The organism is Catenovulum sp. 2E275 (genome assembly GCF_025515275.1).
GTDB lineage: Bacteria > Pseudomonadota > Gammaproteobacteria > Enterobacterales > Alteromonadaceae > Catenovulum.
This window is the reverse complement of the sequence record NZ_JAOPFU010000017.1, coordinates 1-57,671: the sequence shown is the minus strand read 5'-3', so window position 1 is coordinate 57,671 and position 57,671 is coordinate 1. Positions and strand designations below refer to the sequence as shown.

Below are 57,671 nucleotides of genomic sequence, written 5' to 3'. Positions count from 1 at the left end.
AACCCAGCAAACCCTAAACCCAACATAATATTTTTAGTTAATGTATTTATTTTCATATTAATACCTGTATTTGAAATTTTGTTTAAGCAGAACCGAGTATAAACACGGCATTTTCACTCTGTTCTGCTTATTTAATTAATCCTGCCTGACGATGGATTTTATAAAGCTGCTCAGCGGTTATTTTTTCTGCTTTACGATCATAAGTCAGTAAACCATTTATTTCGGTTTCCACATCACTGGTTTGGGTATATACCCCAGCAGAAATTCCTTGCTGTTTAAGCTTAGCTAAATTAGTAATTGAGCGAATATAACGGCTTTGATATTCGTTGAGTGTTTTAGGCATGTTGCCATAAATCATTTTTTCCCGCTCCGGTGCCCATACATGGTTTTGTACCGGCCAACCGTGTCCGCCAAATTCACCTACAACTTTGATATAGCCATCAAACTCAGTCGCATCTAATAAAAATTTGGGTTCAGGGTAATGATGCGCATCAGCAATATCACCAATCGGGAAAAAATTACCGCCGCTGGCAATATTCAAATGCCGGCTGGGATCATATTGTTCGACAAACTCACCAACCGCCATTGTATTATGCTGTCCCCAACGCTCGTTAAAAGTGGTCCATACAACAATGCTCGGATGATTAAAAAGCGTATCCATCATGGTTTTTAGCTCTGTCATATATTGCTGGTGTGCCCAGTATGGCCATGCAGCTTCAATCTCACCTTTAAGCCTGTCAGAATAAGTTTGCGAAGCCTGATGCCAAACTGGCCATTCCTGTTTGCCACCATTGCTATCAACCCCACCCGAAACCTGATCTTGCCAAACTAAAAAGCCTAATTTGTCAGCCAGATAATAATAACGGCGTGATTCCACTTTTTTATGTTTGCGGATCATATTAAAGCCAGCCCGCTTTAAATAATCCATTTCGTATAAAACCGCAGCTTCGCTTGGTGGTGTTAATAAACCATCCGGCCACCAGCCTTGATCTAAAGGCCCCCAGTGAAATATTGGCTGATGATTTAACGTAAACTGCCAGTTACCTTTTGCATCTTGTTGGCGGCCAATACTTCTAAATCCGGTATACGAAGTCACTTCGTCAAGCACTCGATTATTGTTATCCAATAAGCTGATTTTTAAATCATATAAAGCTGGATTAGCCGGACTCCACAAGCTGACATTATCTACTTTTAAGTTAAACTCACCGGTTTGGCTAACTGCCGATGTAACAGGCTGCCCGTTAAATAAAACCTGCAATTTGGCCGTAACGGATTGATGTTCTCCGGCTAAATTCATTTTAATATTTAACCGGCCATTAGCATCGGCCTGTGTTTTTATTGAGTCGATATGTATTGGATTGACATTTTCAAGCCAGACTGTTTGCCAAATACCAGAAACAGGTGTGTACCAAATTCCCCGATTATCCTGAGTTTGTTTACCTCGTAACTGATATCTGTCGGGCGCATCTGTATCATCAATCACTCTTACAACCAATTGATTAGAGCCTTGCTGAATCGCGTTACTAACATCCAGTTTAAAAGGTAAATTGCCACCTTGATGCGCCCCAACAAAATGGCCGTTCAGCCAAATTTTGCAGGCATAATCAACTGCTTCAAAATGCAAAATCTGTGCTTGGGCAGAATTTAAATCGAAATTAAACTCTGTTTGATACCAAAGTGCTTGCTGGTTTAAACGTTTAGCAACGCCTGAAAGCGGGCTTTCAATAGCAAAAGGAACTAAAATTTGACCATCCCAGCTATTAGGTTCACTGGCTTTGCGATCAACGACAGCATATTGCCATAGTCCATTTAAATTCTGCCAATTATCCCGCTTGAGTTGAGGTCTTGGGTATTGTTGCCATGCGTTTTGAGGTGTAATTTGTTCACCCCATTGAGTCAACATAACCTCTTTTTGAATTGACCAGTTTACTTGTTTGTTATCTGCCCAGCTTTGACCAGATAACACCAGAAAACCCAAATAAGTCATTAATTTTAATGATTTGAACATTGTCACTGTGCTACTCATCTTAATCCTCAGCGACCACTTTTATCTATGCCAAACTGAGCCACCAACTTGCTGTATTCAGCTTTAGAAATCGTAATCATGCAGCCATGTCTTAACTGAGCTGGCATTGAGTATTTATCCCAATCAGCAAAAAAGGTATAACCCGAAATTTGATACCAAGGCCCATTTAAATCATCAGCAACCGATAAACCGTAAGATACTCCCGGATATTGCTCATAATACATATACCAAGCTTTACCGTTAGGCGAAGGAATTAGCATAGGCGCTTCTCTAAAATTAGGGCTGATCGGCGCGCTTAAATTAGTATATGGACCCAATAAGTTATCTGAACTGGCGATACGAATAGTTTTACCTGTTGGCCAGTCTAAGGTCGGATAGCGTTCATCTTTGATAATGCTCCAATATTTACCCTGTGCTTTACGAATAAATACATCAATTGTACCTATATCCCAGTCAAATAATTTGTGTGGCACAGAATTAAAGGTTTTTAAATCTTTAGATGTGACATACAGAGTTCTCTGGCTATTCCAGTAACGTTCAGGATCGGCTTTGGTTCCTTCCAAGTGAGGAGTATGCCAGCTCATCACAAATTGCTGACTGTCATTATCATAAAATAATTTAGGCGCACCAATTCGCTGAAGTGGCTGATAATCGGGAGTTACGTTTAAATTAGGCGTATAAGTTGAATGCTTATGCCAGCTAATTAAATCGGTTGAACGCCAAATATTAATTTCTGGCGATGAATCACTGGTATTACCGGCAATATAGTAACTACCACCTGGTCCTTTAGTAATGTCAGGATGACCTTGATAATCATTTAGTACACGCTCGCTATTATTTAATCTATACCAATGTAAACCATCTAAACTTACCGAATAATATAAACGGCCATAATCTTCATGCGTCATGTGTGCAAACAGGTAAGCCTGATTAACAGCTTGTTCACCTGCTTTAACTTGCCCCGGTGGATTTGGTTGGCCGGCAAAACTCAATGTGCTGCTTAACGTACTAATCACAAGCGCTGCTGCGGATAAAATACGACAAAATTTCATAATTCAGTTCCACTATAAATTAAAAGAAAGTGGCGCAGCCTGTAAAAAGCTGAACCACTTGTGTGGGAGAACACCTTAGAATTTGGCGCGAATACTCATACCTATGGTTTTTTCATCGTCGCGTACATCATGCGGGAAAGCAGTGGTTTCAAAATAGCTGTAATATTTATTACCGGTTAAGTTTGTACCATCAATTGATACCGTAAAGTTTTCATTGATGTCGTAAGCCAATGAAAGATCTAAACGACCCGTATCTTTTACCATATTAAATTGAGGACCATCGCCAACTGGACGAATTGTATTTAATAAAGCTTCACTATATTTTGAACGGAAGGTATATACCATACGTCCGGTAAAACCATGATTTTCATACAATAAACCTAAGTTGTAGCTGTACTTTGAAACCCCTTGTAATGGTTCACCTTCGAGCGGATCACCTTTGGTAGTGATTTCACTGTCGGCAATTGTGAAGTTAGCCATAACCCCAACACCATCAAGCGCTTTAGGTAAGTTTTTGTAAACTGAATCTAAAAATAACTGACTTGATAATTCTATTCCTTGTAACGTGGCATCGGCCGCATTACGTGGGCGGGAAATATTATATTCAATACCGTCAATTGTTTCTGTTGTAGTTTGTACCATTACTCTGTCTTTCAGCGTACGGTAATAAACAGCAGCGGCCACATAACTGGTTGGTGCAAAATAGTATTCTAACGTTGCATCAAACGCGTTTGACTTTTGTGGTTTTAACTCTGGGTTACCGCCGCTACCATTTGGACGAACGTTAGCATTTAATGGAACTTGATAAGTTAAACCCGGATTTAAATCACCAAATGCCGGTTGCGAAATTGTTTTAGCTGCGGTTAAACGTAATTGTAAATCATCGACCAATTCAACCCGTGCACTTATATTTGGTAATAAGCTGGTATCGCTGGTTGAGTTAGTCACAGTAGTTGGCTCAGCTACTGGGTTTGGATTTTCATCTGTTGCTTGTGGCGTTACTAAACCTGTACCGGTTAAATCACGCGAGGTTCGGGTTGCACGTAAACCAACTAAACCATCCACATAAAATCCAGCAACCTCTGCTGCATATTTACCTTGTAAATAAGCAGATAGGGTTTGCTCTGTCGCATCATAGTTTCTTTCCGCTGCCCAATCTGGATCACCCGGTTCTGCACCATAAATTTCGCGTAGCACATCAGTATGGTCTAATAAAAAGTCTCGGTCAGGTGTCATCCATTTTTGACCACCGTTAATGTACGGAATACTGGTTGGAGATGGTATTAAAAAGTCATCAGGTAAACCAACCGAATCAACCAAAGTTACTCGGTTTCCACCCGGTGCAGCAGGTCCACCCGCTACATTCGCTCTAAATACAGATTCACGATCAGCGTATCTGGCACCAAATTGAAGCTCTTTGAATAGCCCATCGTTTAAATAATATTTACCGTTACTTTCAACCGCAAATAAAGTACCTACTGCATCGTTTAAATCCTGATGTAAGCCATTAGCAAATCTAAAGTCATCCGCATTACTTAACGGATCGCCCGGCATGCTAGTTGTGCCATATCCACCAGCATCAACCACAACATCAACTCTGTCGATTTGTTTACCAATATCAACAATAATTGTCCGGTTATGCGTATGTGATCTTTGATACGATACATCAAAATCCAGTTCATAATCATCTTGCTTATAACGAGCACCAGTGCCAATTAAAAACTGATCGGTTCCGCTGTCTTTTGCTTGAGTGCTTGATAAGCCCGGAACATTATTAAACGTAGCAGATTCGGCAATACATAAATCTTGAATTTCGCCATTTTCTGCTGCATAAAAACCAGCGCCATCAATACTGTACTGAGCACAATTTGAAGAAGGAACCACATTGGTAATACTTTGTGCAGCAAAAATATCAGAGAAAACAAAGTCAGATTCCCAACGCGATTTATATTCAGTGTAAATACCATCTAAATATAACTCTAAACCGCTTGGCATCCGCCATTGTAGTGCTGTATTAAATTGAGGTCTTTGGTAATCACCGTACTGGCTTACCCCACCAACACAAGTTGGTAAAATAACCCCGTCACCACCGGCAGGACCATTACTTCCAGAACGAGGATCACAGTTAAAAGACACCGGACGATCAAAATTAATGTCTGAATAAGAAACATTTAATAATGCACCAAACTCATCTTCCCCATTCGTCCAACGGTTAGAAACTAAAGCACCGGTTGCATAGCTGGCAGAGTCTTCATTGCTGCCTTTAAATACTCGGGCATTTAACGCAGTAGTGACACCTTCTTTAAAATTAAGCGGTTTGTGTAATTTTAAATTAATCACACCAGCAACACCGCCTTCGGTTAAATCAGCTGTGTTAGATTTATAAACATCGGCTCCAGATAAAGCTTCTGCCGGTAAATCTTGAAAAGCAAAACCACGGCCAACACCTGTGAAAATTTCACGTCCGTCCAATGTAGTTAAGATATCACCGATACCACGGATAAGAGGGCTAACAACTTCGTTATTATCGCCCATCACCACCTGAATTCCAGGTACTCGTTGCAGTGCAGCGGCTGTTGTCGTATCCGGGAATTTACCAATATCATCTGAAACAATTGATTCAACAACAGAATCTGATGAGCGTTTAAGATCGGCTGCCATACCTAAGCTGTTTCTCAGGCCAGTAACCATAATAACTTCGGGCTCTTTTTCGGCACTATCCTGCTCATTTTGAGCAGCATAGCTGTGTTGGGCAGAAAATGCGGTGAGAGTTGCCAGCGCTAAAGCTGAAAATTTAAAGTGCATTTTTGGAGCTTTCATATTCTTCTCTTTATCGTTTATGTATTAACTTTAAATGTTTAGCGACAAATAAAAAATCATTATATAAACATTTATTTAATTAGATATTCACATATCTACTACATAAAACGACTGACTCAAAAAAATGCACTAAGCCAAATCTAAAAAAATTTATTTTTTACTTAAAAAGATTTCGCCTGCTGAATTTTGAGATAAACGAACCTCAAAATTACGTTGTAAATCATTTAAAAAACTATCCAGTTTACCTTGTTCAAAACGGCCAATTACCCGAATGGATTTTACTTCATCCGCTAATTGAATTGGATGTTTTAAATACCGGTTTACCTGAGCAATTGCCTCAGCCATCGGCTCGCCAGAAAATGTTAAACTCCCACTTAACCAAGATAAATTAACCTCTAAATTAGCAGAAATATCTTCAACTAAAGCTTTTAAACTGTTGATCGAGTGTGCATCATCAATTGCCAGTTTTTGTCCAGCCTGCACTAATAAAGTTTGATTTAAAGGTTTGTCTAATTTGGCAAAATTAACTTTATCATTAAGTAATTTATTTTGTGCCAACATGACTTTGCCTTCCGATACTATCAGCTGAATATCATCTTTAGCTAAATACTGAACATTAAATGCAGTGCCAACCGCCTGAATCATTTTATCGTCTACTAATATATTTAGTGGCTTTTCACTGTTATGAGCAACTTTGATATGAAGTTCACCATGTTCAAGCTCAATATTTCGGTAATTAAGATCAAATTGAGCAGTGACTCGGCTATCGGTATTTAATGTTAGCAGTGAACCATCGGGCAATTTAATTTGTTTAATTTCCCCTTTTTCTGTTTGATAGCTTTGTTTAAAAGCAATTTGATTCGCCGGCTGCATGTGTGGTTGCTGCATAAAGCTAAAATAACTAATAAATGCAGCCATAAGTACAACCATCACAACCGAAGCTGCATATAAATAATATTTTGGTTTCTTAACTGTATTTTGAGCCTGATAAGGAATAATGTCAGCTAGTTCAGATAATACATCTAATTCATCCCATAATTTGGCATGTGCCAGCAAACTTTGCTTATGTTTATCGGATAAATTAATCCAACTCACTAACTCAAGCTTTCTGAATTCAGACATATCACCTCGATCTAATTCCATTAGCCAGTGCAGAGCCTGCTCATCAATTTTGTCCTGTGAATAGGCGCTATGCTGAGACATTTGAATGACATTATTTTTCATTATAATGACCCCGCTGAATAGATTGACTATTTTGCTGATTGGTTAATTGAGTTTGCTGGAGTTTACTAAACTGCTTCATTCCGTTCACTAATTGATTAGATACTGTATTAACGCTAATCCCTAGCTGATCAGCGATTTCCTGCTGGCTAAATCCGTACACTTTTCGCAGCACAAAAATTTTCCGGCTTTGAGCTGGCATTTGCTGCACAGTTTTACAAAATTGGCCAAATTGTTCGTTGGTTACGGCTTCATCAAATAACTTATCGCTATCTTCTGTATGGTACTCACTTTCATCTTCAACTTTATCTGTGAGCTTATTATCTGCCTTTTTTAAATGATCCAGCGCTAAATTTTTTGCCACTGTATATAAAAAAGATTTGTTATATTTATTAGGGTCTTTATCTTCTATAGAACAGAGTTTGACATAAGTATCCTGCACTATGTCTTCAACATCCGCCGGAGGTACAATACGCGACACATAATGCGAAATACTCTTTCGCAGCGCGATAAACGGCGTTAAAAAAATTTGTTCTTTACTACTCATTTAAATACTCAACTGTCACTCTGACTCTATTTTACCCAAACTATTTCAAGCATATTTTAGCCGGCTTTATTGTATTAACGATTCAAAAACCAAAATACACTACCAGCGTTTTCTTAATCCCAAATGATAACTGATCCCAGTATCCTCAAAATGAGTCACCCGACTACGCACATCGGCATATTCTAAATGCGCAGAACGGGTTAAATTAAACGCATCTAAAAAAACTTCAAACTTTTGATTAAACTTAAAACCTAAACGTCCGTCTAATTGCCCTGATGCTTCGGTGTGTTCCGGTATGCCACCCGTTCGTATACCTTGTCTTGCATGTAAATAATCACTACGCCAGCTATACGAAAAAAAGCTGAAAAACCCACCAAAATTAATATCCAGATTAAAATTAAATGCGCTCTCAGATAAACCTTCAATAATATTTTCCGGTTCTTTAACCGCTACCAAGTCAATTGGATCTGAGTTGATTTTATTATTGATAATTTGGGTATAGTTAAACTCTGTTGTAAAGCTTTCACATACCGAACACCACTGTACTAAATTAAAACGCGATGAAAACTCAACCCCTAAAATAGAACCACCAGAAATGTTTTCACTGGTATTAACCAACTCAACAATTTGCTCACGTCTTTGTTTAACTTCATCGCTGACTTCCCCCTGAAAAGGACGCTCAAAGCTAGAAGTCGAAATAAAAGTATCAATATTTTTATGGAAAAAAGCTAATGAATAAGCGTGCCCTTTATCAGCATAATACTCCAGCGCTAAATCATATTGCGTGGCCGAATAAGGCTTTAAGTTTGGATTACCACCACTTAACAACACAGTGCCGCTATCATCAGAGGTAAATTTTTTATTAATCCCCAACTCTTCAATTTTCGGAAAACTAATCACTCTTGCGGCTGCCGCTTTTAAGTGATAACCATTATGAAAATTAAGCGCTAAATTAGCACTGGGTAAAAAATAATAACTATTTGATTTAGCCTGCGCGGGTTGGGGTTCACTGTATGAAAGCTTTAGCCTAAGCTCCTGATCACTTGAATTAGGATCAATATCAATACGTTCAATCTGTTGTATAAAACCATCTGAGATATTTTTAAATGTTAAATACCTTGCGCCAATACTGGCTCGCCAATCAAACTGTTCAACTTCACCGGTAAAATTTAATTTAGAATATAAAGATAAATTTTGTTCATGGTTTTGATATGACGCCGAGGGGTCAAATAATGTTTGATTCCATTTTTCACCATCTGGGACTATCCCCTGCTCCTCCATAATATTTTGGATTTTTAAATTATAAGCTTCAACATCTGTCAGCATTAACCAACGATTAGGCCGACTCCCACCAGCGTTTTCTAAAAAGTTAGGATATTCAACAACCTTAAATAAATAATTAGGCAAATCGATCAAACCACCACAAGGCGCACATTGATAATCATCATTCCATTTATATTGGTCATGCGATTTATCTCTTGCAAAATAAGCGATACCAAAATTTAACTCTTCAACAAATCCTTCATCAAACAAATAACGGCTGTCGAGTTTAATTTCGTTAACTTCATCTTTTAAATAATAATCGAGCCGGCCATTCCAGTGTGCTGCAATTTGTGTTCTATCACCCAAAGGAATATTGGTCGTAGCCGACAAAATATCACTTTGTGAAAAATCCAAATGTATGATTTTATTTTCCCCACCAACATAATGCGGAATTAACGCATTTAAGGTTTCATAAGCCGAAGCGGTTGAATGTGACATATCAAAGTTGTACCACCACCCGGCCCAATTAAATTTAATGTTGTAACCTAACGCTAAGGTTTCAACGTCTTCCACTTGCTGTTCAAATACAGCATCGAGATTATTATCAAAAATATCGGCCTGAACTAAGGTACTGTTTTTATCAACCACGACATTTTTATAATTAGGCGATTGGCCGGGAATTTGTACACCGGATGAAAACGAATCTCGCCGGTATCTGGCATAAATTAAATCCAGTGTATGCAAGCCACTGGTTGCATTTTTCCATTGCAGCACAGAGTTAATTGTTTCTCTTCTTTTTTCGCCGTTTTGTACATCAAAAATCATCCGAAGAGGTCTACGCAGCGTTTCGACGTCAACTGTTTCACCTTCTGTATTTAACACCGGATACTGCAAATTTTCTGGCAGAATATTAGATTGAGCTAACCTCTGAGTCGTATATCTGTCTACCCGGTATAAAGATCGGTCTTGTAATACACCAAACATAAACCCAATTTGGTTATCAAAAAAAGTATTGCTAAATAAAGTAGAAAAGTGAGTACCGTATTCAGGGCGCAATTCACTAGTATTTAAACCAAAGCGACTATCTATATGTAAACCATCATAATCAAATGGACGGCTAGTCGTAATATCAATATTAGCCCCTATACTGCCAGCACTTAAATCGGCAGGCGCAGATTTAACAATATCTATATTTTTTACAAAATCACTGGGTAAGATTCTAAAATCAAAATTACGACTTTCTTTGCTTGTGGCTATCGTACGTCCATTTACTGTTGTTACATTATAATCAGGCCCAAACCCTCGCACAGAAACATCACCCCCTTCACCTATACTGCGGGCAATTGAAATCCCTACACTTTTTTGCAGATTATCGGTTAAGTTTTTAGCTGGCTGGGCTGATATTTGTGAACGGCCAATGCGCTCTTGCACCTCTTCAGTAACTTGTTTCACCTGCAAATAATTAGGTAAATCATTATTCAAACCAACCACTTGGATAGTTTCAACCTGCTCTTTTTCAGGTTTATGTTCAATAATATGGGTATTTTCATTGTTTGAAGTCAGTTCGATTTGAGGTAAAGGCTGGGATTTTTTTAAAACAAACCGACCAGAGTGTTCAATAACGCCGGTCAGTTTGGTTTGATTAAATAATACAGAAACGGCTTCACTCAGTGTATATTCACCAACTAAAGGATTAGTTTTAACTCCATTGACTAGCTCATAAGAAATAAAAAATGGCAGCTTGGCCTGTGAGGCAAACTGCAATAAAGATAATTCAGCTCTAGTTTCCGTAATATTAAAGTTAATTTTTCCTGCATCGGCTGCTGCGCTGGTAAAACTATAGATTGCGGCAGATAAACTCAAAATTAACGAACTAATATTCGTTTTTAACAGCTTCATTGAATAATTGTTAGCTCTGGCTGAAATAACGGGATTGATTAAATTAACATAATTTATAAATTATTTATCAAAAATGTTAATTTAATCGCTTAAAAATCCGTTTAGCTTATTCTGGCTGTAAAAACTGCGCTGCGCGATTTGGGGTTAGCATTTCCCATAATGAGGCAACCACCCAACCCGGCGCAAAAATATCGTTGTAAAAGCCTTTCCCAAAGTGACCATAATCCCAATTAGTATGCTGAACAACCTCTGGATAATACCCTACTTTGCCAATATTAAACATTTGTCCTTTACGTGGTAATAATTGGCTTTTCATAGAAGATTCAATCACTTTTGCAAAATTAATTAAGCGTTGATCGCCATTTTGTTTAGCCAGCCAATTCAAAACATCAAGGTAGCCAAAAATAAAGACATCAACATGATTATTTTCAACCGACACATTACCCCAGCCACGGGTTTTAAAACCAACATCTCCTAACATTTGCCCTTTAGCAAATGGCACATCCCAGGTGTAATACCATGACATGACAAAATAATTAGCCTGCTCAAGTAAGTTTATATATTTTTGTTGCTCTGAATTTTCTGTCACCAAAGCTAAATAATATAAAGCCATTGCGGTATAAAATGCCGCTTCTTTATCAACACAATTAGCATCTAAAGTAGACGAAAAATATTCCGCAGGTGTCACAATTTCATGCTCTAAATAATCGGCTGTATGTCGTGCAACATCCAAATATTGAACATCGTTAAAATATTTATATGCCATCACATAAGCTAAAACGGCTGACGGACTACTGCCACCGGCATCATCAATAATCTCTGATTCAGGCGAAAATTTACGCGCGAATGCGCCTTGTTTATTTTGCAGAGTTTTAAGCTGATTTAACAAATGCCGGATCTTTTGCTCCCATAATGTTACGTCTTCCCCTTTTTGTTTTTGATACTGCATATATAACAGCGCAGCATAAATACCTTCTGACTGTCGGCGAATAGATAATGTATTGGCTAACTCTGGGTTAGGGTGCTCATAGTTAACAACTTCTCTTAAAAACCCTTGCTGATTAAATCCACTTGCTAAATAACTGGCAAATATTTGTTCAGCCATTTTTACCAATTGCGGATCATTGACTTGCTCACCATATTCAAGTGCATTAAACGCATTAAGCAATACCCGGCCAACAAAACCAATTTCGAAAAATGCTTTTTTCTCGGCAATATCTGTTCTTAAATGCACACCGGAGAATCCTGCAAGATCATCATGTGTTAAAAAACTTTGTTTATAAAATTGACTTAATTGCGCTTTGACCTCTTTAGTTGCCATTGCATTAGTTAAAGGTTCAGGCTGATTGGTATCTATACTGTATTGCCATGTTTGTTTAACAAAATGAGAAAAATTTTCCGTTTTACTTTTTGTTATCTGATAATTTAAAGTGATTTTTTCACCTTTATTTAAACTAACAAAAGCCATAGTTTCGGGCGCTAAGGTAAGTTTTCTCAAATAAGTTTTAGGTGCTTCCTGATACGGATAGCCAAATTGTAAATACGCATTTTTATCGGTTTGTCCAAAGCCTAAGCTGCCCAAATCGGAATGAGTATTTAAGATCATTTCGCCAATACCTGGCACCGCCAGTGACTCTTGAGTGAGTGAATCTAACCGTAAAATAGTAATGGCTGAACCTGATTGAGTATCGAATAAACCGGTTAATGGTGTACTTAATCTGTCCTCTCTAAAGCTCCAGTTTTGGGCTTCGTAAATAGACGGCGCACCTAATGAAGAACGTGCATTTTTTTTATACCACAACCCAGGCATTAAAAATTCAACCTGATCATATTGAAATGCCGTTGAATAAAAATTTTGCAGATTAAAATTAACGCTTTGTTTAGCTTGAATTGAAAATTGATAACTATCTTTTTGTTGTTTTACAACAATATCTAAATGATTAAATTGGCTTTTTAATTGCCACTTACCAGTACCAATTACCTGCCAGTTAACAGCATAATTTTTTGCCGGATTCCCTGCTGTTTTAATATAGAGAGTTGAAGTAATTGGCTGCGCATATCCCACAATACTAAAACAAGTCAGCACAGCCAATAAAACATATTTCATATTTACACCTTGTTAAAAATACATGATCAAATATGAAACGAACCAGATTTAAATTCACACTATATAATTAAACATTTTTTTAAAATTTATTCCGGCATAGTCTCTTTCACTATCGCTTTATCACGATGTAAATCAACTGCTTTTAATAATGCTTTATAAGGCGTTAAGTCGTATAAGCTTCTGAATTCAATCCAGTTAATAAGTGTCATTAACGCGATACTGGCATAATGCCATTGCTCAAATGCTCCTGTTTCCGCTTCTTTTTCTAAATAAGTTAAAACATCTGGTATGCGTTCAAGTTGTAATTGAAAAATCAGTTTATCTTTACTGATTTCAAATTCAGAGCGTTTACCATAAAACAAAATGATCAATGAATCTGTAACCGCATCAACCGCACTCACTAAATTTAACTGCGCAAGGGTTGGTTTGGGTAAATTAAATTTTTGCTGAATATGATCAGCAATCACATGCGAATCAAAAATTTTCTGGCCATTATCGTCCAACATAGGCATTTTTTTAAGTGGATTTAACAAAGCATATTGTGCCCTTGCCTCATCGTTATATAAATCAACCAGTTCAAACTGAAAATCTTGGTTTTCTAACAAGATACGAATACGACGAACATACGGAGAAGTTTTTGAACCATATAATTTAATCGACATAAAGACTCCTTTTAAGCTTAACCATTGCGGATAGTACAAAGTTGGTATTCATTAAGGATAACAGTATACTGCGCAGCAAATTAAATAAATACAAAACACATGCCCAACTTTGTATTATTTATGAACAAACAGAGCAAAATGTATGATTAAAAAAATTGTTTTAGCGACCGGTAACCAAGGTAAAGTCAAAGAACTCAACCAAATGCTGGCGGATGCCAAGGTTCAAATTCTGGCCCAGTCTGAATTTAATGTGACAGAGGCTGACGAGACCGGACTCACCTTTGTCGAAAACGCAATATTAAAAGCCCGCAACGCTTGTAAACAAACAGGTTTACCGGCGATTGCTGATGATTCTGGGTTGGAAGTTGATTATTTAAATGGCGCACCGGGAATTTATTCGGCGCGTTATGCTGGTGAAAATGCCAATGACCAAGACAATTTACAAAAGTTATTAACTGAGCTGAAAGACGTCCCAGCTTTGCAGCGTAGCGCACGGTTTCAGTGTGTATTAGTTTATATGCGCCATGAAAACGATCCGACTCCGCTAATTTGTCAGGGTAGCTGGGAAGGTCAAATTATCGAGCAACCACAAGGTGATAACGGGTTTGGTTACGATCCTATTTTTTGGCTTGAGGCACAAAATTGCACCAGCGCACAGCTACCGCCACAAACTAAAAATATGCTTAGCCACCGTGGTCAAGCATTGGCTTTATTAAAACAAAAATTAGGTCAGATTTTATAAATGCTGCAACTGCCCGATTTAAGCCTGTATATTCATATTCCTTGGTGTGTGCAAAAGTGTCCTTATTGCGATTTTAATTCGCATGCGGTGAAAAATCCGATTCCGGAAGACGAATATATTGATTGTTTACTGGATGATTTAAAACAAGATTTAGCCTTGGCTCAAGGGCGGTCTATTCAAAGTATCTTTTTTGGCGGTGGCACACCGAGTATTTTTAGTGCCGCCGGAATCGCACGAATTTTAGCTGGCGTAAAAGCACTTTTACCTTTGGCTCAGCACTGTGAAATAACACTTGAGGCGAATCCGGGCACATTTGAAATTGAAAAATTTAAAGGGTTTAAACAAGCTGGGGTTAACCGGTTTTCAATTGGAGTGCAAAGCTTGCAAAGCCAGCAATTAAATTTATTAGGCCGTATTCATAACCCGGAAGAAGCTAAACGTGCAGCCAAGTTAGCAGGTGAAATTGGCTTAAACTCATTTAATTTAGATTTAATGCATGGTTTACCAAACCAAACACTGACACAAGCCTTATCTGATTTACAACAAGTTATTGATTTAAAACCCCAGCATATCTCTTGGTATCAGTTGACCATTGAAGAAAATACCTTGTTTGCTTCTCGTCCGCCAAAATTACCGGAAGATGATATTTTGTGGGACATTCAAACTCAGGGGCAAGCTTTATTGGCTCAACATGGTTATCAGCAATACGAAATTAGTGCTTATTGCCAGAGTGGTTTTGAATCTAAACATAATTTAAATTATTGGCAATTTGGTGACTATTTAGCGATTGGTTGTGGTGCGCACGGTAAAATTACCCTACCAAAAACTAACCAAATTTTGCGCTATGAAAAAGTAAAACATCCTAAAGGATATTTAGATAAAACGCAGGATTATACCTACAACACCCGTTATATCGAAGCTGACGACATGCCTTTTGAATACTTTATGAATCGCTTTAGATTAAAACGTGCATGCCCAAAAGCAGAATTTAGTCAGTTCACCGGAATGGATTTAGCGAGCGTTGAACCTATGCTGCAAAAAGCAGTCAATTTAAATCTAATCGAAGAAACCACTACACATTGGCAAGTGACTCAACATGGTCACAGATATTTAAATGATTTACTGGAGCTTTTTGTCTAAATGAAAAAAATCATTTTAACCTGCATTATCAGCAGCTTTATTTTAGTGCTAAGCGCTTGTCAATCAACCCAAAAAAAAGCGCAATTTAGCCAACAAGATTTACAGCAAAAAGTCTCTTTGTTTTTAAAAACCTATGCATTTCGTGAAGATTTTGAATTATTTTTAAGCTTTTATGCTGCAGATGCCGTAATCGAAGATGTCATAAGAGGTGAGCAGGCTGTAGGCAGTAAAGCGATTAAAACCTATTTAAACTGGGAAGATCCTGATTTTTCTTTAGGCCGCTCTGCCAGTCATTTAGTAACAGAGCAAATCAGTTTTGATCAAAACAAAGCCATTATCCAAGGTTATTTTATGCCTTTTATTTATCAGGGCGTACAATTAGGACCTTGGCGCTTTACTACCATTTTAGAATTTAATGACGAGTTAAAAATCAGCAAACAAACCGACTGGGTTAATTACACCCCTAAAGTGATTTTTAATAACAGTCCAAACTCTAATTTAAAACTCAAAATACCCAAATATTATTTTAAAACAACACCCGAACAGTCGTCTCCAATTGAGTAGTTAACTGCGTGCCTGAATGTATTCCTTATATTCCTTATATGCTTTATATAACTGAGCTCCAAGTAAAATAACTAAACCACATAAAATGACTAAGATTTGTTGAGTTATATTTAAGTTTGGAACAAATAAAACTAATAAAACTGCAATAAAAATAGGAGCACTTAAAACTAAAAACCAAGTGACTGGTGCATGACTTTTGACTGGTTTCGCGTGAGACGCTAAGTTTTTATAGTCCATAAGATTTATCCTTAATTAACTTAGTTGCCTAAAGGCATAAATAATCCGTTGGTTTAAATTTAGTAAATAGTATTTAATTTACCATTTAAACAACATGTTTTATACATAACATTTACTTATATAAAGATGAAATATTGCTATAAAGTCATATTTCAACTTTATCTTTTTATTATTCTGTAGCGGTAACTTTACGCACCAATCTAGTTAAAGCTGTACGGGACTTTAAACTTTCGTGATTGCTACCTTCTTTAAACTGTACAGCCCAAACCTGATTGTCCGAATTTGAGTTAAATACAGGGGTAGAAGTCCAATAAGGTTCATTTTTAGTTGTTGGAAACAAAGCCAAATTAACAGCAGGTTCTGCACATTGACGTTCAATTATTGACATAAGCTCTTTAATATTTGGTAAACGCCAATCAGAAAAGTTAGCAACCCTGTTTTGTTGGGATTGTTTTAGTGCATCTTGCCAAATATAACTTTTAGCGCTGCCATTACATATTTTTTCATCCGCCGACCAAGTTTCACCTAAATTACAAATTGACCACATCAGCCCTGTATCTGCATCGGTCACTACACCTAACTCTTCATCCACCACAAATAAGGCTTCGTTTACTGTTGCTTCAACTGTATCACTACAAAATGCATAAACCTGATGGCTGATAACGCTAATAGATAAAATGCCTGTGATTAAAATTGATTTTTTCATTGATTTCTCCACTTTTATCCAGTCTTTATCGCACTAACAGTACAGCTGCAGCATTTATTTTTTTATAGCTATATTCGTCTCCGGTTGCTAAATCAACCACCCAAGCTCTTGGTGCAATAGGTGATGTTGGAGATGAAACACCAAATAAACTAGATGACCTAGTCCAGTAAGGAATATTTGGGCTGGCATTGGCAACTGGCTTGGCATGATTTGGCCATAAAACTTTGCCATTTACGCCTAATGCCATTTTATTATTAGTCTGACCATAATTTAAAATAGAAACTAGCTCCTTGACTGTGGGTAAACGCCAATCACTTGCACCACATAAATTTGATGCATTCACTGCAGCGATATAGGCTTGGGTATTACAGGCGGTAATTTGAGAATTTAAAGTACAGCTTGCGATATAGTCAGCATTGCTAGGTGAGCTTGCTACGCCTTCATCACCACCATTAAAATCACCTGGCAGATACCAAGTAAAAGTATGTGTATGTGAGCGAATACCAGAGTCGGTTTTAATTTCCCAAATCAATCCGGTCACATTATCACGAATACAACTTGGTGCTTTATCACTAAAAACTTCCTCGCCGGCATCATCTATTAAAGTAAAATCAAAACCAGCTTCACCTTGTCCAAACTTCTGTAAAGTTAAATTATTATTGGCCGGATCTCGCCCAAATTCAGCATCCTGACGTGGAAAATTACTAATTGGACAGGTTTTTACATTACTCAATGCATCGGCACAATAAGTAATACCTGTATCATTTATGCCATCAAATGCTGATATAGGTAAAACCGTAACATACACTAAATCTGTGTTTCGACGATTACTGCTAATATTTGTTGCCATGAATTGCAGTTCAAATGTAGTAGCGACCGTCACATCCGGTGCTTCAAACTCTAAGTTAGCTTTATCTGTACCAACTAAATTTAATTTTAAATTACCACTCGTCTGAGTCCATTTATATTGTGTACTAACACCACTTGAAACCGACCCTGTTAATTTGACTTGCTGCCCTTGATAAACAACTTGATTTTGCCCAGCACTAACAACTGGCGCTGATTGAATTGCTGGTAAAATGTCAACTTCAACATTTTTAGTAGTTACCCCACCTAAAGTATCAGTCACTGTTAAGGTAAATTTTAACGTCGCTAAACTAGAGCTTGAATTAATCAACTGTCCATCCGTAATTAAGGCAATTGCCGGAGTAATACCTTCATTAATCGGAAAATCAGCAATAATACCATCAGTAGGTAAACCACTTAATGTTACACCGGATATTTGTTCAACTGAGACTTTAGCTGATTGAACCAGTTCTCCATCTTCAGCATCAATCCAGTCTGCTTCAAAACTAAAACCTTTACCTGAGTCAATAACACCGTCTTCATCATTTAAAGTAAATTCTGTAATAGGCACAGAATTATCAGTTGTGATATTAATAAACATTTGATCAGTTTTACTATTACCTGTGGCATCAATCACTTTAAGCGTAATTAAAACCTGCTCAGCCTGAGTTTGATTTTCAGGAATCATAAACATCACTGTTTCAGTATCACTAGCCGATAGCGCACTATTAAACCGGCTTGGTTGGGCTGACCAAAGGTAAGTAAAAGGTGGATTTATCCCTTTAACCGCCGCTGATAACTCAAATTCTGGGCTGCCAATTGGCAAATCAATATCGTCATTAAAATACACTCTGAGTGACGAGTCTTGGGTATTATCTGAGGTGTCTTCACTTTCCAGAGATCCGGAACAAGCGGCCAAAAGCGTCATTAAACCGACGAAGATAGCACGCAAAATAGAGTCTTTAACTTGTAAATGTCGCGGATTAAACATAATAAACCTTAATATCGTCAAAAATTTATCAGTTTTCACTGAAAAACTTAAAATCCAAAAGCATCTGACTCAGCTATTACAATTTTTATTCCACTTTGACGGATTTTGATATTTCATGGCTTAAATTAAAAAAAAGATTTTAATAAACAATACTTTAAAGCATACATTTATTAACTCGCACTTAGCATAAAAATTTGTTAATCTCATTTAACAAATGTGGCGATATAATCTGGTTATTAACTTACGTAATGAACAGCCTTTATTCAATTTTCAAAAAAACAATAACAATAAATTCGGAATATTTACTGAAATGAGCCGATTAATAAAGCTATTGTTAGTAAATAGCAACCCAGATCAAACTCAAATCTTGATCTCGCACATTAATCACAGTCAGGTTTTTGAAATCATCAATGCTTCAAGTGCAACTGAAGCTATCAACTTTTTACGCCAGTACCCTATTGAGGTTGTGATATCAGATATTGATATAGATGGTTTTGATGGCTGGCGTTTATCACGAATGATACGTTCAGGTATTTTTAGATGCAGCGAAAATATTCCGATCATTATTGTTGCTTCTACTTGGTGTGAACATATTGCAGAAACCACGGCTCGTGAATTTGGCATAAACTTCATGCTACCGTTTAATGAAGTAGCTCAATTACCTCAATTACTAGCAGATGCAATGTCTTCTAATCTGGTACAAAATAACAAAGTAAAATTATTAGCTATTGAAGATAACCTTGAAATTCAAGAAATTGTTGAAAGAATCTTAAAACAAAGATTTGATGTAGAGGTTGCTGATAGCGGAGAGCTGGGTTTGAAACTCTGGCGTGAAAAACAGCATGATATTATTTTATTGGATGTAATGTTACCAGGCATGTCGGGTGAGCAGGTATTAGCCAAAATTTTACAGGAAAACCCAGCGCAACCTGTAATTGTGATGACAGCACACGGTACAATTGAATTAGCCGAAAAAATGATTATTCAGGGCGCTGCGGATTTTATCAGTAAGCCTTTTAGAGCTGATCAGCTTCGAAAAGTATGTGAAATAGCCTCACGCCGCGAAGATTTTATGATCAGTAACCAGCAATTTGCCGATAAAGTTAATGAATTAAAACAGAGAGAAATAGCTTACCGACAAATATCTTATGCCCATCAACAACTCCTAAATAACTTAACTACCGCGATCGTAGAGCTCAATGAACAGGGTCAAATCCAATTTCTAAATAAAGCGTGGCAAACTTTAACTGGTTATAAAGTTAGTGAATGTCAGAACCAGTACTTAAAACATTTTTTATGGGATAAATTAGATACCAGTCCAAACTCAACTCAAGCCAAAATAGAGCAACTGCTGAGCTTTAATATTGAGCATTCATCATTAGAATTTAAACTTGAACACAAATTAGGCCATGAAGTTTGGGTTGAGGCTAAATTTAGCGCAACTCAACACAATTATAATCAGTTTATTATCACCGCTACTATAGATGATATCAGTAAACGCAAAGAAGCTGAGTTTAAGCTAGAGCACCTAGCTCTACACGACCCTTTAACAGGTTTACATAATCGTTATCACTTTGATAATGAACTAACTAAATTAACAGCAGAAGCTAAAAAAGCAAAAGCAAACCATGCTTTGTTGTACATCGATTTAGATCACTTTAAGGTGATTAACGATTCTCAAGGCCATCATCAGGGCGATACTGTACTACGCGAAGTATCCAAAGTGATTGAAAACCGCATTCGCAGAAACGATTTATTATGCCGGATTGGCGGCGATGAATTTGCTGTTTTATTACATAATACCAGCGCCCTTGAAGCTTACGAAGTTGCCGAATCAATTTGTCAGGCATTAAAACTCAGCCATTTTCAGTTTAACGAACAGGTTTATAAAATCAGTTGCAGCATAGGTGTGGTATGCATTACAGGCGGCGAAGAAAACAGCCATGAATATTTAAAACAAGCGGATATTGCTTTATATGTAGCAAAACGCCGTGGCCGTGATTTAGTACATATTTATTCGCAAGATGATAAAGACAGTGAAAAACTACGCGATACCATTGAGTGGATTCACCAGCTTCAGCAAGCCATTGCGAAAGATAATATTGTGCTGCATTTTCAGCCAGTAATTGAAATTGCCACTGGCGAAGTCGCTTATTATGAAGCACTGGTTAGGTTAATTATTGACGGTAAAGTGATTTTCCCCGGGCATTTTATTCCGTCACTTGAACGCGGCGAAGATATTAAATTGCTTGATCATCAAGTAGTTGCTAAAGCAATAAAAATGCTGGCCGAATATCCCAAATTAAAAAAACTGGCGGTTAACTTATCTGCCCATGCATTCAGTGATGAAAATTTAAGCCCATTAATTGAGCAAAAATTGGCTCAATATAATGTATCGCCTACCCGCTTAATATTTGAATTAACCGAAAGCGCCAGTTTGAGTAATTTATCTGCCACTCAGCGCATGATCGAACGCCTGACTTTATTAGGCTGTGGATTTTCAATTGACGATTTTGGCACAGGTTTTAGCACCTTTAGCTATTTAAAAGAGCTACCGGCACAAAGCGTTAAAATTGACGGTTCTTTTGTCAAAGATATGAAAACCGATCCAATTGATAAAGCTTTGGTTAAAGCAATTTATGATATTTCAAAATCTCTTGGTAAAAAATCGGTAGCTGAGTTTGTAGAAGATAAAGAAACTCTCACTATGCTGGCTGAACTGGGCGTAGATTATGCCCAAGGTTATTTTATTGCGCGCCCAGTGCCAATAGAACAAGCACTAGCTATTCAGGCCAATCAGTGGTTGCATAGTGCTTAAATAATCCGGCTTATCTGCATTAAGCCGGATTTAACAACAAATATAACCAAATTAAATGAGTTAACAGCAAAACCAAACTAATTCCGCGCCAAAATTGCAGCGGATCACGTTTAATTAAAGGCTGAACTTCGTGTTTACGCATTAAATTTTGATTGGGTGTTGCAATATCAGCTAAAAATTCTGAAAACGAAGTGTATCGTAAATTAGGATCTGGCTGACAGGCTTTTTCCAATGCAACATCGATCCATTTAGGCATATCCGGCCGCTGAATTAATAAAGATTCATAACGCCAGTAGTGATAATTTTTGGGGATCTTATTCCGTAAATCGCCGATTTTAAATGGAATTTTACCCGCCAGCATTTCATAAAACATCATTCCGATAGAATATAAATCAGCCTGAAAATTACCCTTTTGCCCCATTAAATACTCTGGTGCAATATAGTCAACTGAGCCAACCGGACAAGTTTCATTAATCGGGCTACTGATTTCCTCTAACCCTTCAACCGAGACAGTGCCAAAATCAATCACTTTAATTTGGCCAAATTTATCAATAATCACATTTTCGGGTTTTAAATCTCGATGCACCATGCCATTTCGCTGAAAAAACCGCATCGCCTGCACCACTTCAGTCATAATTTTGCGGACTTCATCTAAACTCGGTTTTGGGTTATCTGCAATCCACTGGCGTAAATTCTGTCCTCCCAAATACTCGCATAAATGGTACATAAAAGGACTGTTTTCGGGGCGCGGAAAAATCCGCATAATATTACGGTGCGACAAACGGTTGCCAATCCATTCTTCACGTAAAAAACCGTCCAGATATTCGGGATCTTCCCGAAAATTTTCAGAGGGCATTTTGAGCGCATATTGTTTGCCTTGCTCATCTTCCACCAAAAATACATGGCTACGCGTACCACTAAACAGTACCCGACACACTTTATAGCCATCAATGCTTTGGCCGACCTCTAATACCGGTGGGATCACTAATTTAGTTAAGCGCCGGTGCGCTTCATCAACATCTTCGTGCGGGAGTTCATTTATTTTAACAATAAAGCAGGAAACATTATCGTCACTGCCGTTTTCAATGGCGAGTTTAACTAATTGCTCAGCCGTTTCTGCCAATGTTTGAGTATGAGATAATAACGCCTGTGTGATTTGCTCGGCAGTAACAAAGTGATGAAAACCATCTGTTGTTAATATAAACATATCACCGGCTTTTAAATCATCTATGCTGTGATAATCGACCTCTAAATGGTTATCTATCCCCAACGCACGAATTAAAACTGACTCTTTTTTAGAAGGATGAACATGATCGCGGGTTAAACAATGCAGTTTATCTTTTTCTAAACGATAAACCCGACTATCACCAATATGAAAAATATGAGCAGTACAAGATTTGATTACCAGTGCACTAAAAGTACACACTAATGCATCTTCCTGCGTTTTATGGTTTTCGTTAAATAACCAACTATTAAGTGCAGTTAATACTCTGGCGGATGATTTATTAACACTCCAGCTATCCGGTGTTGCATAATAATCGGTTATAAATTGAGTGACAGAAATTTGTGCCGCTTCCTGCGAGCGCGCGCTGCTGCTCACACCATCGGCAATAGCCAGTGCAACCCCTTTATGCTCTAGCGCCAACCCTTTTGGGTTTTGTCCGGCAAAAGCATCCTGATTTACCGGTTTAATGCCCTCGTGGCTATAACCGCCTAATTCAACTTTTAACTGAGGTTTCATTGTTATTATTCTCAATCCGATAAAAAAGGCGGAGCAAAACTCCGCCTTTTAAAATTTCAGTTTTAACTATAACGCTTTAATGATAAATACCTGTTAAGAGCTTACTTTAATTAATTCTAAAGTACCATCTTCGCGCACTTCTGCCATTTGGCCGCTCGGTTCTTCCATAAATAATAGTGCAGCAAAGCCAACAACAGCAGTTGCCGCAATCACTAAAAAGAAGGTAGAGGCATCAACAACCGAATAAATAGTTAAATATGTTACCGCACCAACGTTACCGTAAGCACCTGTCATACCAGCAATTTGTCCGGTTAAACGGCGCTTAATTAACGGTACAACGGCAAACACAGCACCCTCGCCAGCTTGCACAAAAAACGAACAAGCCATTGCCGCAGCAACTGCTACCCAAATTGGCCAGCTTGCATCAATTAAACTCATCACAAAATAACCAACCGCTAAACCTGCTGTTAATATTAATAAGGTTTTTTTACGGCCAAATTTATCCGAAATTAATCCACCACCCGGACGTGACATTAAGTTCATAAACGCATACGCAGATGCAACCATACCGGCAGCGGTTGCTGACAAACCAAAAGTTTCAGAGAAAAACAGCGGCAACATTGAAATAACAGCTAGTTCAGAACCAAAAGTTGCATAATATAAAACATTTAATACCGCAACTTGCTTAAATTTATAGCGCTGAATTTCCGGTACAGGTTTAACAAATATTTCTTTATTTACATCATAGGCCTTGTAGCTGTCGTAAATAAATAAAGCAATTAATCCTGCATAAGCCAGTGTGGCTGAGGTTGCAGAAATGAGCGAAACACCCTCTGGCGATAATTTCCAAGTTAATAACGCCAGCGCAAAATACATAGGTAATTTCATTAAAATTAAAAAAGCAAAATCGCCTTTGCTGGTTACTTCCATACCACCAATGTTTTTAGGACGAAAATAAGTTGATCCTTTTGGCGTATCGGATACGCTTTTAAAATAAACAAAGCTCCACACTAAACAAACCACACCTGTGATCGCCACAGCGTAACGCCAGCCGTCTTCACCGCCAAACCATAATGCAACCCAAGGTAAAATAAATGATGCTGCCGCTGAACCAAAATTACCCCAGCCGCCATAAATACCTTCGGCTGTGCCTAGCTCGTTATGCGGAAACCATTCGCTTACCATGCGAATACCCACCACAAAACCTGCACCAATAAAGCCTAATAAAAATCGGGCTAATGCAGCCACTTCAAACGACTGGGCAAACGCAAACATAAAACAAGGAAAAGCACCAATAAATAAGATGGCAGAGTAGACTCTGCGCGGGCCAAATTTATCGGTTAACATCCCAATAATTACGCGTGCAGGAATAGTCAACGCCACGTTTAAAATTAAGATGGTTTTAACCTGCTCTTTAGTTAACCCTAAAGATTCTTGAATTGCCACCAGCATAGGTGCATGGTTATACCAAACAAAAAAGGTGATAAAAAATGCCATCCATGACATGTGTAATATTTTCATTTTTCCAGTAAATGAAAATAAATTAAACTTAGTTGTGTTATCCACTAAAAGTACCCCAAAATATAAAACTGTTGTGATTATTAACGGCTAAGTAATAAATTTACGCTAGCTGAACTTTACCCGCTTCGATCCTGACCGGAAATGTTTTAACTGAGTTTTTTGGCTCTTCTAAACATTCTCCAGTTGTGAGATCAAAATGCTGTTTATATAAAGGCGAAGCAACGGTTAACTTACCTTTATAATCTGACACTATGCCGCGAGATAATACATACGCATTGCCGCATGGATCATAATTAGAAATCGCATAAACCTGACTTTCATCATCGATAAAAATGGCGATTTGCTCACCTTTATGTAATGCACACACACCGGTATTTTTAACTAAATCTGAAAACTGACAAATATCTGTCCAAACTTCACTCATTACTTTATCTCCTGTTAAACCGGCTCTGCCACATCAGTTATATCAAGTGTTTTGATAATTTCGCCTTTGCCAATTTTGGCGCGGGCGGCCATATCAATTCTCGCTCTTGGCTGACCACGCTCAGCAACATAAGCCAAGGTATCGTCGGTTGCATCTGAGTTGATAAAGTGGGCGAAACGTTTAAGTCTTTCTTTGCTGTTAATGGTTTTTTTCCATTCACACTCGTAGTTGTCGATAATGCGTTGCATATCAGCTTCTAATTCTTCACAGATGCCTAATTTATCTTCAATGATGACTGATTTAAGGTAATCTAAACCACCTTCCATGTTATCCATCCAAACCGAAGTACGTTGCAGACGATCTGCTGTGTGGCTATAGAACATGTAGAAACGGTCAACATATTTAATTAAAGTTTCATCATCTAAATCACTTGCGAATAAATCTGCGTGACGAGGTTTCATCCCGCCGTTACCACAAACATATAAGTTCCAACCTTTGTCGGTTGCAATAACACCTACGTCTTTACTTTGTGCTTCTGCACATTCACGAGTACAACCCGACACTGCCATTTTAACTTTGTGTGGCGTACGCATGCCTTTGTAACGCATCTCTAATAATACCGCCATTGAGACCGAATCTAACATGCCGTAACGGCACCAAGTTGAACCAACACAAGACTTAACGGTACGTAAAGATTTACCGTAAGCGTGGCCGGTTTCAAAACCTGCATCAATTAATTTTTCCCAAATAATTGGTAATTCGTGTAACTGAGCGCCAAAAAAGTCAACCCGCTGACCACCCGTAATTTTGGTATATAGGTTAAACTCTTTACCAATTTGGCCTAATGCAATTAATTGATCTGGCGTCACTTCACCGGCTGGCATACGAGGCACAACTGAGTAAGTGCCGTCTTTTTGCATATTCGCCAGAAAAACATCGTTAGTATCTTGTAGCTGTAAATGTTCGTCAGCCAAAATATAATCGTTCCAATGAGTTGCCAGCATAGAACCCACCGCTGGTTTACAGATTTCACAACCTTTACCCTGTCCATGAGTATTAATTAACTGCTCAAATGTTTTGATTTTTTTGCTACGTACAATGTCAAATAATTCCTGACGAGTGTATTCAAAGTGTTCACAAAGATTATTGTTAACCTCAACACCCATTTCAGTTAAAGCTGCGTTCATCACTTGGGTGGTCATTGCTGCACAACCGCCACAACCGGTTACCGCTTTAGTACACGACTTAATCCCAGATAAATCGGTGCAACCTCCTTTAACCGCTTCAAAAATATCGCCTTTAGTGACTGAGTGACACGAACAAATTTGTGCAGAATCCGGCAGAGCATCTACCCCTAATGCAGGCGCTGCGCCTTCCATTGCTGGTAAAATAAAGGCCTCTGGCGTACCCGGAATTTCAATATCGCCCAGCATCATTTGCAGTAAATTACCGTAAGCATCAACATCGCCCACCATCACTGCACCTAATACTTTTTTATTATCTGGCGATACCACTAAACGCTTATAAACCCCTTTGTGCTGATCCAGATAAGTATAACTTAAACAATTAGGGGTTCTTGCTTGCGCATCACCAATACTGGCAACATCTACCCCTAATAATTTTAATTTAGTGCTCATGTCGGCACCGGTAAACTCAACCGCTTCACCCGTAATGTGCGACACCGCAACTTTAGCCATTTGATAACCCGGCGCAACTAAGCCATAAATTTTGTTATCCCACAACGCACACTCACCAATTGCATAAATGTTTTCAATTGAGGTTTGGCAATAGTTGTTAATTTGAATACCACCACGCGGGCCAATATCAATATTAAATTGGCGGGCTAGTTCATCTTGCGGACGAATACCGGCAGAAAATACGATCATGTCGGTTTCTAAATGGCTGCCGTCAGCAAAGTTCATGCGGTAGCGACAAGTTTCACCTTTAACAATTTCAGTGGTATTTTTTTCGGTGTGAACACCCACTCCTAAAGATTCAATTTTAGCGCGTAATAATTCGCCGCCGCCTTCATCTAACTGTACCGCCATTAAACGCGGTGCAAATTCCACAACATGCGCTTCTAAACCTAAGTTTTTAAGTGCGTTCGCGGCTTCTAACCCTAATAAACCACCACCAACGACTACACCGACTGTACTGCCTTGAGCAGAAGCGGTTATGGCTTCTAAATCTTCAATTGTACGGTAAACTAAACAATGCGCTTGTTCACGACCTGGTACAGGTGGCACAAAAGGATATGAACCCGTTGCTAAAATTAATTTGTCGTAAGCTTCTTCACGGCCATTTGCCGTCACAATTTTGTTATTAATAGAGTCAATTGCGACGACTTTGTCGTTAACAATAAAACGTACGCCATTTTCGTTGTAATAATCTGGCGAAGTTAACATTAAATCGTCAACTGTTTTACCCGAAAAATAATAAGACAGTTGGACACGATCATAAGCTAAACGAGGCTCTTCAGAAAAAGTCACTATTTCATAATTAGCATAATCAGGATGCTCAACCATGTTTTCGATAAATTTATGGCCTACCATGCCATTACCAACTACAACTAATTTTTGTTTGCTCATTTTACAAAACCTTCTTTCTAAGCTGACAATTGTGTCATTTGTGATTCAGCAGTGACTAAACTACCAAACCAATGAAGCGACTCAGCTAACTCAACCACTTGTCCCACAACAATTAAACTTGGCGATTTTAAGTTATTACTTTTTGCGATGCGCTCTAAGCCAGCTAAAGTACCTGTGAAGACTCTTTGCTCTACGCGACACCCGTTTTCAATCAAAGCAGCTGGCGTTTTAGCAGATAAACCATATTGAGTTAATTGTGCAGTGATTTCCGGCAATTTACTTAACCCCATATAAAAGACTAAAGTATTATTTAATTTAGCCAGAGCTTGCCAGTCTATATTTAAGTCTTTTTCAGCATAAGCTGTTACAAAAGTACAGGCTTGAGAGTAACCCCGTTGAGTCACCGGAATACCGCTATACGCAGCTGCACCAATGCCAGAAGTAATACCAGGAACGACTTCAACCTCAATCCCATGTTCGCGCAGTGCCAGCATTTCTTCACCGCCACGGCCAAATACAAATGGATCTCCGCCTTTTAAACGACAAATTGAAAAACCTTTTTGAGCTTTTTCGACCAATAATTCATTCAATTTATCTTGAGGAATACAATGGTTACCCATTGCTTTACCTACATAAAATGCAGGTGTAGTAGAAGGGAATAAAGCACGAATATCTTCACTAACTAATCTGTCATATAAGATAATGTCCGCTGACTGAATACAGCGTAACGCTTTAATTGTAAGTAAATCTGCATCACCTGGACCCGCGCCTACCAGCGATACTTTGCCAACACCATTGTTTTGCTTTACTAACTTAAACATCATTGCACAAGCTCGTATTTTAAAGATACATAGCTAATAGCAACCTAAATGCCAAGTTATAAAAAACACTTAAAAATATTTATAAGGTACTGTTTTTTATATAATATTTAGTTTTAAGCAAACAAAGATTTTCACTTCCTTCGAATTTATTAGGTTTTTAGTATCACAATCATTTCACTTTGTTGAAGCATGGTGCACCAAATCGGTTCTATTGGTTTAGGCGGATTGAAAAATACTAAATAAACCTAAATATGGGGCCATTTTCAGCATTATAATTAAGGTTATTTAGTATGAGTGTGCTATTAATAACAAAGTGCTTGGGAAACTCGATATTCCAAGTTGAAATACAAAGCAAAAAACAATAATTGGACTGTAACGACTTAATGATACTTAAAAAATTTCTATATTTTGTATAAAATCAAGATTAACCATTTCATTAATCTTGATTCAATTTAAGTATAGCTTTTGCAAATGCTTGACCTAAATCAATATAGTTTTCGCTTTTATAGTGCCAATTATCTTTTAAAAACTGGTAGCTTAATGGGTTATTAACTAGCGTTGCCGCTTTATCCTGTTTGGCAAAATTCTGCTGGGCTTGATGTACTATTTCAATAAAATCCATCATTTTGCCATCTTTAGGATCGCCGCCAGAATCCGCGATTTGACCCAATACAACAGGAATATCATCTTTGTGGAAAGCAGCACGAATGAGTCCCATCAGTTCAGTTAAATTGTGATAATAATCGTTCGCCGCCCAATCTAAACAAGCATCGGCTTCACCCTGCATCCAAATAATTCCTTTTGGTACCAATGTATCTGGGCTGCCATCGCCGTCAATATCGCTAACTGCCAGTGCATTTTTAACTGTGGTTAAAAAATTATCGTACTGATTAATCGCATTTCCGTCCGAAAAACCCACCGACCAGTTACCAAAACGCGAAGCATTATTAGCAATTGAGCTACCACCACGGGCGTATTTAATAATCGCAATTTTTTGATCCGGGTTCGCTGTTACCAAATAATCAGCAAAAGGCAGCTCAGGACCAAACCAATCAGATTGTAGTGGCAGAATAATTTGGCCACCTGATTATTCTGCCACTACACAAAGTATAAAACCCCACTAGAACAAGTTAATAAATGGCTGTAAGCAACTGAAAATATTATATTTTAACGGTTCGTGTCTTTAAAATTAATTTATGGTGGCTATATAAATGAAAGCATGATTACTTGCCCATCACACTGCGAGCTTGTCAAATCAACCTCATAGCTAGTCGGATAACCAAATGTATCATCAAAAGTGGGTATGCCTTTAATATCATTCGCTGAATTCATCATATTTTCGAAAATCATATTTATTGTGGGGTAACTATGATTTTCTGCCTCTAAAAAAGTGTCTAACTCGGGTACATAAAGAGTTGTAATAACCCCTTCTTCAACTGTAATTTCAACAGGCGGGTAAGGATCTACATTCGGGCAATCCGTTGGTATATCACTATAAACATAGGTATAGCTATTAATGCCTGATGATTGCCATGTGTTTTCATTGTCTTGTATTAAATTAACTAATTCATGAGTGTCTGAATTTTCATCGCAGCCAAAAAGCATAAAAACGATGCTAATTAATATCGTTCTTGTATTCATAATAAATATCCTTTTAGAATTGTTTGATAGCTTCTACTGTTATTTGGGTTACTCAATATAAACTCGCCAATTATTACAGTTACCTTGAACATAAATTCCATTCGATTTAGGGTCAAAACTGCAAGTTGAACTTTGTATATTTTCTATCACGCCTACGTCATATACGCCTGTGTCACATGAAATACTATACTCCCTATAGAGGGTATAACCACCTCCGGCACTATATGTTTGATTAAAGGAACACCCATTATAACTATTACCTAAAACTGGATCTCCATATTCCGCAACTTTAGTGCCACTAGGGGTCGATCCACTGGCTGTTTTAAACGACGCTATGATAGGTGCAGTTTCTTCCAATACTCTTGCATTATCATTTGTCGAAACAGTTCCCATAACTGCACCATCATACGTATTTACAGGATCAGACCACCAATTGATCCTAATACAGCTTGGGGAGCAATTATAAGACATAATGGTTCTCCATCCAGCATTTCCATTTTGGTACCCGTGACCATAAGGGTATGGGGTATTTGTAGGATCAACTTCGGTATTGTGCCTAGCTGATAGTAAGTGACCAATTTCATGCCCAAACGAATAATAACCAGTCGCACAATCCCAATAAGTTGCAGCAAAAGCAGTACTGGCTGTAGAGCCAATACCTGAGGCTAAACCACAATATGAATCGTTATCGATCAAAATCATAGCAATGTCTGCACCATATTCATTGCGTTTGTCATGAACTTCATCCATAACCCCATCATTGTCATTTCTGAATTTGGATAAATCACTACTGAAAGAGCCACTTTCAGTATAGTTAAGCTCATATGAATGAACTAATGTTAAGTCAATGGGAATACCGCTATTTAAATAACCGGCATTGGTTTCTGCAACAGCTAATTCTATCAAACTAGATATGTTACCTGCATATGAATTCTTTGTCGCTGTAGTGTAACCAACAAGAATTTTAATTTCTGTATTCATATTTGCATTACCAGTTAATCTGGTGGAGACTTGATTACCATTAACCAAGGGTGTCGTTGAAATCTGATCGCTAAGCATTAGCATTTCAACAGTATTTGTTTCTAGTAACTCCACAGCATCAGTTGGGTGGTCTGCAGGCATACGATCCAAGTCATATTCCACGATTTCGTGAATTTCATTTGAGATAGGCCTTATCTTAACAAGCCTACCATCAATATGAATTGAAGCAGTAATACCATATTCGTCTTGGATAATTACAGCATCATTATCAAGGCTACTATTTACTTCCGCTTGTGGTATTGAGCCATGCCAAATGACATTTCCTTGCTCATTAACACGAGCTCTTTTCTTTTCCACCGTGATTGTTCCCTGAGGAAGATTTATATCTAGTATATTGGTGGTTTGCTTCAAAGTAGCTTTAATCAGGCCACGATATTTTGATTTTATCCGCGAGTCTTTTAATAGAGTTGATATACTCTGCTCTTTAAAACCATATTCGTTTTTGAATAAGTGTTCTTTTGCTGCGGCAAGTGAATTAATACTCAGTAAGAGTAGAGTGCAAACAATCTATTTTTTTATATTTTTCATTTAAGATCCTTTTACTCATTAGAAATAAATACCCTAGTGCCAAATTATTCTGCGGTCTCAATTTCCAGTTAAATTAAACAAAACAATTACATAACAACCACCATCATTATAGAATCAATTATATAAATTAATATAAACATATCAGCATTTTTTATAACAATCTAAGCTATATTTCTATTTTCACCCAGTTTCAGGAAATGTAACTGCAAACTTAGGTTGGAGACCTATTTAGAGGTATTATTTAATACAACTAAAGAATCAGTTAAATGACACACCACTGTTAAATAGTTTAAAAATCAATTTATTAAGCGTTATTTATAGTCTATCGCTAAAGGTTTTGTTGACACTCAAACAGGGTAAACCAAACTTGCATTTAGTGGTTATCTTTTAACCCATACAACAAGGCATTCAGTTATGGCTAAACCTTGCAACTGTTTAATGTCTTTAGCGGATGGTGATATAATGTATAGCGATTTGATTTTTTCATTATTCTAGTTTTTTCAAGTTATCGAGTCTCTGGCAAACTCGGGGCGATTCATTTGCAGGAGCAATCAATTGACCTTGGCGGATTCATTAGCTGTATTAACTGAATTTTTGTGAAAATCGCCCGTTTTTCAAGCGACATTATCAGCATAGATTTAAGCTAAACTTTTTAGCTGATACATACCAATAAGCCTTTATTGCCGGTGATAAAAGCGCGATTAGCGTCTATCACCGGTCAATTAATTTTATTAATTTTTGCTAAATCTCATCCAGTTAAAGTTCCACTCATCATCAATCGCTTCTAGTTTAAGCGTTTGATCGCCAGTGGTTTCAATGGTGATGGTTTGGCTAACACTTTGCCATGTTTGCCAGCCGCCGGTACTTGGCACTGAAACTGTTGCAATTTCATTACCGTCAAGCGACATAACAAAACCCTGCGAGCCTGTTTCGGTTGCAAATCTAAACTCAACTGTATAATCACCAGCCTCTGTTATATTCACTAAATATTCAAGTGTATCGCCAGTTTGAGCATGACCAGTATTTTGACCACCGCCTTCATCTGAGGTGTTTTCCAGCTCAAAACCGGTTTGTGCAATATAATTTTCAGCCTGAATCAGCCCCGGAATGTCAAATGCAGAAAATGCAGAGGCAACTTCTTTAGCATAATAACTTTCATCCGTTGTATTAACCGCAGTTACTGTGTAATAACCAGTTGTGCCTTCTGGTTTTTCTGTATCTGTGTAATAAGGGGTTTCAATATTTTCAGCAATCAATTGATAATCTCGACCTGAAACATTGGAACGGTAAACATTGTAGTTTGCCCCATCTACCGCTTTCCAAATTAAATCTATGGTATTGGTTGCTTCATCTTCCACCAAAGATAAATTAACCGGACGATACGGTAGGTTAAAAATGACCGGCGCTTGTTCTGCGGTTAACGCATCAATTACACCTTGGTGTTTATCATATTCAATGGTTGCTTGTAATTTAAAATAGTTTTCAATCTCTGTTAATGACGAATTATTTAAATCTATCGTTGGCATTGCCGAGCCATTTACATCTTGCCCGTTTACTGGGGCTGTCGGTAGTAAATAAATCTCAGCCCAAGTATCAACCGAGCCTTTATCAGCAAAAGTACCACTTAATAAATAAGATTCTCCGCCTTTAAGCTCAACTACCTGATACGCACCGCCGTTAACAAAACCATCGCCCTCAAGCGCTGAAATACGCAGCACCGAATTATTTGCATCTTGCGGGTAATTAACGTCAATACTGAGTTTATCATGAGTGGCATCAGCATCAGTTGCACTCCACTCCAACCAGTTTGAATCTGCATCAAAGCTGCTGTTAGCTAATATATTTTGACCTGTGGATTGCTCAATTAACTGAATATTATCCAGTTGAATATCCTGCCCGCCACCAAATGAGCCACTTTTAATCACCAAATAAAAAGTTTGATCATCATCGGTTGGGGTGACTATTTTTGGCGCTTGGCCACATGCCTGTGCAAAATCACTTTCCCAACCAGCACATGCCCAAGTATCTGCTTTGGTTAATAATCTATCGCCTTTATTGGTAACCAGCCCCCAAGTACCGTTGCCCTGACCGCCGTCACGAGTTGTCACTTTATACGACCAAACCGTACCAGCCCAACCCATATCATTATATTTATCAAAAGTTGCGCGAGTAATTGCACCACCTTGCTCACCTAAACCTGTCCAAGGCTGCATTTCGCCAATTAAAAATGGGGTTTGAATTTGATTAATTTTATTATCCCAATCACAAACGCCCGAATTACCTAATAAACCACAGGTTAACCAATCGCGCTGAGTTTTATAACTAATTCCTAAATCATCAAAAATCCCCGGATAAAAATGCATTTCTACCGCTACATTTTCTAGCCCGTTTTCCGCTGGTTCTCCGTAAGCCTGAATACCGGAGTTATGGCCGGGTAAAATCACAATGGTTTGTTGGTCAACTTCACGAATTGCTTGATAAAGTTCAGTTGAAACCGCCGCCAGGTTTTCGGCACTTGTTCCCCAAGGTTCATTAATTAAGCCGTAACCGGCAATTGCAGGTTCGTTTTTATACCGGTTAGCAATTTGCTGCCACAGCCACTTTGTTCGATCTTGATTTTCTGCTGCCAACGCTAAATCAGGATTAGCCTGCTCACCACCCCAAAACTCATTTAAACCTTCACACCCGCTGTGATGTTCCCAACCTTGTCTGCCTGCGGCACCATGCAAATCTAAAATCACATACATTTGGCGTGCTTTTGCCGCATTAATCGCTTTATCTAAATACACCCAAGCATCATCACGCAATGTTTTTGGATTAGCATCATTTTCAATTAAATCATAAGGAAACGGTAGTCGAATTACATTAAAACCAGCCTGCGCCATAATGTCCCAATCACGCTCAGTGATATAACTATCACGATACAAATCCATTAAACGTTCTTTTTCATCTGCACCAAATCGCTCACTTAATTTAGCTTCAAACGAACATTGATCAACAATCCCTTCACCAACGGGGTTTTCACCCGAATTCATCATCCAAGTTTCCAGTGTTAACCAGTTACCTAAATTTAAACCTCGTAGCGATACCACTTCATTTTGCTCATTAACCCAGTATTTTCCTTCTTGCCTTAAGCGCGAAAAAGTTTCCTGCCCGGCTTTTGGCGCAGCAAAATTATGCTCAGGCTCAGTTGGATAAACCGTCACCCCATTGTTTTTATCTGTATCTGTTGTATTTAAATTGCAACCAGCAGCGGCTATTGCCAAACAGCCCATAGCAATGAGTCGGCTTAATGGCTTTATTTTCAAATTGTTATTGTGTGTGTTTTTCACGGTAAACGCTCCAACCTTTTTGTTATTCACGATTAACCTGAAGCTTGCAGAAGCGATAATATTAGCAAAGCCCAGATTATAAAATAAGTTGCTGTTAGTGACTCTAACAAAACATACTTGCAACATTAAATTAACCAAAGTTTGGCGCTCAGGCTTCCGCGTTAAAACAAATTCGTTAATCAAAACGTTCGGATCATTAAACAGAACAAAATTGTCGGGTTAAATGTTTGTTTAATTAAAAATGAACAATGGTCATTTTTAATTAACAAAAAGAATAGGCAGGTAAAATGAAAAAAGCACGCCTAAAATTTAGGCGTGCTATAAATCGTTAATCCTTTAACGCACACGACAATCACACTGGTTATCAGTGACAACGCGCAGGTTGTTTTGCGGTCGTCACTTTTTGGATATTTGATGGTGATGATTCACCAGACTCATTGTTAGCAAATACCCGGTAATAATAAGTTGTATTAGCTTTGGCCGAATCATCACAAAATAATGTATGGATTCGAGGATCAAATTTATTCATCCCATCCGATACCGCTTTTGCAATAGTTTGCCAGTTATCATTCATTTGAGTTGAACGTTCAATCCGGTAACTGCGACCCAAAGGTGCGCCCATCCAACGAATATCACTTATGGTCGTAATTTCACGTAGCACAGGTGCTTGCGGCGCAGCTAAAGGCTGCAGTTTTTCACCCATCATTTGTGCTGCGGCTTTGCGGGCAATATCAACAACTTGAATTTCTTCATTAAAGTCGCCTTCTTTAAAACCCGGTAAATGATAACTGTAATATTGCGAGCCACCTTCGTTATGCCAGTAAAAACCGCCATTGTGTCTGTGGCCTCTAAAACCCCAAATAAAGGCACCAACGGCTTTATTGCCTTTATATTCGGTACTAACCGCAGCTTGCATAATAGCGTCTAATTTGTCTGAGCTTTGCAACCCAAATTCACCAATTAAATAAGGCTTACGCCCGTTAATGGTGGTTAAATCTGTTAATACGGTTTCAGGGTTATTATTGCCAACATTGGTGTAATAGTGGTTTGAAACCATATCGACATTCGGGTCATTTAACGCAAATTCGTTAATTCGGGTATAAGTGCCATCTAAGACCAATTGATTCGGCGCTAATGCTTTAATAAATGCCGAAGTTTTCGCTAAAAATAGCTCGTTGGTATCTTTAAGCTCGTTACCAGTTTCCCAAGCCATAATTGCTTTTTCTTCGCTATATAAACGACCAGTAAAGGTATTTCGGCGGGTCACCACATCACGAATAATAGATTGATAGGCAGCATAAGTTTTGCTGTAAACATTGTAAAATTCGTCTTCGTGCTCGCCATAAAAAGCAGCTAATTGTTCACGGCCACCCCACCATTTCCAGTGGTCAATAAAAGGCAAAATTAAACGCAAGCCATGTTTGTCGGCTAAATAAATCATCCGGTCATACACTCGCATTGCTTCTTCATTTAAGCTTGGCATACCATCTTTAGTTTGTGGTTTTAAAATATGCGTTTGGCGACCACAAGCCGGATCAGATTCATGCTCAACCGATAATACATAAATCCGCATGGCTTTTTGATTCGTGCCTACAATCGCTTGAATCCAGTTTTCTTGTTCTTCCGCGGTTGGCCATTTAAAATGTTGTCCCCAGCCTCGCGGATCGGCTTTGCATACGCCTTTGGCATCATCTTCAATTCGATGCAGTTCTGGAGCATGAATACCGGCAAAACGAAATACTTTTTCGCCATCCATTAATTTAGCACCATCACGGGTAATAAAATGTTCAAAAGCCGATACCGGCAATGTGATTAAGCTTGATATAAAACTTAGCGCGATTACAAAATGTGAGATTTTCATTAGTGAACCTCTAACTGACCTGTTAATACTTTTATAACTTCCATCATGGCGCGACCATTGTGATACGGGCCTTTCCAGAAACCAGCTTTGTATATTGGATTATTTGGATCTTGATCTATAGTTGCAATCCAGTGCCATTCGCCTAATTCCGTATCTATATGATAAGCCTTGGTATATTGCCAAACTTGTAAAAATGCCTGCCAATATTTTTGCTCACCGCTAATATGATAAGCATATAAAAAACCAACCATAGCTTCGGCTTGAACCCACCAACAGCCTTCTTGATGTTTATGTTGATTTTCAAATTCAAACTCATCACAAACCTGACCATGTTCACCAATGCCCTCAATCAAGCTAGTATTAGCCATAGCCAATACTAAAGGAGTCATTTGTTGAGTTAACTCAGTATCATCAAGCGATAACAAAGCTTCAAACATTAACCAGCTACATTCAATATCATGCCCATAAGAGAAAGATTTAGAATGATCCTGCCAATCTTTATCCATAAATAAGCGCAGGTGATAGTTGGTCGGATTAATAATTTTATCTTTAAAATAGCCGAGCAAACGCTTAACCGCATCAGCACTGGCAAGTGTTGGTTTAGCATGATGCAAAGTGGCAAACGCTTCCATTACATGCAAATGCGTATTTTGAGTTTTAGGTAAATTGTCGTCCTTTTCACTCAAGCGCATATCGGTTATTTCCGCCCATTGGCGATCAAAAGCTTCAAGATAACCGCCTTTAACTTCGTCATGACAATATTGTTGAACGCATTCAAAATACTGATATGCCAGCTCAATTGCCTCTTTGTTACCGGTTAACTTATAGTAAGCACTTAACCCATAAATGGTGAAAGACTGAGCATAAGTTTGTTTTTTGCTGTCTTTCATTGTGCCATCAGCATTAACAGACCAAAACACACCGCCATAAAGTGGATCATTAAAATGTTCAACAATATATTGATAAGCTCTGTCGGCTGCCATTTTATAGGCTGGATCATCAAGATAATGGCAAACTTCGCTGAAAAACCATAAAATCCGTGCGTTTAAAACAATGCCTTTATCAGCAGTGGGATCAACTGTACCATCCGCATTGACTTGACCATAAAACCCGCCGTTTTGTTGATCAATGGCATGCTTAACCCACCAATCGGCAATAGCGATGAGTTCATTTTTGAACTCACCAACCAATGCATCAACTGACGCCTGATTTTCAGTCTGACGAAACACAGTCATTATTTAAGACCTAATTTTTTTAACACATCTAAATTAGAATCAATTAACTGATTGCGCACTTGCACTGAAGCAGCTGAGCGTAAACCATCTGCCGGTGTGTTTTTGACATAATCAATTAACTTTTCAATAGTAGAAGTTGCAACATGCATACGCGTATCTGAAGAGGCGTAATAAATATTGATTTCACTACCATTTTGTGTCCAACCATTGGCAAAAGTAACATTTGAAACATCACCAACACGCTCTTCACCTTCTGGTGCAATAAAGTGTCCTGCTGGCGCATATTTAATCACCCAAGGGCGCTCTAATTCTGTCATAAACATATATAAAACATAACGTAAACCGGCTGCGGTATTACGTACACCATGCGCTAAATGTAACCAGCCTTCGGCGGTTTTAATTGGCGCTGGGCCTTGCCCGTTTTTAATTTCTTTAATGGTGTGATAGGCCTTGTTATCAATAATGACTTCTTCTTTAATTTCAGCCCGTTCCATTGACTCAGCTAAGCCCCAGCCAATACCGCCACCGCTGCCAACACTGATAAAACCATCTTGCGGACGGGTATATAGCGCATATTTACCTTCAACAAACTCAGGGTGTAACACCACATTTCGCTGCTGGCCTGAATAAGTAATTAAATCCGGTAAACGCTCCCAGTTCACTAAATCTTTAGTACGGGCAATACCACACTGAGCTTCAGCAGCAGATAAATCATTCGGGAATTTTTCGTCTTTACGTTCGGTACAGAATAAACCATAAATATAGCCATCTTCATGCTGAGTTAAACGCATGTCGTACACATTTGTATCTGGTCTGCTGGTTTCTGGCATGGTGATCGGGTGATCCCAAAAACGGAAATTATCGACACCGGTTTCACTTTCGGCAACCGCAAAAAATGACTTTCTGTCATCCCCTTCAACCCGAACCACTAATAAATATTTACCGTTTAAATAAATAGCACCTGAGTTTAAGGTGGCATTGATACCCTGACGCTCTAATAAAAATGGATTAGTTGCTTCGTTTAAATCAAATCGCCAGTGAATAGGCGCATGTTCACGAGTAACAATTGGATTTTGCCAACGTTGATAAACTCGATTACCACCTGCTTTTGGTGCATTTGGTTTGGTTAATAAGCTTTCCTGCGCTGACAATAAAGCCTTGACTTGTGAAATATAAGAACTCATACGAACCTCTTTTAAAAAACCGGTTACACACCAGATAAAATATAATAAAAATGAATAATTAAAAAGTTATTTAGCGATAACAGTCCATAGCACTAAACAAACCCATAATTAAATATCTGACCGTCTGGCTGATAACTCCTGATTTACTTTTGCCATATAATCATCAGTTAAACGGTAAAAAATCATAAATAATGCTGAGATTAGCGCACCAACAGCCGGTAAAAAACTCACCATATAACGCAAACCCTCTTTTGCAAATTCAGTTTGCTCTGCATTCGCCACATAGCCAAAATAAGCCAGTGTCCAACCAGTTAAAGCACCACCTAAAGTCCAGCCCATTTTTTGCGCAAAAGACGAAGATGAAAAAATAAGCCCTGTTGCACGTCGCCCGGTTTGATACTCTGAATAATCAGCAATATCAGCATACATAGACCAAAGCAGCGGAAAAATAATCCCGGCACAAGCGCTAATCAAAACCTGTAATAAAATAATTAAAGTGAGTTGTTCAGCGGTTAAAAAGTAAAAGAATATACTTAAAATAGCAGCTAAAAACATCGCTGTCATAAACGTATTACGCTTACCTAAACGCTTTGAAATAGGTTGAGCTAAAACCACCCCAATAATATTTGCCGCTTGCCCAACCACTAAATAAACCGTAGTAATTCCAAAGCTTAATCCAAATAAACTCCACTCAGGTAAACCAATGTAATATTTAAAATAATATACCGATGCACCATCTCGCATACTGTTAAAAATAAGTGTAGATAACGCAGCACCTAATAAAATAAACCAAGGTTTATTATTTGCCAGATTTTTAAAATCGGCTTTTAAAGAGCTTTGTTGGCTCGCTGGTGGCGCAATGCGCTCGCGTGTCCATGCAAACGTAAAATAAAATAAAATAGCGGCAATCACCCCATACACCAACATAGTGTAAGTCCAACCCTGTTGTGGGTTTGGGGTATCCGTTAAATGACTAAAAAACTGAGTAAGCGGCTCAACCATAACAAATGCAAATATACTACCGGCAAAGGCAAATACCATTCTAAAAGAGGCCAATTGCGTTCTGTCATTACTGTTAGACGACATCACCCCTAATAAAGAAGCGTACGGCACATTAACTGCGGTATAAGCCATCATCATTAAAGTATAAGTGACATAGGCATAAATGAGTTTGTTTTCAACCGACCAGTCTGGCGTAGAAAAAGTTAACACGCCAATCACAGCAAACGGAATGGCGCCCCATAATAGCCAAGGTCTAAATTTACCCCATTTAGTGTTGGTGCGATCAGCAATAATCCCCATCACAGGATCATTTGCGGTATCCCAAATTCGGGTTAATAAAAACATAGTCCCTACCGCAGCGGCAGATAAGCCAAATACATCGGTATAAAAAATCATTAAATAGACAGAAAACATTTTCCAAAACATGGAAGATGCAAAATCGCCAAATCCGTATCCGATTTTTTCTTTTAAATTTGGTCTTTGTGTTTTTTTCATATTTGTACATCTGCTTTTAATACTGATGCAAACTGCGCTGAAACAATTTGTATCCGGTTACATTAACGAAAATTCTAGCACAGTATTTCTTAAAAGTAATAATATTTTTTTCAATTCAGTACAAATTTATTACATTATTTACCGGTATCACCTTAATTTTTTGCATAAAACTAATAATCTAATCTTAGTTTTTATAGCCTTTTCAGATAATTAAAAAATTCATTAGTAAATTAACTATATAACCAAAGCCAGCTAAAAAATATTTAATCAAACCATTAAAATGAAAATAAAGGGTTATTTTTAGAGCAATAAAAACAAATTTAATCCTTTTTAAAAGGTCTTATTAATTATTCACACTGTAATTTGTTTCAGCCTCATTGAATTTTAGCTGAATACCGAATCTTTTATGTTTATTTTAACCTTGCCATTTATGATAAATCACAGTTTAAAAAAGATAACCGGTTACTTATTTTTGTAATTAATTTAGCTACAGCCAAATTTATATATAGATTTAAGCCTACTTTTTTGTTACATTTTAGTAATCTTTCAGTCAAGAATAAAAAGAAAATGAGTAATATCAGAGCTGTTGCTAAAAAAGCGGGTGTTTCAATTGCAACTGTTTCACGCGCGTTTACTAATCCAGAAAAAGTATCTAAACCCAGCCTTAAAAAAGTCATGGATGCAGTTGAAGCAGTTGGTTATCGCCCAAATATGATGGCACGTAACTTTCGTTCAGCTAAAGCTTATGCTGTGGTTGTATTAGTACCTGACTTTGCCAACTTATTTTTTACTAAGGTAATTCGCGCAATTCAGGAAACCGCGATAAAAAATGGATACAACATTTTATTGGGCGAAACCCGCGACTCGATGGAGCGTGAAGCTGAATATATTAAGCTGGTAGAAACCAGACAAGCAGACGGGGTTATCCAACTTAGTCCTCATACGCCAGATCGGGATTTATTACCACACCCACATATACATGCTGTTGCAGCCTGTGGCGCAACCGGCACCCCCTATACATCGGTTAGAATGGATCATGTTGCAGCTTCATTTGCAATTGTAAATTATTTAGTGTCGATGGGACATAAACGCATTGGCTGTATAACAGGTTTAGAAAAAAACCCACATAGCATCGACAGATTAGAAGGTTATAAAACCGCACTGGCACAAGCCGGAATTGAGTTTGATCCAGAATTATTATTTGAAGGCGACTTTACTATGTCATCAGGTCATGCTGGTGGCGATTATTTTGCCCAGTTTGATAATATCCCCAGCGCTATTTTCTGCATGAATGATGAAATGGCCGCCGGTGCAATTAAAGCGTTAAGAGAAAATAATTTAAACGTACCGCAAGATGTTTCCATTGTCGGATTTGATGATTTAGCATTTGCAACCTATACCGATCCAGCAATTACCACCATTCGCCAACCAGCAGAAGAAATGGGTAAAAAAGCGATGCAATTATTACTGCAATTAATGGATGGTAAAGAGCTTAATCAGCAAGAATATATTTTAAAACATGAATTTGTTTTAAGAGAAAGCGTACAACCATATAAAGGTTAAACTTTATTACTATTAAAATTTAACCTTATGATAATTAAACAATAATAAACTAAAAAGCCAGCTATTATAACAAAACTGGCTTTTTTATATCGCTTTGAATAACCACTTTTAATTTATTGGCTCTTAACTCATTCCATTTCTGTTTCTTTATTAAAGTTTTAGTCTTTCTTAAAACTGAGTATAAACTCTGGCGACTTTGGCACGGCCATTTAGCTCAATATTTGCGCTGTTCGCAGGCAAAATAAACGACATTGCATTGGTAAATACTTGCCCGTTGGCGATACACTCACCATCGATAACAAAATACAATTCAACTTTGCCAGACTGACCAGCCTGATATGAATACTTATCAGTTAATTCAATTAAATCAAATTGAAAATCCGCGACCGGAATATCAAAGCTTAATACATTGTCGGTTTGCTGGCCGGTTTGTATATTCACCTGATTAGCAGCCTGATTATATTGCGTTATTTTAATTAACTCTTCTCTGTCCATATATTTTGAAGTTAAACCGCCACGTAATACATTGTCTGAGTTGGCCATAATCTCAATGCCGGTTCCCTGTAAATAAGCATGCGGACAACCTGCTCCCAAAAAAATAGCCTGCCCGGGTTTTAACTGAATTAAATTTAAAACTAACGGAAAAAATATACCGCTATCTGCGCCATATAAATTAAATAACTGATTGAGCCAAAACAGTTCAAAATCCTGACTGTTAGCGGCAACTTTAATACTTTTGTCGCAAATTGAAGTTAATTCGCCTTGCGGTAAATAAAGTAACCAAGTATAAAAATCTTTTAATTCAGCCTCACCGCCTACCGCTAATTTATCAACCCAAACAGAAAATTCTGCCAGTTCAAGTTTAGCTAATGAAGTTGCAATTTCTGCTGGCGTTTTAAAACCAGCCATAGCGACAAAATCTGTCATCGCATAAATCAATTCGGGTTTATGGTTATTATCTTTATAATTACAATTAGCTGCATCGGTTGAAATTCCAGCGGCTCTTTCTGCATTAAAACCCTGTTCTGCCTGAGATTTATTTGGATGAACCTGAATAGATAAAGCTTGTTTAGCTGATAATATTTTAAATAAATAAGGTAAACTGCCCGCTGTTTTTGCTACAGTTTCACCTAAAATATCCTGCGGTGAAGCGGCGATCAATTGATCCAGCCCCTGCTGACTATCAATTACGGTAGAGGGTAATTTAGGATGAGCACCAACCCATAACTCAGCCAAAGGTAAGTTAGTCTCAGGTTTTTTAATTTTAAGCAAATCTGGGATTGCCTCAAATGTTCCCCAATCGTAATGTTGATAATAATTTTGGATTTCAATAATCGTTTTTTTCACAGTTAAACCTCTAAGCAACCGGTTACATTAATATGTTTTTTAAAAAGAAAAATAAGTTTGTTTCGCTATAGCCGCTATTGCACTGCCAACCAGGTTAGCCTGTTCCACTTTAATTAGCTGAATATTTAAATCAGTATAGTTCGATTGTGCTAATTGGCTTGTCAGTGCTTGTTGCACCAACTCAGAAAAGTGACCTAATTTTGTTGAATAAGACCAAAATAGTCCGCCCTCACAAGTCACACAAAAATCCTGACTTTGTGAATCAATATACTTAACATGATGCAAAACTAACCCCCATATTTGGGCGGCGATCATACATGCGGCTCTTTGGTAAATTGCTTGTGCGATCACCGAAGCAGCCGGATTTTGAGTATCGTTATCAATAAATTTAACCACCGCCTCAGCACCCTCATTTACATCCATTAATACATCTGGGCAGGCTGCTTTAAAAACACGGCTTAAATACATTCCGGATACTGCTTTTTCAAACAATTGATCGCCCTGATTTTCAGAGCTTGCATCAATTATTTGATCATATTCAGTTAAAAACTCAGGCATAAAGTTGCCCGACTCCAAATTAACTGGCAATAAAATATCGTTTGGATATTGAGCGGTTTGAGCCTCGGAATTTTTAATTTTATTGGCAGGTATTAACGCTGCCATATTAAAACCTGTGCCTGCGATTAATCCAAAATAAGCATCGGCTTTACATTGGCTTAAACCCGCCAGTAAACAAGCAACTGTGTCGTTAATAACGGTAATATCGGGGATTTTTACAGCTAGCTGAGTGGTTAAATAATCCTGTAAATTTTGTCCAATCAACTCACCTTCCATTTGCGGAATGTTTAACCCTTTAGTCCAATGTAGTAGCCTTGCGTCACCGTTAATTAAGTTAGTTGTTGGAAACGAAAAACAATAACCAACCGGCAACTGATTGATATCACCGGCATGATTTAATGCCTCTGCCTGTAACTCAAATAAAGCATTTTTGGCGAATATTTCACCACGCAGCCACGGCATTTTAATTGTGTTAGAAGCGTTCAGTTTAACCAGCTTATTTTGTGCAATTTCAACGATGGCAGCACGCAGATTAGAGCCACCTAAATCGAGCACAGCAACCTTGCCTGATACAGTATTGGCAGTAACAGGCACAAAAGTAGGTAAGCTTTTAAGCTGAGAATGTGGCTGTAACAAACCTTTAAATACAGCTTGCTCAAAGCTGGCTGCAATTTGGCTTATCTGACTATCCGATAACTCAAACTCAGTGTTTAGCATTTACATACTCCGCATTTTGCGCTGCCGGTTTTTTGGTTTTAAAATCAAGTGCAATCTCTTCCAACGAACGGCCTTTGGTTTCCGGCATTAAAAACACCACAAACAACAACTGCAAAAACATCATAAAAGCAAAAAAGTAAAAAATATCGGCAACCGCAAACTGACTTAATGCAACCGGCATCACTAAAGTAATTAACGCAGCTAATACCCAATGTGTTCCACATCCCAAAGCTTGCCCAGATGATCTAACCGAGTTAGGGAAAATTTCTGCTATAAATACCCAAATAACTGCGCCCTGCCCAACCGCATGCGAAGCAATAAACGCAAAAATAGCTAAGACAACAATTAAACCTGAGCTTTGATTAGCAAAAGCAAATGCCACAATCAATAATGAAACAATATAGCCAACTGAGCCTATTAACATTAATTTTTTGCGGCCAACTTTATCAATTAAATAAACCCCTAACATGGTAAAGGCTAAATTAACCAAACCGATTCCGGCAGACGAAAGCAAAGCCGAACTGGTATCTAACCCTGCTAAGTTAAATACTCTCGGTGCAAAATAAATAATAAAATTTATGCCGGATAACTGATTAAAAAACGCAATTAATACCGCCAGTAAAATTGGAAATTTAAATTTTGCCTGCCAGATACTATGTGCATTTGTCTTGTTTTCTTCAGCTTCAATTTCCGCAATAACTTTATCCGGATCAGGTTCTTTTAGGTCATTTAAAACTTTAAGTGCAGCACTTCGGTTTTGCTGAAATAAAACCAACCAGCGCGGGCTTTCCGGTACTTTGCTTAACATCAGTAAAAACAAAAAAGCGGGTACAATTTCAACTGCCAGCATCCAGCGCCAGTCATGATCGCTTGTTCCAGAGATAAAATAATTAGAACTAAAAGCAACTAAAATCCCAAACACCAATTGGAATTGATAAAGTGCCACTAAACGGCCTCTGTGTTTCGCTGGTGCAATTTCAGAAATATAAGCAGGTACAGCGATAGACGAAGCGCCAACCCCTAAACCACCGATAAAACGGTAAATAGAAAACGAATAAGGATCAGGCGCCAATGCAGAACCGATGGCAGAGATTAAATATAAAAATGCCACCACCAACAGTGCTTTTTTGCGCCCTAAAATATCGCAAGGCCATTTAGCTAATAGCGCCCCTAATACAGTTCCCCACAATGCTGAGGACATAATAAAAGCACCATGAAAAAAATCAGAAGTTTGCCATTGTTGTTGAATCAGGGTATCTGCACCTGAGATAACCGCAGTATCAAACCCAAATAAAAAGCCTGCGACCGCAACCGTTACAGACCAGTAAAATAAATTGTTCATAGATATATCTACCCAGTTTTTGAGTTAAATTTTAAAACTCAAAATTGTTACCGGTTACATATTAAATCTTTATTTTCCTTTTGCAAATATTTTTTAACTAAACTGCTACTACTCAATCACACTAAACCTGCAATACAACCAAGCTAGAACCAATATATTTTATTTAATATTAATAAGTTAAGTTTAAGTTAAACCGTTTCCCGCTTTATCTGTTACGTTAGTATTTCTAACTTAAAAAGCTGATTTACCTTGAGTGGTGTATTAGCATAATTAACTAAAATGCTGTGCCATTGGATTAAATCATATTGCCACCTGTGTTTTACCTTCCACACTCCAAAGTTCCAACAATCATTATTTTTATTTCTCATCGTTATTGTGTTTGAGTTACAAGATTGAGCCTGAATTAAAAGCAATTTGACTCGTTTATTTTGATGATTAAGCCAAATTTGGATTAATTGACGAGCCGTCGTACCCAATAAACATTTTCATTACTGGATTTGATTAAATTTTAAGCTTAAATAAATCAACACCCAAATATGTAACCAGAATCACAATTATTCCTCATATAAAACCAAGTGCTAAAGCTGAGTTAAAATCTATGTTAATTAAAATTTTTAAAATATATTTTACGCTTTAATTGCTAAAACCAGTCGAAAATAGATATTTTTTGTATTCGGTTTCATTTTTATTTTAATTTATTATTCAATAGCTTAAAAATTAAATTAAAAATATTAAATGTTACAAGCATTTTTTATGTTGATCTAATAAGTAACTTAATTTAGGATTTATTGTAAACCATTTGTAACTTCAAACCGGAAACGGAAAAGCAAACAAATGATTTTGTTTTAACAAAAAATGAAACCGGTTCATTTAAATAACCTAACTGATTTTATAACTACAAAAAGTTTATAACTTTACATATATGAGGTTTGATATGGCTACACCATTTATCAAAAAACCAATCGTCACCCTTATGTCGGCAGTATTAATGGCAGGCATGACCACAGCATGTGTAGACGAAGGCACACTTAACACGGACAAAGTAACTTATACCCCAGAAGAGCGCTCTTTAGGCGCTTTAGCAGGTGAAGATGTTGAGAAAAAACCAGGTGAAGAGGTTTCTATACCCGGTCGTATTCTTGGTACTACTACTAATGAATCTAAAGTTTGGGTTCAAATATCTGGTGATCCAATTGAAATTGCCGATCCAACCGCTGACAACTTAACTTTTACCGCGCCGGATGTTTCTGGCAGCGTCGCTTTCGAATTTGAATTACGTATATTAGATGAAAACGGCGAGCAAGCCCTCGACGAAGACGGCAACCCAATTGTAGATACAGTTAAAATTACAGTTTTTGATCCTGATTCAGTAACCACACTTGAAGCAGAAGATGCCCAATTAACAGGCGGATTAGAAATTGCGGTTGAAGGCGATAGCACTGGACATTACATTGCCGGAGCCAGTGGCGATGCGCATACAAACGATGTTGTACCGGGTCAGGAAGTTATCTGGAATTTAGATATAGCAACTGATAAAGCTGGTTATTATACCCTGTTTGTAAATTATGCGATTGGCGCAGGTTATGGCGATAAAGGGGCGCAAGTTAGTGTAAATGGCTTAAAAACAGACATTAGTTTTCAAGAAACCGGTGGCTGGACCAAAGCCCGTATTGGCGTATTTAATTTAGATGCTGGTATCAACGAAATTATTGTAGGTGGTGGCTGGAACTATTATCGGGTTGATAATATTGAATTAATCCCTGCTGCTGCACCGCCTAAACCACTGGCAGTCCCAACCGAACTAGTGAATGATAATGCCACAGCAGCTGCGTCTGATTTAATGGCATTTTTAGTATCTAATTATGGTAGTGCGACTTTATCTGGTCAGGCTGAATATCCAACTAATGACGGTAGCAAAAATGAATTAACTGAATTTAACAAAATTAAAGCGGCAACTGGTGATGATTTACCAGCCATTGTTGAATTTGATTTAATGGAATATTCATCAAACCGAATTGCAAATGGCAGTAATCCGGGGTCATTAAGTGAAGATGCAATAGCGGCGCATAATCAAGAAAACGTGATTATCAGTTTAGCATGGCACTGGAATGCACCTATGCATATCACAGGTGATTGGAGTAAAGGTTTTTACACAGAAGAAACTGACTTTGATTTAGCCGCAGCGATAGCTGCTCCAAATAGCGCTGAATATGCTGCGTTAATCGCTGATATTGATGATATTGCCGCTGAATTAGCTAAATTTGCAGAGCAAGATATTCCGGTGTTATGGCGTCCGATTCATGAAGCCGAAGGCACTTGGTTCTGGTGGGGTGCACAAGGTTCGGATGCCTTTAAAGCTTTATGGCAATTAATGTATGAGCGCCTAACCACAACTCATGGGTTAAATAATTTAATCTGGGTTTATACCGGTGCAGGTGATTTATCTGAAGATTGGTATCCGGGTAATGATGTGGTTGATATTGTGGGTTATGACGGCTACGACGGTGTAAACGACGCTAACGCTTTCCAACAACAATATAGCAAACTAAAAAACCGCTTTAACGGTAAAAAAATGGTTGCACTAACCGAAACCGGTGCGGTTCCAAATGTTGAAATGATGCATTCGGTAGATGCTTGGTGGGCATATTTTGTTACTTGGTATTCGCGCGACTGGAATGAGTATGGTCCGGGTAATATGCAAGCTGAAACAATCGACACTAATTATGCTTACCAAGGGGTTGTTAATTTAGCTGCTGTACCGGGTGGTGATCGCCTTGGCGCTGGTGTATACAAAGATTTTGAGTACGGTGTACAAAACTGGGGCGCACAAGTTAACTGGGGTGACACAACAGGTATTTATGTATCTGACGCTTGGGGCGCAGATGGCGCGCATTCTTTAGTGATAGAAAAAGATTTAAAAGCTGAGTTTGAAGGCGCGGCTAAACTTGAAAATGTGGTGATGCAAACTTATCCGGAAACAGCCATTGATGTAACGGATAAAAAAGCCATGAATATTTATGTGAAATCAGTTGGCGCAGGTGATGCTGTAACCGCTCATATTTTCTGGAAAGGCACAACAGCCGCCGGAGATGCCGCAGAACACTGGCCTTGGCCACCAACAGCGGTTACTAATGATACGGCTACCATGCTAACCCTGCCAGTTAATGCTGATGCAGATGGCAACCCAATTGAGTTAGCCTCAATTAGTGGTTTAGGGGTTCGTTTTGAAGGATTAGATAATACCCAAACGAATGCTCAATTTTATATCGACAAAGTTGAGTTAGTCGCAGCAGACGATTCTGTTACAAATCTATACAACTTTGAACCATCTACCGGCGATTGGCATGGTCAGGTTAACTGGGGCACAACAACAGGCACAACCTTATCATCAGAATTTGCTAACACAGGTGCACAATCTTTTGCGATGTATAAAGATTTATCGGCTTATGCTTCTGTCGATAATATGGTGTTGCAGGCTTATCCTGAAGGTGGCATTAATGCAACCGACTATACCTCACTTAAAATCACCACTTATAACCAAAATGTAGGCGATGCGGTAAATGCTCATATTTTCTGGAAAGCTACAGATACCGGCGGCAGCGCGCAGGAATATTGGCCTGCATCAGTCAATACTGCGGCTAATTCAGCTACCGAGTTAACCATTGATTTAACCCAAAACGGGACTGATCCGGTTGAATTGGAAACCATTAATGGTTTAGGTGTGCGCTTCCAAGGGTTAGATGCAACATCAACTCAAGCTATGGTTGCAATTGATACAATTAAACTGGTTAAAGCAGATAATACTGAATCTGTAATTTACGACTTTGAAGGTACATCTGGCTGGGATTTCCAAGTGAACTGGGCTAACCGTGGCACAGCCAGATTAGCAACCGACTGGGCGGCTGAAGGCAAACGTAGTTTAGCTGGCAAAGTACAATTAACTGCGGATGACTTAGCCGTTGAGTACCCGTCTGTTGTTTTACAAACCTACCCAGAAGGTGGCATCAAGTTAGGCGATGTAAGTACCTTAAAACTCACCGTTTTTGCTAATAATGCAGGCGATAACGTGACAGCTAAATTATTTGCTAAAGATCCAAGCGGCGCTTGGTTTGATGCAGGTTCAGTTGCTATCACTGAAAACGGCACAGAGCTTGAAATTGATTTAGCTCAAATAGGCTCAGATTTAGGTGGTTTTGGCGTTCAGTTTGAGGGCCTGACTAACTCAGATTCTGAATCATCTTTCTATATCGATAATGTTCGATTTGAATAATCTGGATGCGAATGAGCGGTGTCTGACACCGCTCCCAGTGATGTAACAATTTTTAAGGTCGAAATGATGAAAACAAATACTAAATTCAATAAAACTGTATTATCAAGCTGTGTGTTAGCCGCTTTATCACTTGCTTCATATAACTTACAGGCAGCTGAAGCAGAACAAGCTGCAAAAGCCGAACAAGAAGTAGATGAAGTCATTGCCGTTCGCGGTATTCGTGGCTCATTAATAAAATCAGTTGCAGACAAACGTTTTTCTGGTTCAATTATGGACAGCATCAGCGCAACTGATATTGGTAAATTACCGGATGCAACCATTGCCGATTCATTACAGCGTGTAACCGGTATCCAAATAACCCGTTCAGGTGGTGAAGGTACCAGTGTTAATATTCGTGGTATTCAGCAGGTTATGACCACACTTAACGGTGAGCAAATGCTATCTGCGGGTTCACTTACTTCAATTCAACCAAACTTTGCCGATATTCCGTCTACTATGGTATCTGGCATAGAAGCCCATAAAACAGCCGAAGCTAAATTATTGTCGGGCGGTTTATCTGGCACAATTAATTTAAAAACTTATCGTCCGTTTGAACTAGACAGCGGTATGACCATTTTAGGTAAAGCCGAAGCTATCCGTGGTTCGCTTTCCGGTCAAACTGATTCGTCTTTAGCTGGTTTTATTGGCTACAACATGGACGATGAATTTGGCTTTACCCTTAATTTGTCGCACGCTGATGTCAAGCTGGCTGACTACAATACAGGTGCAACCGGACAAAATGATGGCTGGTATTTTGAAGCTGCTGAAACATCCACTTTTAAAGACGCACCATTAGCCGATGAGTGTAATGACACCAGTGGTTTAACCGGTGATGATTTTAATAACGACTGTGATTTAAATGATATTTATCTTGGTTTTCAAGGTCATCAAGCAGCAAACCGTTATATTTATCGCCAGCGTAGTGGTGTGAATTCATCACTTCAGTTTATGTTAACCGATGCGGTGAAGTTAACTGCGGATGTATTTTACACTAAATTAGATGAGCAAACCCACGAAGCGGCATTAAACGTAGCACGCGGCTGGGGTGATTTACCAGCCATGTGGTTTACCCCAACCCAGATGAGTGAAAAACCACTTTATTTGATAAATGATGCGGGTGATAGCACGGAGTTACAAGAAAGCGGTAATTTTTATGCGGTACAAGGTGCTGTGATGCAAAGTATTCGTTCAAAAACTACCACCACTGCCAGTGTAAACGAGCGGGAATCGTTAAATACCAATATTGAACTTGCTTTTGATAACGGTGGTGACTTTAAAGGCTCTGTTCGTTGGGTGCATGGCAAGGGGGTTAATAATTCACAACAAACTATCTCTGACAGCATGTTTGACTCTGGTTTACACAATGGCTACAACCAATTTGGTGAAAACGGTGAAGTCATTGGTGGGGCTAACCCTTGGGGTTATGACGGTCAGGAACCGCTCGACAGCGATGGTAATCCAGTAACGGGTTACACTGAATTTGCAACGACCCCTGTTGAAATCACATATACAGATGACAAAATGGTATGGGCATTACCTCAGGTTACTTTCCCGGATGGCGTAACTGAAACCTATGGTGCGAATATGGATCGTTACAGTATGTCTTCGGTTTATAGCAACGGGGGTAACCAAACCGCAACACTCAACGCATTTCGTTTTGACGGTAACTATTATTTAGATATGGGCGATTTGTCGACGCTCGACTTTGGTGTGCGCCTTGGCAAACGTAAAGTAGAAGAAAAGAACTGGTCACTTATGTTACCTCGTACCGATGCTTACGGTGACCCATACTTACAGTATTATAAAGATCCAGATGATAATACGAATACCCCAACAAAAGAGTCGCCAGTTGAGCCTATCAGCTTTAACTCGGTGAGTGATTACATTGTTAAAATTACAGATTTTGTCGGCACAACAGGGTTAGAAGAAGGCGTATATGCAGTTGATCCGGCCAAAATGGAAGATGCAATTGCCTTTACCAAAGCAATTTATGGTGTAGATCCTATTCAGGTTGAAAACTTAAGTTCAAGTTACGAAACCGAAGAAACCACCTCAACTTTTTATTTGCAAGCTAACCTAAATGGCGATTTGTTTGTGCCTTACACGGCTAATGTTGGTTTTCGTTACATTAAAACCGAGTGGGACGTATTACAGTACACCAGAGACGCCAGCACACCAAATACCCCAACTTATAACGGGGTAACTTACTCAAATAATGGCGGCATTCCTATTTTTGACGGTAGCCGAACAGTTGAAAATAACTATGAAGACTTTTTACCTGCTATTAACTTGTCTTTTGACTTAACCAATGAGCAAAAATTACGTTTTTCATACACCAAAACAGTCACCAGCCAAAATACTAACCAGTTAGGCGGCGGTTTAGTGGTTAACTATGTACCGGGAGTAGATGAAAACGGCAACTCAATTAGTAAAGTACAAAGTGCCAGCATGTCGGGTAACCCTGAGTTAAAACCTTGGCGTTCAACTAACTATGATATGTCTTACGAGTGGTATTTCAGCGACACTGGTTTATTTAATTTAGGCGTATTTTTCCTTGATATTGAATCGTTTAACTCAAGTGATATGTTTGCCTTAGCTTTACCTGACAGTGATGGTGTTGTACGTAGTGAAGTTAATACAACCGCAACCGTTAACTCTGAAGGCGGACAAATTAAAGGGTTTGAAGTTGGTTATCAACAAGGTTTTGATTTCTTACCGGGTTGGTTAAGTGGTTTAGGTACCCAAATTAACTACACTTACTCGCCAAGTGAAAGCGGAGAGTTTGGTTATTATGGTGAATCAACCCCTATGTATGATAACTCAGAGCATCAGGCAAACTTTATTTTATGGTACGAAAAAGATGGCCTGCAAGCCCGTATTGCAACCAACTACAGAAGTGACAAATACATCGGCAGCATGTTAACTCAAGCGCGCACTATGCGTTTAGCACAATATACAGCGCCAACCACTTATGTAGATGCTTCAATTAGTTATGACTTTACTGACTACCTGACAGTTTCACTACAAGGCACAAACTTGACCGAAGAATATCAGGAAGACTACCTACAATGGGAAGATTTAGTAGAATCTCGTAATTTTAACGAACGCCGTGTTACTTTAGGTGTTCAAGTTAGGTTATAAAACCAGCTTAAAGATAACTTAATATTAACCAAGCCCTGCTCTGTCAGGGCTTTTTATTTTATGCGGAGTGTGCTGGATAAGTAGATGCTACTTGTTTATTTTTACTTTCGTCTGGATAGATAAAAGATGGATACAATATTAGACAATTCAAATACAGGGCCGCTTATAGCGGCATTTTTCTTTCTAGCTGATCAAATTCAAACTGATTTAATATTGCATCTAAATTTTGTTTAGATTGTTTAACCGCTGCCAGTTGACTCAATCCAGCCGGATAATCTTCCTGTTCAATCACCAGCCAGCGGGTTGCCCCATACTCAAAATTAGCTTTTATTAGCGCTTTCCAGTCTAAAATATCAACCCCAACAAACGGTTGTTTATCTTTAATATAATCAGGCATTTGCACTTTATAATGAGTAGTATAAGCGCGCCCCGGATATTTTTTAATAAAGCCTGCGGGGCTTTGCTCAGCAAACCTTGCCCAGCCAGCATCTAGCTGTAATACAACATCTGGGCTGGTATGCTGCGCTAAATAATCCCAATAAGTTGACTCTTTAAAATATCTGAATTCTTGCGCATGATTATGATAACCAACTAAAATATCGTATTGTTTTAATACCTTCGCAATTTGGTTTAACCGCTGAATAACCCAATCTATCCCCTGCTCATTAAAAGCTCTTTCATCATAAGGGATGATTAAAACCGGACAAGCCAGCGCCTGATAAAAACGTGCTGTCTCGGCAATTAATTCATCAGATAATTGCTCAAAACCGACATGAGCGCCACTCACCGACAAACCCAAATTAGATAAATATTGGTTTAACGTTTGTGGTGAATCTGAGTAATCACCAAAAAAGCCCGCAAATTCAACACCGTGAAATCCCATGTCAGCAATGTTTTGCAAAGTGCCGGTAAAGTCTTGTTCTAATTCATCTTTAACTGACCATAATTGCACACTGAGCTGAAAATCAAATTGGGTTAATACTGTTTTTAACATACACACCTCAAAATAAACCGGTTACATTAAGTTTACCTGATTAACCAGTTAAAAGCTGTTTTTCTTGGATTATTCGTTTTGTCTTCCTTTATGATTGTGCCGATTGTCGAGAGGCTTATATTGACTCCCTGTTAAACATAGCAAATAACTCTATGAATTTTTTATGACAAACTGACTTAAACAACTGCGGTAAAAATAAAAAAAACAATATAAATCAAAAGATTAAATTTCTATTAAAAGCTTAAAATATCAAAGCCATATTTTGAGCCAATCTGACCCTTTCTCAATTAATCGAATTTAGATAACCTTTGTGCTAAATCAATCTGGATACTTAAATTCATGCAATTCTTATTACTTAAACGCCACGCCAAACTGATTAGTTTTACGCTAGGCTGTATTTTCGCTGTTATATCACTGGTTTTGCTAAACGGCCAATTTAAAACATTGAGCAGCACAGACTGGCTAGATGTACTAGGCGAAGGCGGAACTGCACTAATGACATTTATCTGGATATTTTTTATTCTCGCCAGCCGCCCGCCCGGCCGTGTTACCAGCTTATTAACCATTGGGTTAACCTGCGTTTTTATTTCAGCATTAATTGATGTATTAGATGAATTTGTCGCTTATCCGGATCATAAGTTCTGGTTGTATTGGGTTGAATCCCTGCCCGCTTTTTTTGGCATGTTTTTAATGACTTGGGCACTTTATCAATGGCATCAGGAGCAATTTAAACTACATGCTCAGCTTAACCGGCGCGAAGCTTTTTACCGCGAACATACCCAAATAGATTATGTTACCCAGCTTTATAGCGCAGATTACATGCGTAACCAGCTTGAGTTACTGCAACAGGACAATATTCAATATACTTTAGGCATGGTAGATATTAATAACTTTGCCCAGTTTAATCATTTATATTCGCATCAGGATGGCGACAGACTCCTTAGAGAAATCGCAGAAATTATTGTCATGAATTTGCGTCAAAGCGATTTAGCTTGTCGCTACGCCGGTGACCGATTTATTATTTTATTTCCGCACACGCCTTTAATTGAAAGCGAATTAGTGATGGCGCAAATCTCAAAAGCCATTTCTTATCTGGCATTTAAACCTCAGCAAACCGGTCAGGCTGTTTTTAATCATGTTAGTTATGGCATTGTTTCTATTACCCAAAAAACCACAGCAGAAGCTGCCATTTCACAAGTAAATCAAAATTTAGAGCGTTATCGCTCACAACATGCGGTTGCCTAACATTGAAAAATTTTATTGAAATAGACGATAAAATTTTATCCTGCCAGAGCTTGCCTGCCAGCATGATAGATTTGGCAATGGCGCGCGGTGTTAATCCGCAAAAACTGGTTCGTGGAACCGGTATCTTTTATGAAGATATTCAAAGCAATCAACATTTACTCAGCCCTGCACAAGTGATAAAACTGGTTGAACGAGCTAAACAATTTATACCGGGTTACGATGCCAGCTTTTTATTAGGACAGCGACTAATATTGTCTCAGCTTGGTGCACTCAGTCAGGCGTTATCTCATGCCAAAAATATAACCGACTTTTTACGTATTGCGGCGTTATTTCAGCACAATTTTAATCCGTTTATTCAAACACGGCTTTACCGGCAAGATGGCTATTTAAAAATTCAGTTTTACGATGCAATTGGCTGCGCTGAACAATATACTTTTTTATTAGAAGTATTATTAACCGCGATACATTCGTCGATAAAATATTTAACCAAACAAAGAATTCCGCTTAGCTATCAATTTAGTCAAAAACGCCCAAGATATATTCAGGAATACGAAGAAAACCTTGGTTTTAGAGTTGAATTTGAGCAACCCGTTGATCAGCTAGCCATTAAACTAAGCGATTTAAATACCGCGTTTGTTAATTATAGTCCGCTGATTAGAGCGCAGGCTTTGTATAAATTGAAACAGGATTTAACCCAAACACCGCGCAAACCTACCTTTATTCAAGCTGTATTAGCGCTGCAAAATATGCAACAATCGGTTAATCAAGAAGCCGCCGCCCAACAATTAGGGCTTAGCACAGCAACATTTAAACGTAAGTTAAAACAACACAATACCCGTTATTTAGCCTTGCAGGATGATTATTTTAAACAAAATGCAGTACGCTTTATTAAAGATTCAAACTGCACCAATGAACATTTAGCCAACCAACTAGGTTTTAGCGATATAGCCAACTTTCGCCGCGCATTTAAACGCTGGTTTAATATGACCCCAAGTGAATTTAAAGCCAAATATTATCCACTGGTGTAGTTTAAAAGTAACTCCCCCCCCTTTAAAGTTAAGCCAACTCACTCTAAACACTCATAGCCTCGAAAATAATAGCTCTCTCTTTAAGATATTTGACTATCGCAAAGTCAATATTTGATTTAACGATTTTGCAGTCTACAAACAAAAATGCCGCTATAAAAAGCGGCATTTTAAAAGTAATAACTTTAAGAAGTTAACTTACTTTGGCGTAATCACTAAGTCATCAATCGTTACCGAGAAATTACTTTCTGTACGCAATTGCAAGAAAGATTCCGCAGTACCGGCTGGAATATCAACCGTGATAGTTTCACCTACTTTACCTGCAAGTTCAGACTGAGTACCTACAGTTATTTTTGATGCACCACCGTGAAGTGA

The 57,671-nt window shown here is 38.3% G+C and carries 38 protein-coding genes (1 of these 38 running past the window's edge); 9 read left to right on the top strand and 29 right to left on the bottom strand.

Annotated features, from left to right (window positions below; translation table 11 throughout):
- From N7931_RS10095 to N7931_RS10055, 9 genes are all read right to left on the bottom strand, one after another.
- Positions 1 to 56, bottom strand: the 5' portion of a protein-coding gene (locus N7931_RS10095; protein ID WP_262793812.1) for a family 43 glycosylhydrolase. Its footprint begins 1,420 nt before the window's first position; 56 of the gene's 1,476 nt are visible here — the first part of the coding sequence; its start codon is at positions 54 to 56; the stop codon falls past the left edge of the window.
- 71 nt (positions 57 to 127) lie between these two features.
- On the bottom strand, positions 128 to 2,008 hold the full coding sequence (locus N7931_RS10090; RefSeq protein WP_262793810.1) for a glycoside hydrolase family 2 protein: 1,881 nt from the start codon (positions 2,006 to 2,008) through the stop codon (positions 128 to 130).
- 26 nt (positions 2,009 to 2,034) lie between these two features.
- Positions 2,035 to 3,078 (bottom strand): glycoside hydrolase family 43 protein, encoded by a 1,044-nt coding sequence (locus N7931_RS10085; RefSeq protein ID WP_262793808.1) that lies wholly within the window; start codon positions 3,076 to 3,078, stop codon positions 2,035 to 2,037.
- 75 nt (positions 3,079 to 3,153) lie between these two features.
- Positions 3,154 to 5,898, bottom strand: coding sequence for a TonB-dependent receptor (locus N7931_RS10080; RefSeq protein WP_262793806.1), 2,745 nt, complete (start codon positions 5,896 to 5,898; stop codon positions 3,154 to 3,156).
- Positions 5,899 to 6,048: 150 nt separating this feature from the next.
- Positions 6,049 to 7,122: a FecR family protein gene (locus N7931_RS10075; RefSeq protein WP_262793804.1), complete on the bottom strand. Its 1,074-nt coding sequence runs from the start codon at positions 7,120 to 7,122 to the stop codon at positions 6,049 to 6,051.
- A complete protein-coding gene (locus N7931_RS10070; protein WP_262793802.1) occupies positions 7,112 to 7,666 on the bottom strand; it encodes an RNA polymerase sigma factor in 555 nt (184 codons plus the stop codon). Before N7931_RS10070 ends, N7931_RS10075 begins: the two co-directional genes overlap by 11 nt.
- Before the next feature lie 99 nt (positions 7,667 to 7,765).
- Positions 7,766 to 10,828: a TonB-dependent receptor gene (locus N7931_RS10065; protein WP_262793801.1), complete on the bottom strand. Its 3,063-nt coding sequence runs from the start codon at positions 10,826 to 10,828 to the stop codon at positions 7,766 to 7,768.
- A gap of 106 nt (positions 10,829 to 10,934) precedes the next feature.
- Positions 10,935 to 12,935 carry a hypothetical protein gene (locus N7931_RS10060; RefSeq protein WP_262793800.1) on the bottom strand — a complete coding sequence of 667 codons (2,001 nt, stop codon included), beginning with the start codon at positions 12,933 to 12,935 and terminating at the stop codon, positions 10,935 to 10,937.
- Between the two features lie 86 nt (positions 12,936 to 13,021).
- Positions 13,022 to 13,597 carry a glutathione S-transferase family protein gene (locus N7931_RS10055; RefSeq protein ID WP_262793799.1) on the bottom strand — a complete coding sequence of 192 codons (576 nt, stop codon included), beginning with the start codon at positions 13,595 to 13,597 and terminating at the stop codon, positions 13,022 to 13,024.
- Positions 13,598 to 13,739: 142 nt separating this feature from the next.
- Here N7931_RS10055 and N7931_RS10050 point away from each other — a divergent pair, with 142 nt between their 5' ends.
- From N7931_RS10050 to N7931_RS10040, 3 genes are read left to right on the top strand one after another with little or no spacing between them, the layout of a single operon-like run.
- A complete protein-coding gene (locus N7931_RS10050) occupies positions 13,740 to 14,339 on the top strand; it encodes an XTP/dITP diphosphatase (protein ID WP_262793798.1) in 600 nt (199 codons plus the stop codon).
- 3 nt (positions 14,340 to 14,342) lie between these two features.
- Positions 14,343 to 15,479 (top strand): radical SAM family heme chaperone HemW, encoded by a 1,137-nt coding sequence (gene hemW, locus N7931_RS10045; protein ID WP_262793835.1) that lies wholly within the window; start codon positions 14,343 to 14,345, stop codon positions 15,477 to 15,479.
- The gene (locus tag N7931_RS10040) at positions 15,480 to 16,043 is read left to right on the top strand and encodes a hypothetical protein (protein ID WP_262793796.1); all 564 of its coding nucleotides are present in this window, start codon (positions 15,480 to 15,482) and stop codon (positions 16,041 to 16,043) included.
- Here N7931_RS10040 and N7931_RS10035 read toward each other — a convergent pair whose 3' ends face one another.
- The 3 genes from N7931_RS10035 to N7931_RS10025 all read right to left on the bottom strand — a co-directional run bounded on the left by N7931_RS10035 (position 16,044) and on the right by N7931_RS10025 (position 18,823).
- Entirely contained in the window at positions 16,044 to 16,280 is a 237-nt protein-coding gene (locus N7931_RS10035) for a hypothetical protein (RefSeq protein ID WP_262793795.1), read from the bottom strand.
- A gap of 169 nt (positions 16,281 to 16,449) precedes the next feature.
- On the bottom strand, positions 16,450 to 16,986 hold the full coding sequence (locus N7931_RS10030) for a DUF1566 domain-containing protein (RefSeq protein WP_262793794.1): 537 nt from the start codon (positions 16,984 to 16,986) through the stop codon (positions 16,450 to 16,452).
- Between the two features lie 25 nt (positions 16,987 to 17,011).
- On the bottom strand, positions 17,012 to 18,823 hold the full coding sequence (locus N7931_RS10025; RefSeq protein WP_262793793.1) for a DUF1566 domain-containing protein: 1,812 nt from the start codon (positions 18,821 to 18,823) through the stop codon (positions 17,012 to 17,014).
- A 310-nt stretch (positions 18,824 to 19,133) separates the two neighbouring features.
- On the opposite strand from N7931_RS10025, the gene N7931_RS10020 reads away from it, so the two are divergent.
- Positions 19,134 to 21,641, top strand: coding sequence for an EAL domain-containing protein (locus N7931_RS10020; protein ID WP_262793792.1), 2,508 nt, complete (start codon positions 19,134 to 19,136; stop codon positions 21,639 to 21,641).
- 19 nt (positions 21,642 to 21,660) lie between these two features.
- Here the strand turns inward: N7931_RS10020 and N7931_RS10015 are convergent, their stop codons facing one another.
- The 13 genes from N7931_RS10015 to N7931_RS09955 all read right to left on the bottom strand — a co-directional run bounded on the left by N7931_RS10015 (position 21,661) and on the right by N7931_RS09955 (position 41,055).
- The gene (locus N7931_RS10015) at positions 21,661 to 23,382 is read right to left on the bottom strand and encodes a bifunctional protein-serine/threonine kinase/phosphatase (protein WP_262793791.1); all 1,722 of its coding nucleotides are present in this window, start codon (positions 23,380 to 23,382) and stop codon (positions 21,661 to 21,663) included.
- A gap of 93 nt (positions 23,383 to 23,475) precedes the next feature.
- Positions 23,476 to 24,948: a NarK family nitrate/nitrite MFS transporter gene (locus N7931_RS10010; RefSeq protein WP_262793790.1), complete on the bottom strand. Its 1,473-nt coding sequence runs from the start codon at positions 24,946 to 24,948 to the stop codon at positions 23,476 to 23,478.
- Between the two features lie 55 nt (positions 24,949 to 25,003).
- A complete protein-coding gene (gene nirD, locus N7931_RS10005; protein WP_262793789.1) occupies positions 25,004 to 25,327 on the bottom strand; it encodes a nitrite reductase small subunit NirD in 324 nt (107 codons plus the stop codon).
- A 14-nt stretch (positions 25,328 to 25,341) separates the two neighbouring features.
- The gene (gene nirB, locus N7931_RS10000; RefSeq protein ID WP_262793787.1) at positions 25,342 to 27,915 is read right to left on the bottom strand and encodes a nitrite reductase large subunit NirB; all 2,574 of its coding nucleotides are present in this window, start codon (positions 27,913 to 27,915) and stop codon (positions 25,342 to 25,344) included.
- A 17-nt stretch (positions 27,916 to 27,932) separates the two neighbouring features.
- Positions 27,933 to 28,739 carry a uroporphyrinogen-III C-methyltransferase gene (gene cobA / locus N7931_RS09995; protein ID WP_410369349.1) on the bottom strand — a complete coding sequence of 269 codons (807 nt, stop codon included), beginning with the start codon at positions 28,737 to 28,739 and terminating at the stop codon, positions 27,933 to 27,935.
- Positions 28,740 to 29,172: 433 nt separating this feature from the next.
- Entirely contained in the window at positions 29,173 to 29,772 is a 600-nt protein-coding gene (locus tag N7931_RS09990; protein WP_262793833.1) for a sialate O-acetylesterase, read from the bottom strand.
- Positions 29,773 to 29,939: 167 nt separating this feature from the next.
- Positions 29,940 to 30,377 carry a DUF6174 domain-containing protein gene (locus tag N7931_RS09985; protein ID WP_262793785.1) on the bottom strand — a complete coding sequence of 146 codons (438 nt, stop codon included), beginning with the start codon at positions 30,375 to 30,377 and terminating at the stop codon, positions 29,940 to 29,942.
- A 48-nt stretch (positions 30,378 to 30,425) separates the two neighbouring features.
- On the bottom strand, positions 30,426 to 31,715 hold the full coding sequence (locus N7931_RS09980) for a zinc-dependent metalloprotease (RefSeq protein WP_262793784.1): 1,290 nt from the start codon (positions 31,713 to 31,715) through the stop codon (positions 30,426 to 30,428).
- Positions 31,716 to 32,677: 962 nt separating this feature from the next.
- Positions 32,678 to 35,278 (bottom strand): cellulase family glycosylhydrolase, encoded by a 2,601-nt coding sequence (locus N7931_RS09975; protein ID WP_262793783.1) that lies wholly within the window; start codon positions 35,276 to 35,278, stop codon positions 32,678 to 32,680.
- 364 nt (positions 35,279 to 35,642) lie between these two features.
- Complete coding sequence (locus tag N7931_RS09970) at positions 35,643 to 37,139, bottom strand: cellulase family glycosylhydrolase (RefSeq protein ID WP_262793781.1); 1,497 nt, start codon at positions 37,137 to 37,139, stop codon at positions 35,643 to 35,645.
- A complete protein-coding gene (locus N7931_RS09965) occupies positions 37,139 to 38,374 on the bottom strand; it encodes an AGE family epimerase/isomerase (RefSeq protein ID WP_262793779.1) in 1,236 nt (411 codons plus the stop codon). Before N7931_RS09965 ends, N7931_RS09970 begins: the two co-directional genes overlap by 1 nt.
- Positions 38,374 to 39,558: a glycosidase gene (locus N7931_RS09960; RefSeq protein WP_262793777.1), complete on the bottom strand. Its 1,185-nt coding sequence runs from the start codon at positions 39,556 to 39,558 to the stop codon at positions 38,374 to 38,376. Before N7931_RS09960 ends, N7931_RS09965 begins: the two co-directional genes overlap by 1 nt.
- 108 nt (positions 39,559 to 39,666) lie before the next feature.
- Positions 39,667 to 41,055, bottom strand: a complete 1,389-nt coding sequence (locus N7931_RS09955) for an MFS transporter (protein ID WP_262793776.1) — start codon at positions 41,053 to 41,055, stop codon at positions 39,667 to 39,669.
- Between the two features lie 567 nt (positions 41,056 to 41,622).
- On the opposite strand from N7931_RS09955, the gene N7931_RS09950 reads away from it, so the two are divergent.
- Entirely contained in the window at positions 41,623 to 42,618 is a 996-nt protein-coding gene (locus N7931_RS09950; RefSeq protein WP_262793774.1) for a LacI family DNA-binding transcriptional regulator, read from the top strand.
- A gap of 168 nt (positions 42,619 to 42,786) precedes the next feature.
- Here the strand turns inward: N7931_RS09950 and manA are convergent, their stop codons facing one another.
- The 3 genes from manA to N7931_RS09935 are packed head-to-tail and all read right to left on the bottom strand — an operon-like array spanning position 42,787 to position 46,582.
- The gene (gene manA / locus N7931_RS09945) at positions 42,787 to 43,965 is read right to left on the bottom strand and encodes a mannose-6-phosphate isomerase, class I (RefSeq protein WP_262793772.1); all 1,179 of its coding nucleotides are present in this window, start codon (positions 43,963 to 43,965) and stop codon (positions 42,787 to 42,789) included.
- A gap of 39 nt (positions 43,966 to 44,004) precedes the next feature.
- The gene (locus N7931_RS09940; protein ID WP_262793771.1) at positions 44,005 to 45,240 is read right to left on the bottom strand and encodes a hexokinase family protein; all 1,236 of its coding nucleotides are present in this window, start codon (positions 45,238 to 45,240) and stop codon (positions 44,005 to 44,007) included.
- Positions 45,227 to 46,582, bottom strand: coding sequence for a sugar porter family MFS transporter (locus tag N7931_RS09935; RefSeq protein WP_262793770.1), 1,356 nt, complete (start codon positions 46,580 to 46,582; stop codon positions 45,227 to 45,229). Before N7931_RS09935 ends, N7931_RS09940 begins: the two co-directional genes overlap by 14 nt.
- A gap of 934 nt (positions 46,583 to 47,516) precedes the next feature.
- Between N7931_RS09935 and N7931_RS09930 the strand changes: the two genes are divergently transcribed.
- Positions 47,517 to 50,852 (top strand): glycosyl hydrolase, encoded by a 3,336-nt coding sequence (locus tag N7931_RS09930; RefSeq protein ID WP_262793768.1) that lies wholly within the window; start codon positions 47,517 to 47,519, stop codon positions 50,850 to 50,852.
- A gap of 63 nt (positions 50,853 to 50,915) precedes the next feature.
- The gene (locus N7931_RS09925) at positions 50,916 to 54,032 is read left to right on the top strand and encodes a TonB-dependent receptor (protein ID WP_262793767.1); all 3,117 of its coding nucleotides are present in this window, start codon (positions 50,916 to 50,918) and stop codon (positions 54,030 to 54,032) included.
- A 163-nt stretch (positions 54,033 to 54,195) separates the two neighbouring features.
- On the opposite strand, the gene N7931_RS09920 is transcribed toward N7931_RS09925, so the two are convergent.
- Positions 54,196 to 55,026, bottom strand: coding sequence for a sugar phosphate isomerase/epimerase family protein (locus N7931_RS09920; RefSeq protein ID WP_262793766.1), 831 nt, complete (start codon positions 55,024 to 55,026; stop codon positions 54,196 to 54,198).
- A gap of 339 nt (positions 55,027 to 55,365) precedes the next feature.
- Between N7931_RS09920 and N7931_RS09915 the strand changes: the two genes are divergently transcribed.
- The gene (locus N7931_RS09915; RefSeq protein WP_262793764.1) at positions 55,366 to 56,271 is read left to right on the top strand and encodes a GGDEF domain-containing protein; all 906 of its coding nucleotides are present in this window, start codon (positions 55,366 to 55,368) and stop codon (positions 56,269 to 56,271) included.
- A gap of 2 nt (positions 56,272 to 56,273) precedes the next feature.
- On the top strand, positions 56,274 to 57,299 hold the full coding sequence (locus N7931_RS09910; RefSeq protein ID WP_262793763.1) for an AraC family transcriptional regulator: 1,026 nt from the start codon (positions 56,274 to 56,276) through the stop codon (positions 57,297 to 57,299).
- Positions 57,300 to 57,671 lie beyond the last annotated feature (372 nt).

What these genes read in the sequence shown, in the direction of transcription:
- N7931_RS10025 (WP_262793793.1), bottom strand. Translation starts at nt 18,823, where the DNA reads ATGTTTAATCCGCGACATTTACAAGTTAAAGACTCTATTTTGCGTGCT.
- N7931_RS09970 (WP_262793781.1), bottom strand. Translation starts at nt 37,139, where the DNA reads ATGAAAATCTCACATTTTGTAATCGCGCTAAGTTTTATATCAAGCTTA.
- N7931_RS10090 (WP_262793810.1), bottom strand. Translation starts at nt 2,008, where the DNA reads ATGTTCAAATCATTAAAATTAATGACTTATTTGGGTTTTCTGGTGTTA.
- N7931_RS09925 (WP_262793767.1), top strand. Translation starts at nt 50,916, where the DNA reads ATGATGAAAACAAATACTAAATTCAATAAAACTGTATTATCAAGCTGT.
- nirD (WP_262793789.1), bottom strand. Translation starts at nt 25,327, where the DNA reads ATGAGTGAAGTTTGGACAGATATTTGTCAGTTTTCAGATTTAGTTAAA.
- cobA (WP_410369349.1), bottom strand. Translation starts at nt 28,739, where the DNA reads ATGATGTTTAAGTTAGTAAAGCAAAACAATGGTGTTGGCAAAGTATCG.
- N7931_RS09960 (WP_262793777.1), bottom strand. Translation starts at nt 39,558, where the DNA reads ATGAGTTCTTATATTTCACAAGTCAAGGCTTTATTGTCAGCGCAGGAA.
- N7931_RS10040 (WP_262793796.1), top strand. Translation starts at nt 15,480, where the DNA reads ATGAAAAAAATCATTTTAACCTGCATTATCAGCAGCTTTATTTTAGTG.
- N7931_RS10050 (WP_262793798.1), top strand. Translation starts at nt 13,740, where the DNA reads ATGATTAAAAAAATTGTTTTAGCGACCGGTAACCAAGGTAAAGTCAAA.
- N7931_RS10020 (WP_262793792.1), top strand. Translation starts at nt 19,134, where the DNA reads ATGAGCCGATTAATAAAGCTATTGTTAGTAAATAGCAACCCAGATCAA.
- N7931_RS10060 (WP_262793800.1), bottom strand. Translation starts at nt 12,935, where the DNA reads ATGAAATATGTTTTATTGGCTGTGCTGACTTGTTTTAGTATTGTGGGA.
- N7931_RS09915 (WP_262793764.1), top strand. Translation starts at nt 55,366, where the DNA reads ATGCAATTCTTATTACTTAAACGCCACGCCAAACTGATTAGTTTTACG.
- N7931_RS10085 (WP_262793808.1), bottom strand. Translation starts at nt 3,078, where the DNA reads ATGAAATTTTGTCGTATTTTATCCGCAGCAGCGCTTGTGATTAGTACG.
- N7931_RS10075 (WP_262793804.1), bottom strand. Translation starts at nt 7,122, where the DNA reads ATGAAAAATAATGTCATTCAAATGTCTCAGCATAGCGCCTATTCACAG.
- N7931_RS10070 (WP_262793802.1), bottom strand. Translation starts at nt 7,666, where the DNA reads ATGAGTAGTAAAGAACAAATTTTTTTAACGCCGTTTATCGCGCTGCGA.
- N7931_RS09950 (WP_262793774.1), top strand. Translation starts at nt 41,623, where the DNA reads ATGAGTAATATCAGAGCTGTTGCTAAAAAAGCGGGTGTTTCAATTGCA.
- N7931_RS09955 (WP_262793776.1), bottom strand. Translation starts at nt 41,055, where the DNA reads ATGAAAAAAACACAAAGACCAAATTTAAAAGAAAAAATCGGATACGGA.
- N7931_RS10080 (WP_262793806.1), bottom strand. Translation starts at nt 5,898, where the DNA reads ATGAAAGCTCCAAAAATGCACTTTAAATTTTCAGCTTTAGCGCTGGCA.
- N7931_RS10030 (WP_262793794.1), bottom strand. Translation starts at nt 16,986, where the DNA reads ATGAAAAAATCAATTTTAATCACAGGCATTTTATCTATTAGCGTTATC.
- N7931_RS10055 (WP_262793799.1), bottom strand. Translation starts at nt 13,597, where the DNA reads ATGTCGATTAAATTATATGGTTCAAAAACTTCTCCGTATGTTCGTCGT.
- N7931_RS10065 (WP_262793801.1), bottom strand. Translation starts at nt 10,828, where the DNA reads ATGAAGCTGTTAAAAACGAATATTAGTTCGTTAATTTTGAGTTTATCT.
- N7931_RS10035 (WP_262793795.1), bottom strand. Translation starts at nt 16,280, where the DNA reads ATGGACTATAAAAACTTAGCGTCTCACGCGAAACCAGTCAAAAGTCAT.
- N7931_RS09930 (WP_262793768.1), top strand. Translation starts at nt 47,517, where the DNA reads ATGGCTACACCATTTATCAAAAAACCAATCGTCACCCTTATGTCGGCA.
- N7931_RS09940 (WP_262793771.1), bottom strand. Translation starts at nt 45,240, where the DNA reads ATGCTAAACACTGAGTTTGAGTTATCGGATAGTCAGATAAGCCAAATT.
- nirB (WP_262793787.1), bottom strand. Translation starts at nt 27,915, where the DNA reads ATGAGCAAACAAAAATTAGTTGTAGTTGGTAATGGCATGGTAGGCCAT.
- N7931_RS09985 (WP_262793785.1), bottom strand. Translation starts at nt 30,377, where the DNA reads ATGAATACAAGAACGATATTAATTAGCATCGTTTTTATGCTTTTTGGC.
- N7931_RS09935 (WP_262793770.1), bottom strand. Translation starts at nt 46,582, where the DNA reads ATGAACAATTTATTTTACTGGTCTGTAACGGTTGCGGTCGCAGGCTTT.
- N7931_RS09965 (WP_262793779.1), bottom strand. Translation starts at nt 38,374, where the DNA reads ATGACTGTGTTTCGTCAGACTGAAAATCAGGCGTCAGTTGATGCATTG.
- N7931_RS10015 (WP_262793791.1), bottom strand. Translation starts at nt 23,382, where the DNA reads ATGAAACCTCAGTTAAAAGTTGAATTAGGCGGTTATAGCCACGAGGGC.
- N7931_RS09920 (WP_262793766.1), bottom strand. Translation starts at nt 55,026, where the DNA reads ATGTTAAAAACAGTATTAACCCAATTTGATTTTCAGCTCAGTGTGCAA.